The sequence below is a fragment of the Streptomyces sp. NBC_00433 genome (assembly GCA_036015235.1).
GTDB lineage: Bacteria > Actinomycetota > Actinomycetes > Streptomycetales > Streptomycetaceae > Actinacidiphila.
In genome coordinates, this window is the sequence record CP107926.1 from 6423925 (window position 1) to 6481595 (window position 57671).

A 57671-nucleotide genomic window follows, 5' to 3' on the forward strand; every position below is an offset into this window, starting at 1 on the left:
GGCCGGGGGGCCGGCATGCCGCCGCCCGCGGTGGGCGGCGAGCCCTCGCTGCACGACCGGCACCCGGCACGTCACCGCTTCGGGCTGACCGTCGAGGGCCGCCGCCAGTGGGTCTGGCTCGACAGTCCGGACGGGCCCGACACCTGGCCGGTGCCGGCCGCCCCGGCATGAGCGGCGGAACCGGACGAAGTCGGTCGGGCGCGGTCAGATCCGGCGGATGGTGATGGTCGTCCAGGCGCCGACGTGGACGCGGTCGCCCTCGGCCAGCGGGATCGGGGTGTAGGCGGGGATCGGGTCCTCGGCGAGGTTGACCGTCGTGCCGTTGGTCGAGTCCTGGTCGACCACCGACCAGGAGCCGTCGGGCTGCTGGACCAGCACCGCGTGCTTGTGGGAGACCCCGGGGTCCTCCGGGGCGCGGGACAGGTCGATGTCGGGAGCCTCGCGCGTGCTGTGCCGCTGCCGGCCGATGGTGATCTGGTGGCCGGTCAGCGGCAGCTCGAACTCGGGGGAGAAGGCCGGGAAGTACAGGCCGCTCGCGTCGGGGCCGCTGCGGGCCATCACCGCGGTGAAATACTCCCGGTCCGCGGCGATCACCGCCAGCCACGCGGTGCCCCTGCCGGGCGCAGGCTGCGGCGCGGCCGGGGACGAGGCGGGGCCGTGCGGCGGCGCGGGGGCGGCCGTCGCCGCGCTCGGCGGGTCGAGCAGGAAGTCGCCCGAGCCCGAGGTCACCGTGACCGACTCCGACGGCAGCGGCTCCGCGGGCCGGTTGACCCGGGAGGGCCGCGACAGCTGCGAGTCGTAGCGCTGGTAGGGCGGCCGGTCCGGTGCGGTCGGGGTGATGTGCGGCGGCTGCGGGACGAAGGTGGTGGCCGAATGCGTCTGGAAGTTGTAGCGGCACTCCTCGCAGAAGAGCGCCATGCCCTCCCGCGGCGTCCCGCACGCCGGGCACAGCTGCCCGGACCCCTGGCCCCCCGCGCCCGCCGGGTCGTAGCCGAAGGCAGGCTGCGGGGAGACCGGCGGCGTCGAGGAGGAGGACGCCGCCGACGACGGGGGCCGTGAGCTGTACGACGAGGACGGCGGCGCGGGCATCCGCATGCCGCAGGTCTCGCACCAGTCGGTGGCCGTGGACTCGTGGCCGTTAGGACAAAGCATCGTGCCGGCTCCCCCTCCGCCCCCCGGGGCGGATCCGCAGGTTGTGCGCGAAGCTACTGCGTGACGCCGCCCACCGGCGTCCCTCCTGCGCTATTTCTTCACCCGCACGGTCTTCGTCGACCGTGTCTCCAGGGTCATCTCGTCGGCGTCGGCGACGCGGGCCTTGAGCCGCACAGTACCGCTCGCCGCGTCGACGACGTCGACCACCTTCGCCAGCAGCTTCGCCGTGTCCTCGTTGCCCGAGGCGCTGGCCAGCTGCACCGCGCGGCCCAGTTTGGCCGTCGCGCCGTCCATGTCACCGGACTTGCGCGCCTCCAGGCCCTGCTGGATGACCTGGGCCAGCTCCGCCTGGCCCGTGTAGTGCGCGACCTGCGGGTTGATCCGGGTGGACGCCGCCATGTCGTCGGTCCACAGCGCCCGCACCAGGCCCTGCGCCAGCACCTGCGGGGTGCCGTCGGGCTGCGGCAGCACCAGCGACAGCCGGGCGGCGAGCATCTCCTGGCCGACGCCGGCATCGGGCACCCGCACGCACACGTGGTAGTCGCGGGACTCGTCGCCCCACGAACCGGTCGGGTAGTCGCCGGCCCGCGGTCCCGCCTCGGTGCGGCGGGCGGTCAGGTCCTCCACGGCCGGGGCGACCTGCTTGACGAAGGCGATCTCGGAGCCCTGCGGGGTCCACAGCCGCAGGCTGACGTCGGCGATCTCCTTGCCCATCGCCTTCTCCATCATGGCCTGGAAGTCGGCCGCCAGGCCCGCGGGGTCGGCGACGATGTCCGCCGAGCCGAGCAGCGCGGAGGCGATCCCGGTCAGCTCCTTGACCTCCCAGTCGGTGCCCACACCGCGGGCGTCGCAGGTGAAGCGGCCCGCGCAGGTGTCGAGGGCGGACTGCAGCTCCTCCGGCTTCTCGTGCTCGTTGCGGCCGTCGGTCAGCAGGATCCCGTGGCGTATCGCCGCGTCGCCCGACGACAGCAGCTTGTCGGCCAGCCGCAGCCAGGTGCCGATCGCGGTGCCGCCGCCGGCGGTGAGCCGCCGCAGCGCCTGCTTGGCCTGGGCGCGGGTCTCGGGACCGGCCACCGCCAGGCCGCCGTTGGCCGGATAGACCTCGCGCGCCACATGGGTGCCGCCGATGACGGCGAAGGCGACGCCGTCGCGTATGGCGTCGATCGCGACGGCCGTCGCGTCCCGCGCGTTGCGCATCTTGGTCGGCGGATACTCCATCGAACCCGAGCAGTCGACCATGATCACCACACCGGCGTCCGCCGCGCCGCCCCCGCCGGCGGGGGCGCCCGGCATCGGGTGGCCGCCGGTGGTGCCGCCGCCGGTCGAGGTGACCGTCACGATGGCGTTGACCTCACGGCCGCCCTCCGGCAGGTATTCGTTCTGATAAACGTCGACCGAGAACAGCGGCACGTTCGACTTCGAGAGAATGGCCATCGCTTCCTGCGCTCCTTAAAGCCCTTTCACAGCCCCGCCCAGCTTTTCCGGAAGCTACGCGGGTGGGAATCCTGCCCGGGACACGGCGGCCGGGAACGGCAGCACCGCGACCGTTACGTTGTCGTGGCCGCCGCCGTCCAGCGCGACACCCAGCAGGGTGCGCGCGCTGTGCAGCGGGCGGCTGCGCGCGTCGACCGGAATCGCCTCGGCCATCTCGGCGGGCGACTCGGCGTAATTCCACAGCCCGTCGGTGCACACCACGATCACCCCGGGGCCCTCCGGCCGGAAGGCGGCCACATGCGGGTCGACCTCGATGGCGTCCGCGCCCAGCCAGCCGGTGATCGCGTGCGCCCGCTCGTCGGCGTACGCCTCCGCCTCCGACATCAGGCCCGCCGCGACCATCCTGGCCGCCCACGAGTCGTCCTCGGTCAGCCGCGCGGCGGGCAGCGTACGGTCGTCGGGGATCCAGTACGCGCGGCTGTCGCCGATCCAGCCCACCGTGAAGACCGGTCCCGTCACGACCGCGCTGACGCACGTGCAGGCCGGGGCGTTGTGGTGCGGGACACCGCCCGGCGGCTCCTCCTCGGCGGCCAGCGCGGTCACCGCCTCGAAGGCCGACATCAGGGCCGCGCGCATCGCGTCCTCCGCCGGGGTGCCGCGCTCCAGCGACGCGAGCAGCGACTCGCGGCCGGCGACGGACGCGGCCGCCGAGGCGTCGTCGGGGCGGTAGGCGGTGGACACGCCGTCGCACACCACCGCGGCCACCGCGGGGCTGCCGTCCGGCAGGCAGGCCGTGGCCAGCGCGAAGGCGTCCTCGTTGCGGTGGTGCCGCAGGCCGCGGTCGCTGACCGCCGCCACACCTTCCAACTCCTGCTCCTGGTGGTCGCGCTGGCGCGGCTGGGCGTGGCCGCAGTGCTCGCAGTAGCCGTCGTCGTCCACCCCGCCCAGCCCGCACGCCACACACACCGGTCCCTCGGGCACAGGGGGCTCCTCCTCGCGCGGGTCGGACACCCGGGCGCCGGGCAGCGGGACGCCGAGCGCGAGGGTGTCGCCGTCGTCCGCCGCGGGCGCCCTGGCCGGCTTGGGCGGTGCCAGGACGAAGGCGTCCGTCGCCGGGCCCTCCATGTCGGCGGCCGGCGCGGCAGCCGGCGGCGCCGCGGGAGCGGGCGGTACCGCGGCAGCCGACGGCGGTGCGGTCAGGTCGAGACCGCAGCTCCCGCAGTAGCGGTCGTCCGCGTCCAGCGGGTCGGCGCAGTCGGGGCACAGGGACGGCGTGACGGACTGTGTCGCCCGCGCCGACTCGGGGAGTGGTGGCATCTGGTTACACCCACGTCCTGGGGCGGAAGCGGTTGGCGCGTTCCACCAGTTCGATCCTCGTACTGCCCTGCTGGGCGAGCCTTGCCAGGACCCGGTACGAGCGTTCGAGGCCGAACCGCAGGCCCCGCTCGGTCATGTCGGCGCCGAGCACGACCTGGGCGCCGGATGCCGACGACGGTACGCCCGCGGGCGCCGCGGTGTGCTCCCCGACACGGCCGGCGAGCACCCAGTCCAGTGCGCTGCCCAGCACCTCGGTGGCCAACTGCTCGCGCCGGTCGGAGTCCAGGCCCTGCCGCTGCAGCGACTCGACCTGGAGTCCCGCGGCCCGCAGGTCGGTCAGCAGCGGCTCGTGCGGCGAACGGTCCCGCAGCCGGGCCCTGATGGCGGCGACCCGCGCGGCCGTGTAGTGGATGGACGACTCCGGCACCGACTCCAGCGCGGCGACCGCGCCCGCCCGGTCGCCGGACGCGAGCAGCACCCGGGCCAGGCCGAAGGCGGCGCTGACGTAGCTGTGGTCGCCGATCCACACCAGCCGGTAATATTCCGCGGCATTGTCCAGCTGGCGCAGCACCTCGGCGCACACGCCCAGCGCCAGCTTCGGCGCGGGCTCGCCGGGGAAGGCGTCGTAGACCGCGTCGAAGCTCAGCGCGGCCGTCTCGTGGTCGCCGGTGCACAGCGCGACGAGGCCGCGGTGCCACACCACCCGCCAGTCCGCGTGGTCGTCGGGGTCGGCGAGCGAGCCGAGCACGTGCTGGGCGCCCTGGGCGTCGCCGAGTTCGAGCCGGGCGCGGACCTCGCGCAGCCGCCGCTCGACCGAGTCGACCGTCGCCGACTGCAGGGCGGTGACCATCTCGCCGGGGGCCGCGGCGGAAAGACCCGCCAGGAAGCCCGCGTTGGGGTCGCCGGGGTCGACGTGCGGCACGGGCAGCGCGAGGACGGCCGCGGTGGTGTCGAGCCGGGCGACCACCGGGAGCGGCGGCTGCCCCCACGACGGGGCGGCCGCCGCGGCCGGATAGCCGCCGGGGCCCGGAAGTTGCGCCGGCACCGCGCCGGCCGGCAGCCCGGGGCCCATTGCCGAGCCGGCTCCTATCGCCGAGCCTTGGCCTATTGCCGAGCCGTTCGGGCCCGCGCCGTTCGCCCCGCCTTGTGCGGCGGACTGCGCGCCGGCCTTGTCGCGGCGTCTGGCCGCCTTCTCCAGCGCCCGGTCGGCGCCGAGCGCCGAGGTGTCACCGGCCACCGCGCGGACCAGCTCGGTGTCCACCACCCGCAGTTCCGGGCCGAAAAGGGTGGACAGGGCGGGCCGCTGCACCCCGGTCTCCAGGGCGACGATCTCCCGCAGCACCCCGAGCAGCTGGTCGGACATCTCCTCGGCGGAGGCGAACCGCTTGCCGGGGTCGGGGTCGGTGGCCCGCACCAGCAGCCGGTAGAAGGACTCGTAGCGGGAGAAGACCTCGATGTTGCCCGGGTCGGGCAGGCTGTCGACGAAGACGTTCGTGTAGCCCTGGAAGTCGAAGGTCAGCACCGCGAGGGTGCGGGCGACGGTGTAGAGGTCGGAGGCGACCGACGGGCCGACCTCGGCGACCTCGGGGGCCTGGTAGCCGACCGTGCCGTAGATCGCCGACTCGGTGTCGTCCATGCGGCGGACCGCGCCCATGTCGATGAGTTCGAGCCGGTCCTCGGTCTGGATCGCGTTGTCGACCTTGAAGTCGCAGTAGAGAAGGTTGCGGCTGTGCAGGTGGCCGAGCGCCTCCAGCGCCTCGATGGCGAAGGCGATGGCCTGCGCGACCGGCAGCGGGGCACGCCTGCCCTCGGGGGTGCGGCGCTCGTTGGCGATCTCCTTGAGCGACTTGCCGCCGACGTAGGCCATCACGATGTAGCCGTCGAGGGTGCCGGTGCGCTGGTCCAGGTGCTCGACGAAGTTGTAGATCCGGACGATGTTGGGGTGCTCGATCTCGGCCAGGAAGCGCCGCTCGGAGACCGCCGCGGCGAGCGCGTCCTCGTCGCCGGTGTCCAGCAGGCCCTTGAGCACCACCCAGCGGTCGGAGACCGCGCGGTCCACCGCCAGGTAGATCCAGCCGAGCCCGCCGTGCGCCAGGCAGCCCACCACGTGGTACTGCCCGTGCACCACGTCGCCGGGGCGCAGCTTGGGCGAGAAGGAGTACGGGTGCCCGCACTTGGTGCAGAAGCCCTCGGTGCGCCCCGGGCGGTCGCCGCGGCTGCGGCCCACCGGCGCCCCGCAGTCGCCTTTGCTGCAGAAGCGTTTGCGCTCCGGCACCTCGGGGTTGGCCAGCACCGCGGCGGCCGGGTCGGGCCGGGGCACGGTGGGGACGCTGACCAGGCCGGCGCCGAGTTTGCCGCGCCCGGTGCCCGACGAGCCGCTGCGGCTGCTGCGCACCGACACCGAGCGGCCGGTGGCGGACCCCGTCAGGGCCTGCGAGAGCCGGCCCGACACCGAGCGCCGCGAGGCCCGGGAGGACGACTTGGAGGACCGCGAGGAGGTGGAGGTGGACGTACGCCCCGAGTCGGCGCCCGGCGCGCGCGGCGGCTGCGCGGCGGACGGGCCGGGCACGGGCGGCGCGGCGGCGGCCGGCAGCGGCGCGAGGCCGCAGGTGTCGCAGTACAGGTCGCCGCCGCCCATGTCCTCCAAGGTCCCGCCGCAACCCGGCCGTTGGCACTTGCTCACTGTGTCCCCCTCAGCCTTTCCCCTGGTGTGCCACCGCGGCCGGACCCGGGTCCGGCGCCGTCGCGCAGCCCCTCACGGCCCCGTCCCGACCGGCAGGACCGGGTCCGTACCCGCTACGACGGTCGTACCGTACGCGACGGTTGCGAATGCCGCGGGAACAGCGGGGGACACCCGCGCGCACCGCCGGTCACCGCCGGTCCTGCGGCGGGTGCTGGGCGCCGCTCTCGGCCACCGCCTGCTGGTAGCGCTGCACGGTCCGCTCCGCCGCCGCCAGGTCGCAGGGCGCGCTCCACAGCAACCGCCGCGCCTGGTCGTAGCGTTCGATCAGCAGCGGGTCCTCGGCCATGCCGAGCCTGGCGACCTTCGCGCGGTAGGCGTCGAGCCGGCCGCGCAGCTCGGCGCGCACCGCCAGCGGGGCGGTCACCGCCGTCAGCGACTCCCTGGCCCGCAGCAACTCGTCGTCGGCGTGCTCCTCCAGGCTGTCGAGCAGCGGCGAGAGCCGGTGCCACTGCGCGGACCTGGTGAATTCCTCGGCCATCGCGAGCCGTTCGTGCAGGACGGACGCAGGGCCGCTGACGGCGGGCACATCGGAGGCGAGGATCTTCGAGAGCACCTCCACACGGGCGCTGCGCGCCTCGGTCAGGGTGCGGTCCGCGCGGGACAGCACATCGCGCAGCCGCCCGAGCCGGTGCTTCGCGTCGTCCCTGACGTGCATCACCGCCTCGACCTCGCGGCGGATGCCGTCCAGCTGCCGGCCGGCCTGCTCGTAGCGCGAGGTGTCGGGGCGGCCGGGTGTGGGCCTGGCCCGCCAGAAGGCCAGCGGATCGGACACGCTCTGCGCGCGCAGCTCGGTCAGCTCCGCGACCAGCGCCTCCAGTTCGTCGCCCGACGGGTGCGCCCCCGGGCGCACCCCCACCGAGTCGGCGAGCGAGCGCACCCGCTGCGTCTCGGCGGCCAGCAGGTCGATCCTGGCGGGCAGCGCCGACCATACGGAGTCGGCGGCGGCGACCGTCTCCATCGCCTGCTCGTACCAGCTGTTCATCCGGGCGAGCAGCTGCTCCAGGGTGAACCGCTCGGTCAGCCGGGCGGGTCCGGTCAGCGAGCGGGCGGCGTCGGGGACGGCCGCGCCGGTCACGCTGACGCCCGCGCCGCGCAGCAGCTCGGTGAGCTGCCGCAGCTCGGTCTGGGTCGGCCAGCGGCGGCGGGAGCGGATCTCCCGGGCGGTGGTCAGGGCGTCGGTGTACGCCTCGAAGTGCGTCCACAGCGCGGTGATCGCCGCGTCGGTCTGCGCCCAGCGCTCCTTGGTGACGCCGGTCAGCTCGGCGCCTTCGAGGAGCCGGCGGCCCGAATGGTCCTGGAGGGAGAGCAGCGAGGACTCGATCGCCTCGTACTCGGTGGCGAGCCGTGCCAGGGCACGGTCGACGTCCTCGCGTCCCATCACCGGCCCGGATGGTCCAGCGACCGCCATCACGCCCTCTCTTCCCACCAGACCCCTGCCCTATTTGTACAACGGCGTGGGCGGCTTGATGCCCGGCAGGTCGTCCTCCAGCCAGTGGTGGTACGAGGCCTGCCACGAACCGTCGGCACGATAGGCGTTGAGCACCTTGTTGACCCGCCGCACCAGGTCGGTGTCGGTCAGTTTCATGGCCACACCGTACGGCTCGTCGGTGACGGTCTTCCCCACCAGGTGCACCGTCGGGTCCTGGGCGGCCTGTCCCGCACCGAGCGCGTTGTCGGTGAAGACCGCGTCGGCCAGGTGGAGTTGGAGCCGCACCAGGCAGTCGAGCTGGTTGGCGACGAGCATCACCTTGGCGCCGTGGTCGTCGCTCTGCAGTTTCTTCTCACCCGTCGAACCCGTCGCGGTGCAGACGGTCCTGCCCTTGAGGGAGTCGTCGAAGCCGGTGATCGAGGAGTTGTCCGAGGTCAGGATCTGCTGGCCGGCGGTGAAGTAGGCGGTGGAGAAGGCGACGTCCTTGATCCGCTCGCAGTTGATCGTCATCGTGCGGACCACCATGTCGACCGTGCCGGCCTTGATGTCCTTGATCCGGTCCGCGGTGGGCACCGTCAGGTACTGCACCGCGTTCTCGTCGCCCAGGATGTCCTTGGCTATGGCCTTGACGAGGTCGATGTCGAAGCCGGCGAGGTCGCCGGTGGCCGGGTCGCGGAAGCCCCACAGGTAGCTGTTCTGGTCGACGCCGACCTTCAGCTTGCCGTATTCCCTGATCCGGGCCACCGCGGCGCCCGAGGTGCTGCCCTGGTAGGGGTCGAGGCTGCGCTCGGGCTGCGAGCAGGTGTCCGAGTCGTCCTGCACCGCCGCGTACTGGGCCCTGGCCACCTGGCCGGGGCGCCCCGCGGACACGGGCGCCGGGTCGTCCCGCAGCGGGACGAGTGCGCCGAGGAGGGCCAGTGCGCAGGCCGCCGCCATCCCTGCGACTCCGCCCCAGCCGCGCCGATGTCCGCCCACCGTCCGTCTCCTTCCCGCTCCCGCCGCGTCCGTACGCGGTGTCTCCGGCATCCCGGTCACCGGTATTCCGACAGCCGGCGGCCGATGCCGAGCAGCGCGCCCGCCGCGGCGATCACCGCGAGGGCCGCCGCGCCGTACGGCAGCAGCGTCAGGGCGCCGCGGCCGCTGTCCGCGGCGGCCTTGAACTCGTCCTGTTCGTGCGCGACCGCCTTCTGCAGGTTCGCGTCGACCGCGTCGAAGCAGGAGCCGGTCGTCTGGTCCACCGTCTTGCCGCTGCTGTCCTTGCCGCCGATGACCTTGGCGACGGCCGTGGTGTAGTCCCCGTCCTTGTCGCTCTTGCGCTCGGCGGTGTGCCGGGCCCGCCAGGTCTGCACGCCGGTGATCGCCGCGTTGACGGGATCGCTGCCCGCCGAGTCGTCCGCCAGTTGCAGCGCCTCGGCCAGCTCGCCGCCCACGCCCTTGGGGTCCTTGCCGGCGAGCAGGCTCATGCCGGTGGTGAAGTTGGTCTCGTAGTCGTCGCCGGAACCGCGGGCCACCAGGGTCAGGTTCTCGTCGCCGCGGGCCTGCAGGACGCTGATCCGCGCGTTGTTGAGCACCTGCATCGAGCGGGCGCCGTGCGCGGCGGAGTTCTCCAGCTCCGCGCGTGCCACGGTGTGCCCGGCGACGAGCCACAGCAGCACCACCGCGGATGCGGCACTGGCCGCCAGCATGCCCTGGTTGAACACCCGGTTGGTCCGCCGGTAATGGCGGCGCTGCGCCCACAACAGGGCGCCGAGCGCGACCACGCCCAGCCCCCAGGACACGTAGGGCAGTGCCTTGGCGTGGACGTAGTCGCGGCCGAGGCGGTCGTTCTCGATCTGGTAGAGCCGGTCGGCCGAGGCCAGCAGGCCGCCGGGCATGCGCATCTGGCTGTTGGCATAGCGCAGGTAGGCGCCGCCGACCGGCAGGCCCTGCCGGTTGTTGGTCTGTGCGGCGGTCACCAGCTCGACGTACTTGGGCAGCTGCCAGTTGAGCGCGGATATCTGCGCGCGGGCCTGCGGGGAGCCCTCGCTGTTGGCCGCGGCCTCGGTGATCAGCTTGGAGGCGTGGGTGATGTCCTTCTCGTAGCGGTCCGAGACATCCTTGGGCTGCTCGCCGCCGACCAGGAAGCCGCCGGTGACGGTGGCGTCCGCGTCGGCGAGCGAGCGGTAGATCTCCGCGGCCGTCGCGCTGAGCGGGGCGCTGTGCTTGACGACGTTGTCCGCCGCGGTGGAACGGTCGGTGACCTGCAACGCGGTGGTCGCGCCGAAGGCCACCACCAGCACCGCGAGCGCGGCGCCGATGATCCGCAGCCGGCCGGGCTCGGTGGTGGCCGCGGCCCGCAGCCGGGCGGCCGACTCCGCCCAGGCACGCCGCCGGCCCGGTCCCGGAGCGCCCGGCGGTGGCGCGGGCACGGTGCCGCGCGGAGCGGGCACTCCCGCTCCGATGCGCACGTCAGGGCCCGCGCTCCCGGTCGGCGTGTGCGTCACATACCCTCCCCCGGGTCCGACTTGCCGCCATGCGGAAGTCACGCTTGTCAGGCAGCAGTATGGCCGCAGCCGAGGCCATACCTCCAGCGGGCGTGTGATCTTGACCGGTCACCACCCGCCTCCGACTGGTCACACGCCCCCCGCGCGGGTTCGGTTCCGCCGCGGCCCCGATCGCTCCTGACGACGGCTCAGCCGTAGTGCGCCCGCAGTGTGGCGTGCGCCTGCGGCGGCGCCGCCAGCTGGTCGAGGCCCAGCAGGGCCGCGCCCAGCACCGGCGGCGCGGTCACCACCTTGGTCCGCGCCTTGGGGGCGCGGGCGGTGAGCCGCTCGGCGAGAGTGTCCATCAGATACGGGTTGCGGGCGGCCATCACCCCGCCGCCGAGCACCACGTCCGCCTCCTCGCCGAGCAGGTCGAGGCGGCCGAGCGCCACCACGGCGAGCGCCGCGATCTCCTCGGCCTGCCGCGCCAGGATCGTCCTCGCCACCGGGTCGCCGGCGTCCGAGGTCGCGAAGAGCACCGGCGTCAGCTCGTACTTCCGCTCGGCCGGCAGCACCTCCAGGTGCAGCGCCTCGATCAGCGCGTACATCGACCCGAGGCCGAAGTGCGCGGGCAGCGTACGGGCCAGGTCGGTCGGTTCGCCGCGGCCGTCCTCGGCCCTGGCGGCGTACCACAGCGCCTCGTCGGCCAGTCCGGAACCGCCGCCCCAGTCACCGGATATCTTGCCGATCGCCGGGAACCTGGCGGTGCGTCCGTCCGGCAGCATGCCGACGCAGTTGATGCCCGCGCCGCACACCACCGCCACACCGCGCGGCTCGTCGACGCCGGCCCGCAGGATCGCGAAGGTGTCGTTGGCGACCCGGGTGGTGTGCGCCCAGCCGCGGGCGTGCACGGCCGCCTCCAGGCGCTGCTCCTCGACGGGCAGGTCGGCGTTGGCCAGGCACGCCGAGGTGTACGCGGCCAGCGGCCGTCCGCCGCCCGCGCCCTCCCGGGTGTCGAGCCCGGCGTCCGCCGCCGCCCGTGCCACGATCTCGGCCACCGCGGCGACGGCGGGGCCGACACCGACCACGGGCGGCTGGAAGCCGCCGCCGCGGGCGGCGCCGAGCACCCGCCCGTCGGCGGCCACGAGCGCCACGTCGGTCTTGCTGTTGCCCGCGTCGATGGCGAGCACGCCGCCGGGGACGAGCGGCGGCTGGGGGGCCCTCCCAGGCCGAAGGCTCTGGGGGGTGTTCAGGCCCACGCGAAGTGCTCCCGGTTGTGCGCGATGAGACGGTCGGTCAGCTGCTCGGCCAGGTCGTACTGCCCGATCAGCGGGTGGGCGAGCAGCGCGGTGAAGACCCGGTCCCTGCCGCCGCGCAGGGCGGCGTCCAGCGCCAGGTCCTCGTAGGCGGTCACGTTGGCGATCAGCCCGGCGTAGAGCGGCTCCACCGGCGCGACCGGCAGCGGCTCGGCGCCGTCGCCGTTCACCGTGGCGGGCACCTCGATGACGGCGTCGTCCGGCAGGAAGGGCAGGGTGCCGTTGTTGTACGTGTTGACGACCTGGATGTCGCCGGACGTGGGAACGTGGGCCGCCCGCAGCAGGGACGAGGCGAGGTCCACGGCCGCCTCCGAGTAGAAGGCGCCGCCGCGCTTGGCCAGCAGCGCCGGCTTCTCGTCGAGAGCCGGGTCGCCGTACATCTCCAGCAGTTCCCTCTCCATCGCGGCGACCTGCGAGGCCCGCGAGGGCGCGGTCCGCAGCTCGCGCACCACCTCGTCGTGCGCGTAGAAATAGCGCAGGTAGTAGGAGGGGACGACGCCGAGCCGGTCGAGGACCGGGCGCGGCAGGTGCAGATCCGCGGCGATGGCGTCGCCGTGCTCGGCGAGCAGCTTGGGCAGCACGTCCTCGCCGTCGGGGCCGCCGATGCGCACCCCGCGCTCCCAGGTCAGGTGGTTGAGCCCGACGTGGTCGAGATGCACCTGGTCGGGCGCCACGCCGAGCTTCTCGGCGAAGCGGCGCTGGAAGCCGATCGCCACATTGCACAGCCCGACGCTCTTGTGCCCGGCCTGGAGCAGCGCCCGGGTGACGATGCCGACGGGGTTGGTGAAGTCGATGATCCAGGCGTCCGGCGCGGCCCGCCTGACCCGCTCGGCGATGTCCAGCACCACCGGCACCGTACGCATCGCCTTCGCGAGGCCGCCCGCGCCGGTGGTCTCCTGGCCGACGCAGCCGCATTCCAGCGGCCACGTCTCGTCCTGGTTGCGCGCGGCCTGGCCGCCGACCCGCAGCTGCAGCAGCACCGCGTCGGCGCCTGCCACGCCCGCCTCCAGGTCGGAGGTGGTGACGATACGGCCGGGGTGGCCCTGCTTGGCGAAGATCCGCCGGGCCAGCCCGCCGACCAGGTCCAGACGGTGCGCGTCCGGGTCGATCAGCGCCAGCTCCTCGACGGGCAGGGTGTCGCGCAGCCGCGCGAACCCGTCGATCAGCTCGGGGGTGTACGTGGACCCGCCGCCCACGACTGCCAGTTTCATCCCTTGACTCCCGTCAGGGTCACGCCTTCGATGAAGGCCTTTTGCGCGAAGAAGAAGACCGCGATCACCGGCGCCATCACCAGGACGGTCGCGGCCATTGTCAGGTTCCAGTTGGTGTGGTGTGCCCCCTTGAAGGACTCCAGCCCGTAACTCAGTGTCCAGGCGGCCGGGTTGGAACTGGCGTAGATCTGCGGACCGAAGTAGTCGTTCCAGCAGTAGAAGAACTGGAAGAGCGCGACCGCGGCGATGGCCGGGCGGATCATCGGCACGATCACCGTGACCAGGGTGCGCAGTTCACCGCAGCCGTCCACCCTGGCCGCCTCGGTGTACTCCTTGGGGATGGTCAGCAGGAACTGGCGCAGCAGGAAGATGGTGAAGGCGTCGCCGAAGGCCATCGGGATGATCAGCGGCCACAGGGTGCCGTCCATGCCGAGCTGCTTGGTCCAGAACAGGTACATCGGGATGATGATCACCTGGGGCGGCAGCATCATCGTGGAGATGACCAGCACCATGACCAGGTTGCGGCCGCGGAAGCGGAATTTGGCCAGCGCGTAGGCCACCGGCAGCGAGGACACCACGGTGAGCACGGTGCCGGACACGGCGTAGACCAGGGTGTTGCGCCACCAGGTGAGGAAGCCCGGGGTGTCCCACACGGTGCGGAAGTTGGACCACTGCCAGGAGTGCGGCCACAGGTCCCTGGTGAGGGCCTGGTTGTCGCTCATCACCGCGGTGAGGAAGACGAAGACGAAGGGCAGCACGAAGAAGGCGGCGGCCGCCAGGCCGAGCGAGTGCACGGCGATCCAGTGCAGCCGTGCCTTGCGGCGGGCGGTGCGCCGGGCGCGCGTGTCGGCGGGGCGGGCGGGTGCGGAGACGGGGTCGAGAAGCGCTTGGGTCATGGGAATCAGTCCTCCGCCGACAGGAAGCCGTTGCGCCGGCGCATGAGCAGTGCGGTGAAGGCCATCGCCAGCACGAAGAGCACCAGGGCGATGACGCACGCGGAGCCGTAGTCGAAGCGCTGGAAGCCACGCTCGTAGACCAGCTGGGGCAGGGTCAGGGTCGACTTGTCCGGGTAGCCGGGCTCGAACTGCTGGCCCGAATTGCCGATGATCCCGGAGGCGACCTTTCCCGCCACCAGCGGCTGCGTGTAGTACTGCATGGTCTGGATGACCCCGGTGACCACCGCGAACATCACGATCGGCGAGATGTTCGGCAGCGTGACGTAGCGGAACCGCGCCCACGATCCCGCGCCGTCCAGCTCGGCGGCCTCGTACTGCTCCTTGGGCACGTCGAGCAGCGCGGCCATGAAGATGACCATCAGGTCGCCGATGCCCCACACCGCCAGGATGGTGAGCGCCGGCTTGGACCAGCTCGGGTCGGTGAACCACCCGGGGGTGGGGATGCCGATGTCGCCCAGGATGTGGTTGACCGGGCCGGTGCCGGGGTTGAGCAGGAAGACGAAGGCCATCGTCGCGGCGACCGGCGGGGCCAGGTAGGGCAGGTAGAAGGCGGTGCGGAACAGCCCGGCGCCGGTCCTGATCCTGGTGATCAGCAGGCCCACGCCCAGGCCGAAGACGACCCGGAGCGTGACCATCACCAGGACCAGCCACAGGGTGTTGCGCAGGGCCGGCCAGAACAGCGGGTAGTCCTTGAAGACGTAGGACCAGTTCTTGGTGCCGGTCCAGGTCGGCGGATTCACCCCGTTGTAGTGCATGAAGGAGAAGTAGACGGTGGAAAGCAGCGGGTAGGCGAAGAAGACGCTGAAGCCGATGATCCAGGGCGACAGGAAGGCGAGGTTGCGCAGCGCCGCCTTGCGGCGTCTGGCCCTCAGCAGGGGGTGGACGGCGGCGCTCATCACTTGGCCTGCGCGATGTCCTTGTCGACCTGCGTGTCGACGCCCTTCAGCCCGCTGGCGAGGTCCTTGGACTTGCCCGACTCGTAGGCGTAGCCGAAGTCCTGCAGCGTCACCTGGTAGGCGCCGCCGTTGACGCTCGGCGGGGTGGTGGTGCTGTTCGGGTTCTGCGCGATGTCCAGGAAGGTCTTGAAGGACGGGTCGGGGTCGAGGTTCGGCGACTTGAGCGCGGCCAGCGTCGAGGGCACGTTGTGGATCGCGTTGGCGAAGGAGACGACCGCGTCGGTGTCGGTGGCCATGAACTTCACCAGCTCCCAGGCCGCGTTCTTCTTGGCACTGGTGTTGGCGATGCCGATGATCGTGCCGGACAGGTAGCCCTTGCCGTAGGTGTCCGCCTGGTCGTCGGGCACCGGGAAGGGCGCCACGGCCAGGTCGTTCATGCCGGCGTCCTTGGCCATGCCCGCGCGCCACTCGCCGTCGATGCCCATGGCGACCTGGCCGGTCTGCAGCGGGTTCTTGGCGCCGAATTCGTCACCGAAGCCGGAGCGGTACTTCTCCAGCTTGGAGAAGCCGCCGAGCGCCTTGACCATGTCCTGCTGCCAGGTGAACATCGCGGCGAATCCGGGGTCCTCGGCGACCTGCGACTTGCCGGCGGCGTCGAAGTACTTGACGCCCCACTGCGCGGCGATGTGCATCGGCGTGGACTCGTAGCCGTGGAAGTCCGGCATGAAGCCGAGCTGGGAGTAGGAGTCGCCGCTGGACTTCGTCAGTTTGACCGCGTCCTGCTTGAACTCGCTGAGGGTCTTCGGCGGCGACGCGATGCCGGCCGCGGCGAATTCCTTGGTGTTGTAGTACAGCCCGTACGCGTCGCCCAGCAGCGGCAGCGAGCAGCGCTTGCCCTCGAACTGGGTGTATTCCAGCATCGGCTTGGGGAAGGTCGCGGCCGGGTCGATGTTCGACTTCTGCAGGAAGGGCGCGAGGTCGGCGAAGGTGCCCGACGAGCAGAACTGGCCGACGTTGTCGGTGGTGAAGGAGGACACGACGTCCGGGGCCTTCGAACCGCCCGCCCGCAGCGCCTGGTTGATCTTGTCATCGGTGATGTTGCCCTGCACCTTGACGTGGATGTTGGGGTGCGCCTTCTCGAACCTGGCGACGTTGTCGTTGATCGCCTTCAGCTCGTTGGGCGCCGACCAGCCGTGCCAGAAGGTGATGGTGACGTCCTTGCTGGCGTCGTCGCCGGCCGAGGTGGTGCTCTGGCCGGTGCACGCGCTCGCGAGCAGGGTGATCGCGGCGCTCGCCGCCACGGCGGCTGCCGCCTTGCGTATACGGGACACTGCTCTTTACCTCCGGGGTACGAGGGTGGGCGAGGGTGTGCGGTGCCGTCGGAGCGGCGCTCGGGTGCCGTTCCGCCGGGTGGTGGGGGTGGTGCGGTCAGCGGGAGGTGTCGAACACCTCGTCGCGGGTGGTGGCGAGCGCGCTTTCCAGCGCGCCGCTCAGGACGGGGTGCATCTGGACGGTGCCGAGCACCAGCCGCGGCCGGGGCACGGCCAGTTCGGCCAGCTCCGACTGGATGAGGGCGCGCAGCGGCTCGCCGCCCGCGACGGCGACGTCGCCGGCCAGCACGATCAGCTCCGGGTCGAGCACGGCCACCACGGAGGCCAGGCCGACCGCCATGCCGGTGGCGCAGCGGGCGAGCAGTTCCGCGTACGGACCCGTGCCGCCCGGCTCGGACTCGCCGTGGGCGGCGGCGGCCTCGCCCAGTACCGTGGCGGCGGCGTCCGGCAGCGGGGCGTCGGGGATGCCGATGCCCAGCTCCCTCGCGTGCCGCAGCACCGCGTTGCAGCCGGCCAGCTCCTGGAAGCCGCCGTTGTTGGTCCTGGTCACGTTGCGGACCAGCGGGGTGCCGGGCACCGGCAGGAAGCCGACCTCGCCGGCGCCGCCGGTCCATCCGCGGTGCAGGCGGCCGCCGATCATCAGGGCGGCTCCGATGCCCTCCTCGTTCCACAGCAGGACGAAGTCGTCGTGGCCGCGGGCCGCGCCGATCCGCTGCTCGGCGACGGCGGCGAGGTTGACGTCGTTGTCGTACTCCAGCGGCATCGGCAGGGCGGCGGCCAGCTCGTCGAGCAGCGCGGGGGAGTGCCAGCCGGGCAGGTGGCTGGCATAGCGCAGCCGCCCGGTGCTCGGGTCGAAGGCGCCGGGGGTGCCGATGACGCCGCGGTGCAGGTCGGAGCGGCTGAGGCCGGCGGCCTTCGCCGCGCCGTCCAGTGCCTGGACGACCTGCTCGACCGCGCTGCCGGCCCGGTGGTGCGGGGTGGGCAGCCGGAAGGAGCCGACGGTGCGTCCGGTGATGTCGGCGACCGCGGCCCTGATGCGCTCCGTGGTCACGTCGAGGCCCGCGACATGGGCGGCGGCCGGGTTGACCGAGTAGAGCTGCGCGTTCGGCCCCGGGCGGCCCGCGGTGGTGCCGGTGGCCAGCACCAGCCCCGCCGCCTCCAGACGGGCCAGCAGCTGCGAGGCGGTGGGCTTGGAGAGGCCGGTGAGCTTGCCGATCCGGGTCCGGGAGAGCGTGCCGTGCTCCAGCAGGAGGTCGAGGGCGGCGCGGTCGTTCATGGCGCGCAGGACGCGCGGCGTACCAGGTGTGCCAGGTGTGCCAGCCATGCGCGCCATCCTCCCTCAGTTCACTGTTAGGAAAGTTTCCTATTGGCAAAACGAAAGGTAGGCCCGGCGTCAGGGGAGCGTCAAGGGGTGCAGAAGGCCGTGCGGCCAAGTCGTTATCTACCCGTGGGGGGCCCGTCCGTAGACGGCCCCCCACGGGTGAAGCCGGGGCGCCGCGCGCCTCAGCGCGGGCGTGCGCCCTCAGTGCTCGCCGGCGGCCGGCGGCGGTACGGACGCGGCGCGCTGCGCGGGCGCCGGGCCGTTCTCCTCGGCGCCGTCGGCGACCGGCGCGCCCTCGGCGGCCACCGCCGCGGGGTCGGTCACCGTCGCGGCGGGGGCGCCGCCGGCGATCACGATGCCCTCCCGGTCGAAGGCCCGCTTGATCCGCCAGCGCAGCTCCCGCGCCACCGGCGCCGCCTGTCCGGGCATCGTCCTGGCCTGCACCTGGAGCACCACGAATTCCGAGCCCACCGACTCCAGGCCGAGCATCTGCACCGGCTCCCACAGGAACTCGTCCCACGGGTCTTCCTTGCCCATGGCGTCCGCGGTCTCCACGATCACCGCACGCGCCCGGTCCATGTCCTCGCCCACGCCCACCTGGACGTCCACCACGGCCGTCGCCCAGCCCTGGCTGAGATTGCCGATCCGCTTGACCTCGCCATTGCGCACGTACCAGATCTCGCCGTTGTCGCCGCGCAGCTTCGTCACCCGCAGGCCCACCTCGACGACCGTGCCGGAGGCCACGCCGGCGTCGATGACGTCGCCGACGCCGTACTGGTCCTCAAGGATCATGAAGACGCCGGACAGGAAGTCCGTCACCAGGTTGCGCGCGCCGAAGCCGATCGCCACACCGGCGACGCCGGCACTGGCCAGCAGCGGCGCCAGGTCGATCCGCAGCACCGACAGGACGGTCAGCGCCGCGGTGCCCAGGATGACGAACGACGCCACGCTCCTGAGCACCGAGCCGATCGCCTCGCTGCGCTGCTTGCGCCGCTCCGCATTGACCAGCAGACCGCCCAGCGCGGTCGCGGCCGCGGCCTCCGCACCCCGGTTCATCCGGTCGATGAGCCGGCTGATGGTGCGCCGTACCGCCGAGCGCAGGACGATGGCGATCACCAGGATCAGCAGGATCTGCAGTCCGGCGTTCAGCCAGTCGGCCCAGTTGTCGTCCACCCAGCTGCCTGCCTGGGAGGCGGTGCGGGACACGCTGTCGAGTGGGGCGGCGGCGGGGGGCGTCGCGGTGGACACGGGCAGGAACCTCCGGAGTGTACGAAGCCTCCACAGTAACGAAGTACCGATGCTGTTCCGTTGCCCCGCCGGAGGAGCGGAAGGCCGCCGGACGGGGGAGAAAAAGGGAAGGGGCGCCTGATGGAGGAGCAGCGGTGTGGTCCAAAACACTCTCGGTCGATTACCCGGGCATGGTGGCGCGGCGCCCCGCCTTCCGGAGAGACTGAGACAGATCGTCCCGGCGCGAGCCACGCGCCGCCGGCGTTAAAGGAGGCATCCGTGCCGCATGTCCTGGTCCTGAACGCGTCGTACGAGCCGCTCGGCGTCGTACCGCTCCGCCGCGCGCTCGTCCTCGTGCTGAACAACAAGGCCGTATGCCTAGAGGAATCCGGCGCCTATCTGCACAGCGAGACACAGGCGTTGCCCGCGCCCAGTGTCGTGAAACTCACCAAATTCGTCCGCGTCCCCTTTCGCGGCACCGTCCCGCTGACCCGCAGGGCGCTCTTCGCCCGGGACGGCGGCAGGTGTGCCTACTGCGGGGCCGCCGCCACCAGCGTCGACCATGTCATCCCGCGCAGCCGGGGCGGCCAGCACGCCTGGGAGAACGTGGTGGCGGCGTGCAGGCGCTGCAACCACGTCAAAGCCGATCGCCATGTCGCCGAACTGGGCTGGCGGCTGCGCCATCAACCGGCGCCGCCCTCGGGACTCGCCTGGCGGATCATCGGGACCGGGCACCGGGACCCGCGCTGGCTGCCATATCTGCAACCTTTCGGCGCGGATGACGCCCTGGCCCGGATCGACGGCATATCGGCCTGAGATCCGGGCCTTCGTGCGTCACGGGGTGCCCCGCCCACCGGGCGGCCGGGTCATCCCGTGACGGCGTATGCCTCGATGCCGTACAGCGAGTAACCGTAGGCGGTGGCCCTGCGCACTCCCTGCACCCGGACGAAGACGGCCTGCTCCGCGCCGTCCAGCCATACGGTCTCGCGTCCGCCGCCGCCGTCCGCCACGGTGGCCGCGGTGTGCCAGGTCACGCCGTCGGCGGAGGTCTGCACCTCGTAGCGCGCCGCGTACGCGTCCTGCCAGTGCAGCACCACCTCGCCGACCCGGGCGGGGGCCGCGAGCCGCACCTGCACCCAGGCCGCGTCGTCCACCGGTGAGGACCAGCGGGTCGCCGGGTCGCCGTCGGCCACCGCGGCGGCCGGGAAGTCCGCGGTCTCGTCGCCCGACGACGAGGCGACAGCGCCGGGCACCAGATCCGGACCGCCGGTCGGCGGATGCACCCGCACGGTGACGATCCGCTCCGCCGTCCGGCCCGCGACCGTGAAGCGCACCGGCATGGCGTACGTCCCAGGAGCGGTGCCGGGCGCGACCGACACGGTCAGCGGCAGCCGTACGGTGCCGCCGCGGCGCAGCGGCAGCGGCGCCCCCGGCACCCCCACGGCGACCGGGGCGCCCGCGGGCCCGGTCGCGGACGCCGACACCGCGAGGTCCCTGGGCAGCCCCGAGGCCACCGACGCGGTCATCTCCACCGCCGGTCCGCCCGCGGCCGCGTCGACCTGCGGCTCGTCCAGGGTGACGCGGGGAGGGGCGGCGAACCACGGCACGACCTCGCACACCCCGCGCCCGTCGGACAGCCGCACGGCGTCCACCAGCGCTCCGACACGCAGCTCCGTCCAGTCCCCGCCCAGCACGCCGACCCGCCGCCAGCCGCCGCCCGCGGTGTGCGCCTCGACCGAGACGGGCTCGGCAAAAGGCGGTGCGCCCGTGGGGACAGGTGACGGCACTCCCATGGCGGCGACCGTGAGCGTGTCCAGCTGCCGGGCGCCGCCGAAGTCCACGGTCAGCGGGCCGCTGCCGGCCGACGTCGACAGGTCGCCGTCCACCGCGGCGGACGCGTGGTCGGGTCCGGCCGCCGACATGGTGACGGCGCCGCTCACCGCCACGGCGAACTCCCGTACGGTCACCGCGCCCGGCTGGCCCTCGACGGCCCGCAGCCGCACCCGGCGGACCTTCGTCCCCGCGGGGAAGCGCGCCGTGACCACCGGCTGGTCGCGGTATTCGCCGACCCGGCGCCAGCCGGTGCCGTCGTCCGCGGAGACTTCGAGGACCGCGTCGTGCAGGAAGTCGTCCGAGCCGCTGCCGTCGCCCATCGCGATCCGCACCGAGGCGACGTCCCTCGCCGTGCCCAGGTCCACGCCGAAGGCGTCGTCGGGGCGCGGCGGCGCGTCGCTCGACCAGGCCGTGGCGTCCCTGCCGTCGACCATCGCCGCGGGGTCGGTGCCGCGGCCCGAGGCCATCGACGTGGTCGCCGTGCGGCCGTCGGCGCCGAGCCCTGCCCAGGCGTCGGAGTCGTCCACCGCGCCGGTCAGGAAGTCGTCGAGCACGGAGCCGCCGACCGTCGCCGTGCCCTCCGCGAGCGCCGTGCGGTCGCCGTCCAGCGCCTGCCGGGCCTGCCAGGCCGCCGCGCCGTCGCCGCGGGCCTGCGCCGACAGCAGGTCCACCGCGTGCTCGCCCGCCGCCCCGTAGAGCGACAGCCGGTCGAGCCAGGGCCGCACCTCGTCGCCGAAACCGCCGCCGGCCAGGCCGTCGAGGCGGTCGGGCGCGGTGCGCATCACCGTGAAGGCCGCCCGCAGCTCGCGCGCCGCGGCCGCGAGCCGCTGCCCGCCCGAGCCCGCCCCCGCCGGCAGTGCGGCGCGGAAAGCGGCGATCAGCGGGCGCAGATACGCCGACTCCTCACCGCCGAGCGCCGACGACGACTCGTTGCCCGCCAGGGCGCGCAGCGCCGCCCTGGTCGCCCCGTCGGGACCCGCCAGGTCGTCGATCGCGGCCTGCCAGGACGCCTGGGGGTCGTAGCCGGTCGGATTCCAGGCGAAATCCGCGGCGGTGAACAGCGCGATACGCGACGCGGCCGGCTGCTGCATCGCGCTCGCCAGCAGCCCGGCCGACGCCGTCGCCACGGCCGGCTGCCGCCCGGTGTACGGGCCGAGGAAGAGCCGGTCGGCCGCGAAGTCGTTGACCGGGTAGTTGTCCACGGTCAGCAGCGGGTGCCGCAGCGCGGCGTCCACGGCCGCCACCTGGTCGCCGGTGATCCGGCCGGGCACCACCCCGACGCCGGTCCACGCCACCTCGACCCGCGGGTCGAGGGCCTTCGCCAGCGCCGTGCGGTAGTCGGTGGCGCCGTCCTGGTAGAACTCGGTCGGCAGCAGCGACACCGCCGCGGCGGCGGTGCCGTGACGCCCGGTCAGGTACGCCGCCGCCGCGTTCACCACCTTCGCCTGCGCCCGGGCGGCGGCCTGCGGCCCGCTGCCGAAGGCGCGGGAGTCGGCGGAGCAGTGCCACTCGCTGTAGCTGACGTCCTGGAACTGGAACTGGAAGGCGCGGACACCCAGCGCCCACATCGCGTCCAGCTTGCGCTGGAGCGCCCTCCCGTCGGCGGCCGAGGAGAAGCACAGGCTCTGGCCGGGGGCCAGCGCCCAGGCCAGCGTGACGTGGTCCTGGTCGGCGCGGGCGGCCAGCGCCCGGAAGTCCGCGCGCCGGTCCGCCGGGTAGGGCTCGCGCCACTGCTCCTGGCGGTAGGGGTCGTCGCCGGGGGAGTACAGATAGCGGTTCTGCTTGGTCCGCGCCATGAAGTCCAGCTGCGCCAGGCGCTGCTCCTGCGTCCAGGGGACGCCGTAGAAGCTCTCCGCGATGCCGCGGACCGGGGCGGCGGGCCAGTCGCGGACGACGACCGGCGCGAAGCCGGTGTCCCTTCGGTGGGCGGCCGTCAGCTGACGCAGCGTCTGGGCGGCGTGGTAGAGGCCGTCGGCGCCCACGCCTTGCAGCGCGACGGTGCCGCCGCTGACGGCCAGCCGGTAGCCGCCGTCGGGGAGGTCGCCCGCGGGCGGGGCGCCGAGGGCGGCGAGCCGGCTCTCGGCGGGGGCGCCGGCGTAGACCGTCAGGCCGGGGCCGGGGCCCGCCGCGCGGACGACGTCGCGGGCGCCAGCCGAGTGGAGGGTCTGCTCGACCAGGTCGAGGGCGGACGGGTCGGCGGCCGCGTCCGCGACGAGGGTGACCTGCGGGGTGACCCGGGCGAAGTCGCCCTGGCGGCGCAGGAGCTGGGGCTTGGGATAGACGGCGGGCGCGGTGTCCGACTGGGTCACCGGGGCGGAGGCGGGGGCGGTGGGTGCCGTGGGGGTCGGCTGGGCGGAGGCGGGGGTCTGCCCGAGCCAGCCGCCGACGACGGTGGCCGCCAGGGCGACGGCCGAGGTCCTACGCAGCAACGGGGTCCTCCCTGCGGCCATGCGCGCGACGCCGGACGGCGAGCCCATCACTCCCGCCCGCCCTGTGTCAACGGGTCCCCCGCGTCTCCGGTGGCCGCGAGCGCGGAGGCGCCGGTGAGTTATCCACAGGGCTTCCGCGAGGGGCGGGGGTGACGTGCGAGGATGGTCGTCTCACCTGACGAGAAGGAGTGGCCCACCGTGCCTGGTACGAACCTCACGCGCGAGGAGGCGCAGCAGCGGGCGGCTCTGCTGACTGTGGACGGCTATGGGATCGAGCTTGACCTGAGCGGCGCCCAGCAGGGCGGCACCTTCCGGTCGCGGACCACGGTGCGGTTCGACGTGGCCGGGGACGGCGGGGCGAGCTTCATCGACCTGGTGGCGCCCGAGGTGCACGAGGTGGTGCTCAACGGGACGGCGCTGGATCCGGCCGAGGTCTTCAAGGACTCGCGGATCGCGCTGGAGTCGCTGCGGGGCGGGCGCAACGAGCTGCTGGTGGTGGCCGACTGCGCCTACACCAACACCGGTGAGGGGCTGCACCGGTTCGTCGACCCGGTGGACAAGCAGGCTTATCTGTACACGCAGTTCGAGGTGCCGGACGCGCGCCGGGTGTTCGCGAGCTTCGAGCAGCCCGACCTGAAGGGCACCTTCGCCTTCACGGTGACGGCGCCGCAGGGCTGGACGGTCATCTCGAACTCGCCGACGCCCGAGCCGTCGGCGGACGGGGTGTGGACGTTCGAGCCGACCCCGCGGATGTCGTCGTATGTCACCGCGCTGATCGCCGGTCCGTACACCTCGGTGCACGGCAGCTGGGAGGGCGGCGGCCGCAGCGTGCCGCTGGGCGTCTACTGCCGGCCCTCGCTGGCCGAGCACCTGGACGCGGAGGCGATCTTCGAGGTCACCCGGATGGGCTTCGACTGGTTCCAGGAGAAGTTCGACTACGCCTACCCGTTCGCGAAGTACGACCAGCTGTTCGTCCCGGAGTTCAACGCGGGCGCGATGGAGAATGCCGGCGCGGTCACCATCAGGGACCAGTACGTCTTCCGGTCGAAGGTGACCGACGCGGCGTACGAGATGCGGGCCGAGACGATCCTGCACGAGCTGGCCCACATGTGGTTCGGCGACCTGGTCACCATGGAGTGGTGGAACGACCTGTGGCTGAACGAGTCGTTCGCCACCTACACCTCGATCGCCTGCCAGGCGCACGCCGAGGGCTCGCGCTGGCCGCACTCGTGGACGACGTTCGCCAACACGATGAAGACCTGGGCCTACCGGCAGGACCAGCTGCCCTCGACGCACCCGATCATGGCGGAGATCAACGACCTGGAGGACGTGCTCGTCAACTTCGACGGGATCACGTACGCCAAGGGCGCCTCGGTGCTCAAGCAGCTGGTCGCGTATGTGGGGATGGACGAGTTCTTCGCCGGAGTGCAGGCCTACTTCAAGCGGCACGCGTGGGGGAACACCCGGCTGGCCGACCTGCTGGGCGCGCTGGAGGAGACCTCGGGCCGCGACCTCAAGGCCTGGTCCAGGGCGTGGCTGGAGACCGCCGGCATCAATGTGCTGCGGCCCGAGATCGCGGTGGACGCCGCGGGCGCCCTGACGTCCTTCGCGGTCCGGCAGGAGGCGCCCGCGCTGCCCGCAGGGGCCAAGGGCGAGCCGGTGCTGCGGCCGCACCGCATCGCGGTCGGGCTCTACGACCTGCGGGACGGCGTGCTGGTGCGCACCGACCGCATCGAGCTGGACGTGGACGGCGAGCTGACCGAGGTGCCGTTCACGGCGGGCACCCGCCGCCCCGACGTGATCCTGCTCAACGACGACGACCTGTCCTATGCCAAGGTGCGGCTCGACGAGCAGTCGCTCGCCGTCGTCCGCGACCATGTGGGCGACTTCACCGAGTCGCTGCCCCGCGCGCTGATCTGGGCGTCGGCCTGGGACATGACGCGGGACGGCGAGCTGGCCACCCGCGACTACCTGGAGCTGGTGCTGCACGGCATCGGCAAGGAGACCGACATCGGCGTGGTGCAGTCCCTGCACCGCCAGGTGAAGCTGGCCCTCGACCTCTACGCCGACCCGGCGTGGCGGGAGACCGGTCTTGCCCGCTGGACCGCCGCCGCCCAGGAGCACCTGGCGGCCGCGGCCGGCGGCAGCGACCACCAGCTGGCGTGGGCGCGGGCGTTCGCCGCGACCGCCCGCACCCCCGAGCAGCTGGACGTCCTCGCCGGGCTGCTGGACGGCACGGTGACCTACGAGGGCCTGGCCGTCGACACCGACCTGCGCTGGGCGCTGCTCAACCGGCTCGCCGCGACCGGCCGCGCGGACGACCGGGCGATCGACGCGGAGCTGGCCCTCGACCCGACCTCCGCGGGCGAGCAGCACGCCGCGGCGGCGAGGGCCGCCCGGCCGACCGAGGCGGCCAAGGCCGAGGTGTGGTCGACGGTCGTCGAGGCCGACACCCTGCCGAACGCGATGCAGGAGGCCGTCATCGGCGGCTTCGTGCAGACCGACCAGCGCGAGCTGCTCGCGCCGTACAGCGAGCGGTATTTCGCCGCGATCAAGCAGGTGTGGGCGGACCGCAGCAACGAGATGGGCCAGCAGATCGTCGTCGGCCTCTTCCCGGCGCTCCAGGTCTCGCAGGCCACGCTGGACGCGGCCGACGCGTGGCTGGCGAGCAACGAGCCGGTGCCGGCGCTGCGCCGGCTGGTCGTCGAGTCCCGCGCGGGCGTCGAGCGCGCGCTGCGCGCCCAGGCCGCGGACGCCGCGGCCGGCTGACCGCGGGGTGGGGGTTCCGGGCGCCGCGTCCCGGGACCCCTGGCCGGGTCGCGGGCCAGTCTTTCCCGCACCAGGAGCGCGGCAACCGGCCGCACACGTAAGTCCCCTCCCGCCGGGCCCCGTACCGCCTACCCGCGCGCGGCGGTGCGGGGCACCGCGGCCGCCGCGGGTGCCGGTGCGGGGTGCGCGGCGGTCTGCGGGCGGCCCTGCCGGACGGAGGCCCGGCCCGGGAGGTTGACGGCGTCGGCGGGCAGCAGTCGCTCCAGGCGGAGCAGCAGGGCCGAGGCGCTCAGCGCGGTGCCGACCAGCAGCAGCCAGGGGAGCCGCGCGTCGGCCGCGGTCAGCGCGGTGAAGAGGGACGGGGCCAGGATCGAGGCCAGCGACCAGGACAGCTGATAGGCGGCCATGTAGCGGCCGCGCAGCGACTCGGGGGCCGCCGCGACGGCCAGCGAACTCGCCGCCGGATTGTGCACGGTCTCGGCCACCGTGTAGAGGGTGACCAGCGCGAGCAGCAGGCCCGCCGTGGCCCAGCCGGCCTGCGGGCGTACGGTCGCGAGCAGCGCGAGCCCGGCGAAGGACGCCGCGAAGATCAGCCCGCCCAGTGCCGCCGACCGGGTGCGGCGGGCGCCGCTGCGGCGGCCCAGCCGGGCGATGTGGACCCCGCCGACCGCGCACAGCACCGTGTTGAGCGTGAAGGCGGCGCCGGTCAGCGACTGGGCGCCGTGCAGCGGCCCGGCGATGAAGAGCGGGAAGAGCACCGCCAGTGCCGAATAGCCCAGGGCGGTGAGGAAGTTGGCCCCGGTCAGGGCGAGGAAGGGGCGGTCGGCGAAGACCACGCGGTAGCCGGCCCCGCCTGCGGCGGGCGCCGGCTGCGCCGCCGGGCGGGCAGGCGCCTTCACCCGCCGCATCAGCAGCCAGGCGACGGCGAAGCTCGCCGCGTTCAGCCAGGCAGCGGCGACGAAGCCGCGGTCGCCCGCGAGGGTGACCACCAGGGAGGCGAGCAGCGCGCCCGCGCCGAGCCCGCCGTTGCGCAGCGCGCGGGAGGCGGCCTGCAGCCGGTCCCGGTCGGCTCCGGCGGCGAACTCGCCGATCCAGGACTGCTGCACGGCGGGGAAGGCGCGGTCGCCGAAGGCCGTGCCGAGGGCGACGGCGGCGAAGGCGGGCAGCGCCGTGGCGAGCGGATACAGCGCGAAGCCGGTGCCCCGCACCCCGTAGAGCACCAGTTGCACCCGCCGGGCGCCGTATCTGTCCACGGCGGCGCCCGCGAGCGGCAGCGCTGCCATGCCGATCAGGCCGACCGCGGTGAGCACGGCTCCGACCACGGCGAACGACAGGCCGGTGATGTGGTGGAAGAAGACCAGGCTGAAGGGGACGTACATCCCGGAGCCGACCGCGTCCACGGCCATCGCGCCGAGCATGGCCTTCTCGCCCGGCAGGCGGGTGGCGGTGGCGTGTGTGCGCGTCGGCAGCATGGCGGTCCCCCGTAAGTAGGTCGGCAGTAACTAGCTTAGTGCTAAGTGGCTTAGCGTCAAGCGAGTGGCTTGCGACGGAGCGTACGGCGGCCGATACTGGGGGAATGGACGCGGATGCGGTGGACACGATCACCGGGCAGTGGGCCGTGGAGCGGCCCGAACTCGACACTCTCGCCATGGCCGTCTTCGGCCGGGTCTACCGCGTCGCGCGGGCGATGGGGGACCGGATGGAGGCGGAGTATCTGCGCTACGGCATCGGGCGGGGGGAATTCGACGTGCTCGGCACGCTGCGGAGGTCGGGGGCGCCCTACACGCTCTCGCCGCGCGAGCTGTCCGCGACGCTGATGCTCACCACCGGGGGCATGACGGGGCGGCTCGACAAGCTGGAGCGCGCCGGACTCCTGGTAAGAGCACCGGACCCCCACGACCGGCGCGGGCTGCGGGTCTCCCTCACCGAGCGCGGCATCACCGTCGTCGAGGAGGCACTGGTCGCCGGGCTCGCCGTGCAGCAGGCCGCGCTGTCCGCGCTGGAGCCGGACGAGGCGGAAGTCCTTGCCGGACTCCTGCGGCGACTGCTGGCCGCGTCGCAGTGAAACCCCGGCGGGGGCCAGCGGTCTGACGTACCGTCCCGGCCGAACGCGCGATTCCCCGCGCCCCGGAGAACCGCCCTGGCGGGCGGAAGGGGAGCGGGGGTGGCGACGCGGCCGGGAGGGTCAGCCCTGCTGCTGCTTGCGGGTCTTGTCCGTGGCCATGACCAGGCCGGCGATGATGCCGAAGAGCACCAGCGGAATGGCGACGAAGAGGCCGAGGGTCTGGATGACACTCAGACCCGAGCCCGGGTCGTCGCCGTCGTCGCGCGTGAGGGCGAACGCCGGGGACGACAGCAGGAGCATCACGGTGGTGGCCGCGGTGACGACGCCGGCGCGCATGACCTTCTTGTTGAGCTTCTTGTCCACGTGGCCAATGTAGTGACCGGCTCCGGAGCACGCGCGCCCGGGGGTGCTTTAGGGTTCGCCGGCCGGGTGGAGGGCGCGGCGGACCTCGTCGGCCAGGGTGTGCAGGCGCCGGGACGCGGCGAGCTGTTCGAGAGTGAGGGGATTCCCCTCGGGGTCGGCCACCGGGAGCCGCCAGTTCGGGTACTGGTCCCAGGTGCCCGGCAGATTCTGCGGGCGGCGGTCGCCGACACCGTCGGGGAGCCACACGCCGACCATCCGGGCCGGGGTGGCGGCCAGGAAGCGGTGCACGGCCTTGACGACGGCCTCCTCGTCGGCCGCGCCCTCGGGCAGCAGCCCGAGCCGGCCGAGCAGCGCGATCCACTCGGCGACCTCCGCCGCGTCCTCGGCCTGCTCCTGCTCCAGCGGCCTGGTGAGCAGCCCGAGCCGGTGCCGCAGCTCGACGTGCTCGCCGGTGAGCCGGGCGGCGGTGCTCGGCAGGTCGTGGGTGGTCGCGGTGGCCAGGCAGGCCTCGCGCCAGGCGGCAGGCGGCAGCGGACGGCGGTCGGCGTGCTCGCCCTCGTAGTCGCGTTCGAACCACAGGACGGAGGTGCCGAGGATGCCGCGGTCGGAGAGCTGCTGCCTGACCCCGGGCTCTACCGTGCCCAGGTCCTCGCCGATGACGACCGCGCCGGCCTCGTGCGCCTCAAGGGCCAGCAGGCCGAGCATCGCCTCCGGGTCGTAGCGCACATAGGTGCCCTCGGTCGGCGGGCGGCCCTCGGGCACCCACCACAGCCGGAAGAGGCCCATCACATGGTCGATCCGCAGCCCGCCGGCATGCCGCAGCATCCGGGCGATCAGGTCGCGGTACGGGGCGTAGCCGGTGGCGGCGAGCGCGTCGGGGCGCCAGGGCGGCAGGCCCCAGTCCTGGCCGCGCGCGTTGAAGGCGTCCGGCGGCGCCCCCGTCGACATGCCCCTGGCCAGCACGTCCTGCATCGACCAGGCGTCGGAGCCGGCCGGGTGCACACCGACCGCCAGGTCGTGCACCACGCCGACCGGCATCCCGGCGTCCCGTGCGGCCCGCTGGGCGGCGGCCAGCTGGCTGTCCGTCAGCCAGCTCAGCCAGCTGTGGTAGTCGACCCGCTCCAGATGCCGGCTGCGCAGCCTGGCGACCTGGGCGGACCGCGGGTCGCGCAGCCCCGCGGGCCACTTCTGCCAGTCGGGCCCGTGCAGTTCGGCCAGCGTCGACCAGGTGGCATGGTCGTCCAGCGCCTGGCCCTGGGCGGCCAGGAAGTCGGCGTAAGCGGCCCGCCTGCCGGGGCTGAGCGGCACCTCGCGCAGCAGCTCAAGCGCCTGCGCCTTCAGCTCCCACACCGCGTCCCGGTCGATGAGCGTGCCCTTGAGCAGCACGTTGTCCCGCAGGGCCGCGGCCTTCACCAGCAGCCGAGCGGCCTGCTCGCGGGCGTCCCTGGACAGATACGCGTATTCGGGGACCTCCTCGACCCGCAGGTAGACCGGATCGGGGAAGCGCCGTGAGGAGGGCCGGTAGGGCGACGGGTCGGTCGGGTGTCCGGGCACCGCCGCGTGCAGCGGGTTGATCTGGACGAAGCCGGCGCCCAGCGCCCGCCCCGACCAGGCCGCCAGCTCCGCCAGGTCGCCGAGGTCGCCCATGCCCCAGGACCGCTGGGACAGCGTCGAATACAGCTGCGCCATGAAGCCGAACGTCCGCTCCCGCGGCCCGCCGACCCGCTCCGGCGCCACCACCAGGTCACCCCTGGCGGCCCGGCCGTCCGGGGCCGCCGCCCGCAGCACATAGCGCCCCGGCGCGTGCGGCACCCCGTCCAGCCGCTCGCCCGCCGCCGTCTCGACGCTGATGTCGGTGCCCTCGGGCAGGCCGGTCAGCGGCTGCCCGGCGCGCAGCACCGTGCACGGCGCCAGCAGGCGGTGGGCGGTGCGCAGTTCGTACGCCGCCAGCGCGTCCCTGACCGCGTGGGGCGTGGACGCGTCCACCCCCAGGGCCGCCAGCACGGCCACCACCGTCTCCTCGGAGACCCTGACCTCCTGCCCGGGCGCCGGGTGGTACGTCACATCCACGCCGTGCAGCGTCGCGAGCCGTGCCCGGTCCATCAAGCCTCCGCCTTCTTCGGGCTTTCATCCGGTCGATCCCAGAGCCCTACCCCTTCCGGGATGTGCCACACCCGCTGCGCTCGGTGACGGCGGGGTTGTCCCCACCCCTGGGAGGGCGGCGGGCGCCATGGTTCACCCGGTCGGCACTCCGTAGCCTCGTGGACATGGCGGCAACCGGCGCCCCAGCTGTGGAACTCCGCTCCCTGACCCGCACCTATGGCCGCGGTGAAGCGGCCGTCCACGCGCTGCGCGGGATCGGCCTCGCGCTGCCACGCGGCAGCTTCACCGCGGCCATGGGGCCGTCGGGCTCGGGCAAGAGCACGTTCCTGCAATGTGCGGCCGGCCTCGACCGGCCGACCGGCGGCGAGGTCCTGCTCGGCGGCGAGCCGATCACCCGCCTCCGGGTCACCGACCTGGCCGGCTACCGCGCCCAGGCCGACCGCGACCTCGAACTCAACGCCTGGGCCGACCGGGTGATGGCCGCGGTCCTCGGCGGCTTCGCGGCGGTCGCCGCGGCCGAGACGCTGGTCATGACGGTGCTCGACCGGCGCCGCGAGGTCGCGCTGCTGAGGCTTGCCGGGACCACCCGGGTGCAAGTGCTGCGCATGCTGCGGGGAGAGGCTGCGCTCGTGGCCGTCGTCGGGCTGGCTCTCGGGTCCGGGATCGCGTGGATTCACGCTCGTGCCCATCGCTCGCGGCCTCACCGGGGCCGCTCCCTATGTCCCCCCGGGCACCGCGGCCGCCCTCGCGGGCGGCACCCTCCTTCTCACCCTGGCCTCCACGGCCCTCCCGGCCCGCGCCATCCTCCGGCGCCACCGTTGGCGCGCGGTCGCCTTACGCCTCTCCCGCCGTCGTGGCCGGCCGCGCAGTTCCCCGCCACTCCCTGCGGGGTGCTGTCACGGATTCCACAGTTGCGCTGTGTGGGTGGCTTGTCGCGCAGTTCCCCGCGCCCCTGGGTGGGTGCCACTTGCTGTTGCGTTCACAGTTGCGGTCCGCTCTGGCCGGCCGCGCAGTTCCCCGCGCCCCTGTGGGCCCGCGTCCTCCTGCGCCAGGCGGTTGCCCCTGGCAGGGGCTGGGCTCTCCGCAGAGGGGCACGCGTTTTTCAGGGGCGCGGGGAACTGGGCGACAAGCCCCCACCGGGCCGCAGGGAGGGCCGTACCGGCACCTCGCAGGGACGCGGCACCCGGGGGGACGGGCACGGGCCCGTTCCCCCGGGTGCACCCCGGTCAGGGGGTCGTGGAGGTGATGATGACGCTGCCCGTGCCGGCCGCAGTGCCGCCGGCGTCGAGGAGCTGGACCTGCCCGAAGAGCTGCCGCCCGGCAGGCGCCTCCGCCGCGGCGAGGACGGTCGCCGAGACCGGCACCGTGGCACCGTGCGGAAGGTTGACGGGCGTGGACGTGTCGACCGTGACCTGGCCGAGGGCGGCCGAGTAGTAGACGTCCTCGTAGGAGTAGGTCGTCGAGCCGGACGGCACGGAGTATCCGTCCACCTCGAAGGTGTACGTGCCGGGCGCCGGGTCGGCGAGGCTGACCGCCTCCTCCGCGTCACCGTCGGCGGACTGCGCGATGAGCACACCGTCGAGGTAGACGTAGAGGTCGAGGTCGGCCTGCTGGTCGGAGGGCGACCCGATGGAGACGTCGAGACGCGAGGCACCCGGGCCGAGCGTCAGCGTCGTCGTCTGGGCGTCGCCCTCGGCGATGGTCGGTGTGGCCGTGAGGGCCGAGCCGAGCGGCCCGCCGCTCAGGGAGCCGCCGCTGATCGGCGCGAAGCGGTTGGTGACGTTCCAGCTCACCGGCGCCGGGGTGCCGACCTGGGCCGTGGGCAGGGTCTGCACGGCCGGGTCGAAGGCCGCTCCGAGGAGGGAGGCGGTGAGCACGTACGGGTTGTCGAGCAGCGGCGAGGTGCGCCGGGCCTCGACCTCGATCTCCCACACGCCCGGCAGCGGGTCCGCGTAGGAGCGCAGGTCGGGGCGGCAGGTGTTGGCGGGGTTGTTGTAGTTGGGGTAGCAGTCGGGGGTCTGGGTGGAGTCCAGCGGCACACCGTAGGGGTGCATGGAGATGAACCTGGTCTGGCTGCCGGGCTTGAGGCCGCCCATGGCGACTTCGAGCGAGGTCGCGCCGGCCGGGACGGTGAGGAAGTACGAGCGGGTGCTGTCCCGCTGGATCGTCCCGGAGCGGGTCAGCGTGTAGGACGGGCTCGCGATCGGCGTGGAGACGACGACGGCGGCCGATATCTGCGTGTCGGTGCCGTGGGTGAGCGGGTCGTCCACGTTCAGCAGGGCGCTGTGCACCCCGGCGGACCGCGGCTTCGCGGTGACCTTCACGGTGACCGGCTTGTTCAGCGGCAGCACCACCAGCGGGCTGGCGACGGAGAAGGTGCCGTCGTTGTGCGCCCAGGTCAGGGTGTGCAGCAGGGAGTAGGCCGGCCCGCTGGTGCGGGTCACGGTGACGTTGTACGTGCGCTGCTTGCCGGCCGTCAGGCCGCCTTCGCGGTCGTAGACGCCGGTGCCGTACCCGGGGGTCAGCAGGTAGCTCGACAGCGCGGTGTCGACCGGCGCCTTGACGGTGTACGTGTCGGTGGTGCCGCCGCGCCGCAGCAGGTCCCAGGCGGGGCCGACGGCGACGAGTCCGGCGCCCTGGTCGACGGTCTGGAAGCCGGGGATGCTCTTGGCGGTGCTGACCAGCGCGGTGCGCAGCTGCGCCGGGGTGACCTTCAGGTGCTGCGCCTTGGCGGCGGACAGCAGCAGGGCCGCGGCTCCGGTGGCCTGCGGTGAGGCCATCGAGGTGCCCTGGAGCATGGCGTAGCCGGGCGGCAGGGTGTAGCCGGCCTCGGCGACGGGCGCGCCCGGCTCCCAGGTCGGCACGGAGTTGATGGCGGCGCCGGGCGCGGTGATGACGGGGGCGAGGCCGCCGTCCTCGCGCGGGCCGCGGGAGGAGAAGGGCAGCAGCGAGTACGGCACGGTGGTCTGCGAGCCGTAGTTGGCGGCCCAGGTCTCACGCGAGATGGACGCGCCGACGCTGAGGACGTGGTCGGCCAGGCCGGGGTCGCCTATGGTGTTGACGCCGGGGCCGTCGTTGCCCGCGGAGATCACCAGCTGCACCCCGTAGGTGTCGATCAGCTGCTTGTAGAGCAGGTCGCGGGCGCTGGCACCGTCGTTGAGGGCGCCGAGGCCGCCGATGGACATGTTGACGACGTCGACGTGGTGGTTGACCACCAGGTCGGTCATGCCCTCGGTGAGCGCGATGTTGGTGCAGCCGCCGCTCCAGGTGCAGGCCCGGGAGGAGACGATCTTCGCGCCGGGCGCGGCGCCGTTCATCTTGCCGCCGAAGAGCCCGTTGGCGGCGGTGATGCCCGCGACGTGCGTGCCGTGCTCGGACTGCACGACGCCGATGTTGACGAAGTCGGCCTTCTTGCCGACCCAGGTGCCCCCGTAGGGGTCCATCGGGACGTCCTTGCGGATCTCGATGGTGAAGGGGATCGACTCGGAGATCGGCGTGGCCGGGTTGTCGGTGCCGAAGTGGCCGATCTGGAAGCCGTCCTTGTACGGCTTCATGGCGGTGTCGTTGCCGAAGTCGCCGTTGTTGTCCAGGTCCAGCCGGACGGTGCCGGCGGCCGGGTCGTAGAGCACACCCCACACGTCGGTGGTGTCGCCGTCGCGGTTGAGGTCGCCGAGCATGTCGCCGCCCTTGGTGGCGGCCTCGGCGAAGGTGCTGAAGAGGTAGTTGCCCGCGGGCGCGGTCCAGGTGCGGCCGGACGCGGTGAAGGACGGCCCCGCGACGCTGGTGACCATCGCCCGCCAGGTGGCGTCGCTGTCGAGTATCGGGTCGGTCGAGGTGACCCAGTCGATGATCTTCCGCTCACCCGTGGTGGTCTTCTGCAGCGCCGGGTGGCCGACGTCGACGCCGGAGTCCAGGATGCCGATGGTGATGCCGCGCCCGTCGGCGGCGGGGTGGTCCTTGACGAAGTCCACCGCGCCGGTCTCGAAGGCCGGCTGGTACGGGTTCTTGGCGGGGGTGTTCTTGTCGGGGCCCGGGTAGGTGGCGGCGGGCTTGCCCGGGTGGTGCGACGCGGCGGCGGTGGTGTCGGCGGCCGGCGTCGGGTCGTCCAGCTTGACCTCCTGCTTGAGGTCGATGGCCAGCACCGAGGGCAGCTTCTGGGCCGCGCCGAGCGCCGCGTCCGCCTTCGCGGTGGGCACGGTGGCGCGTACGTAGCCGAGCTGGTCGTAGGTCTGGCCGACGCTGGCGCCCTGGGCATGCAGCCGGGAGGTGATCTCCGCGGTGCTGCCGGGCTTGCCGGCGATCATGAAGGTGACGTTCTTGTCGCCGTCCGCCTTGGCCTTGGCCAGCAGCGTGGCGTCGGCGGAACCGAGCTTGTCCGCCGCGTCCTTGCCGGGCTCGCCGGGGGCGTCCGAGCCGGTGGCGGGCGCTGTCGTGGGGGCGGTCGGGGCGGTGGGTGCGCTGTCGGCGACCGCCAGCGCGGGACCTGCGGCCGTCAACGCGGCGACCAGGCCCGCGGCGAGCGCGAGCCGGGCCGGGCGTCTCTTGCCTGGTATGTGATCGAGTGGCATGGGCATCCCTGTTCGGACCGTCGGGCGGGTGTTCGGAAAGCGGAACGTACGCCTCGTCACCCTGCCGGGAAAAGCCGCTCTTTGTGGTGCGTTGACCTTCTGTTGGGGCGTCGGTGACGTGTTTCCGCCAGTGCCGGACCACCGCAAAACCGCCCAAGAGCCACGGGGTCAGGCTCAGCGCGGGGATACCACGACATAGGCGGCGGGCAGTTGGTCCGCCGCGGCCACCAGCGCGGTACGCACCACGGCGGCCTGCTGCTCGGCGGCGTCGCGCAGCTTGGCCGCGGTCACGTGCACGAGCGTGATGCCCAGCGCTTCGAGCCGCTCGCGCTGCCGCACGCAGCGCGTCCACACCTCGTCGTCGCCGAACTCCGCTGCCTGCGGGCAGGTTTCGCCGCCGTCCCCGCGGTAAAGGGCGTCGCCGAAGGGATCGGCGTGGACATCGTCGAGTGCGCGGGTGTCAGCGGCGTCATCCAGGGCGAAGGCGCCGTCCACTGCCGAGCCGCCGTCCCGTGCCGCGCCGCGGCCCATTGCCGAGCCTCCCGGTGGCCGCCCGGCCCGCGGGTCGATCGCCAGGGCCACCGCGTGCTCGGGCCAGTAGGCGTCCACCGCGCCCAGGCGTGGACCGCCCGGCAGCCGCAGCTCCACGTTCCAGACCGGCTCCGGCAGTTGCCGTTCGCGCACCATCGCGTACAGCCGCTGCTCGGCCATGGCGCGCTCGGCGCCGCGCAGCGCCGTGACCGCCGCGGCGACCCGCGGGCGCTCCAGCAGGCCCGCGCCGGCCAGTTCGCGCAGGACGGCGGCGGCGTCGCAGTGCCCGCCGCGTACGGCCTCGGTCAGCAGCCGCCGTACGGTCTCGGGGTCGTCCAGGTGCGCGACGGCGTCGGCCAGGGCGCGCGGCACCGGGGCGCAGGGCAGGCCGGCCACCTCCTGCGGGCGCGGCAGGGTGCGGACGCGGTGCACGGCCACGTCGCCGGCGTCCCGCAGCCGCCGGTGGCGCGGCACCAGGACGTCGATGCGCGGCAGCCCCGGCAGCGGCGGCACGCACGAGAGGCCGTGCAAGGCGAGCGCGGCCAGGCCCGTGACCACGGCGTCCCTGCCGCCGCCGCGCGGCCCGTGCGCGTGCGGGTCGCGGCCGGAGTAGAGCAGCGCGGCCTCCAGCCGCTCCCGGCCGGTCGGCCGCCCCGAGCGCAGCAGGTACACCTGGGGGAGCACCTGCTGCCAGGGGCCGCCCGGCCGGCAGCGGGCGGCGACGGCGGCCGCGCCGACGCCGAGGTCGCGCAGCTGGTGGAGGGTCAGGACCCGCTGCTCGGCGGGCAGTCGGCGGTCCAGTGCGCGGGGGGTGCGGGAGTTCGTGTTCATGGCGACGTCGTTCCCGCCGCCCTGGCGGTCACTAACCGCTGTTACGCGCTCGTCGACAAAACGGGACAAGGCCGGGCTAAAGTCCGGATGTTCGGGTGCCGATCAGTGGAATTCCCCCGTTCGGGTGACGGGGGGCCGCCCCATCAGGCAGGACGGCCCCCCGTGAGCGGTCAGAGCGCGGCGCCGGGGCCTGCCGCCTCGGCCGCGCGGGTGTCGCACATCTGTGCGCGCGACGCCCGCGCGAGGTCGTCCCGCCCTTCGAGCACCAGGCGGCGCAGCGCGGGCGCGGCGTCCGGGTGGCCGTCCAGCCACGCGTCGGTGGCCGCCAGCGTCCCCGAAGGGTCCTGGAAGGCCGGGAAGAGCCCGGTGACCACGGCCATCGCGGTCTCGATCGAACGGGTCGCCCACAGCTGCTCCAGCGCCGCGAAATACCGCTCGGTGAACGGCGCGAGCAGGTCGCGCTGGGAAGCCTGCGCGAAGCCCGCGATGGTCGCCTCCACCAGCGCGTTGGACAGCGCGTCGGAATCCACCACGTCGGCCCAGGCCGACGCCTTGACCTCGGCGGAGGGCCGCGCCGCCAGGCAGCGCACCTCGTGCCGGTGGCCGGAGGCGGTGTCGTCCCTGGCCCGCTCGGCGGTGATCGCCGCCGTGTCGGCCGCGCCGCACGCGGCCAGCGCGCACAGGATGGTCCAGCGCAGCTCCTGGTCCACCGACAGGCCGTCGATCTTCGCCGACCCGTCGAGCAGCCCGTGCAGCAGTTGCAGGTCGGCGGCCGACGAGGCGACCGAGGCGAAGAAGCGCGCCCACGCCAGCTGGTGGCCGCTGCCCGGCTCGGCGAGCCGCAGCTCCTGCAGCGCGCCCTGGGCCAGCGCGGTCGCCGCCGCGTCGCGGCGCTCCGGCGCCACGTAGTGCGCCAGCGCGGTCCGCGCCTGGAGGTGCAGCGACTGGAGCACCCCGATGTCGCTCTCCCGGCCCGCGAAGAGCAGCACCAGGTCCAGGTAGTCGCCGGCCGGCATCAGCGCGTCCCTGGTCATGCTCCACACCGCCGACCAGGCCAGCGCCCGGGCCAGCGGGTCCGACAGGTCGCCCAGGTGGGAGCGCAGCGTGTCCAGCGAGGCCGGGTCGAAGCGGATCTTGCAGTACGTCAGGTCGTCGTCGTTGACCAGCACCAGGTCGGGCCGCGGGCGCCCTGACAGCTCGCCGACCACCGTGACCGGGCCCGTCGCGTCGGCCTCGGCCCGCGCGTACCGCTCCAGGGCGCCGCCCGGCATCCGCCGGTAGAGGCCCACCGCGAAGCGGTGCGGGCGCAGCTGCGGGTGCGCCGGGTCGTCGGCGGTCTGCAGCACGGTCAGCTCGGTGATGCGGTCCTCGGCGTCGACGAAGACCTGCGGTGTCAGCGAGTTGACGCCCGCCGTCTCCAGCCAGGCCCGCGACCAGGCCGGCATGTCGCGGCCCGAGGTCTCGGTGAGCACCGACAGCAGGTCGGCCAGCTCGGTGTTGCCGTACGCGTGCCGCTTGAAATAGCGCCGGGCCGCCTCCATGAAGGCGTCCTCACCGACGTAGGCCACCAGCTGCTTGAGCACCGAGGCGCCCTTGGAGTAGGTGATGCCGTCGAAGTTGAGCTTGGCGTCCTCCAGGTCGCGGATGTCCGCGACCACCGGGTGGGTGGACGGCAGCTGGTCGGCGCGGTAGGCCCACGCCTTGCGGCGGTTGGCGAAGGTGATCCAGCCCTCCGCATACTGCGTCGCCGCCACCTGCGAGAAGGCCGCCATGAAGTCCGCGAAGGACTCCTTGAGCCACAGGTCGTCCCACCAGCGCATGGTCACCAGGTCGCCGAACCACATGTGCGCCATCTCGTGCAGCACCACGCCGGCCCGGTGCTCGTACGACGCCCGCGTCACCTTGCCGCGGAAGACGAACTCCTCACGGAAGGTCACGCAGCCCGGATTCTCCATCGCCCCGATGTTGTACTCCGGCACGAAGGCCTGGTCGTACTTCCCGAAGGGATACGGGTAGTCGAAGGTGTCGTGGTAGAAGTCCAGGCCCTGCTTGGTGACGGTGAAGATCTCGTCGGCGTCGAAATGCCGCGCCAGCGAGCGGCGGCACAGCGCGCTCAGCGGGACGTCGAGGGTCACCTTGTCGGCGAAGGTGCGCGAGTAGTGGTCGCGCTCGACGTGGTAGGGGCCGGCGACGACCGCGGTGATGTACGTCGCGATCGGCAGGGTCGGGCGGAAGCGGGTGGTCGCGCCGCCGCCGTCCGCCGCGGCGGGCTCGCCGCCGGGCTCGGCATTGGACAGCACCGTCCAGCTCTCGGGGGCGGTCACCTGGAAGGTGAAGGGCGCCTTGAGGTCGGGCTGCTCGAAATTGGCGAAGACCCGGCGGGCGTCGGCAGGTTCGTACTGCGTGTAGAGGTAGACCTCGCCGTCCTCCGGGTCCTCGAAGCGGTGCAGGCCCTCGCCCGTACGGCTGTAGGCGCAACGCGCGTCGACCACCAGGGTGTTGCGCTCGGCGAGGCCGTCCAGGGCGATCCTGGCGCCGTCCCAGACAGCGGCGGGGTCCAGCTCCCGGCCGTTCAGCCGCACCGAGGCCACCTCGGAGGCGACGAGGTCGGCGAAGGACGAGGCGGCCGGGCTCGCGCACCGGAAGTCGATCACCGTGGTGGACCGGAAGGTGCGCTCCGCGCCGGCGGGCGCGGCACCGACCGCGGACCGCACGTCGAGCGCCACGTCGTAGCGCTCCACGGACAGGATCGCGGCCCGCTCGCGGGCCTCCTCACGGCTCAGGTTCTCGCCGGGCACGGGCGGCTCCTTCGTCTATGACCCCCGGAAACGGACACGCAACGCCTCGCATCCTTCCACGGTGGTACGACAGGAACGCGCCGACCAGCGCCTACGGTGAGGCCGCGGCGGGAATGCCGCCGCGCCGCCGCCGCGTTGTCGGTTGGAGGAGAGCGATGCAACGACCGAGGAGTACGCAGTGACCGCGACCGCCCCCGAGACCAAGACGACGCCGGCCGACTTCTGGTTCGACCCGCTGTGCCCCTGGGCATGGATGACGTCCCGCTGGATGCTGGAAGTCGAGAAGGTCCGCCCCGTCACCGTGCGCTGGCACGTGATGAGCCTGGCCGTGCTCAACGAGGACAAGCTCGACACCCTCCCCGAGGGATACGCCGACTTCCTGCGGGAGGCCTGGGGGCCGGTCCGGGTGGTGATCGCCGCACAGCAGCTGCACGGCGACGAGGTCGTCGGCCCGCTCTACGAGGCGCTCGGCACCCGCTTCCACAACCAGGAGCAGCCCAGGACCAAGGAGACCATCGCCGCCGCGCTCGAATCGGTCGGCCTGCCCGCCGACCTGGCCGACTACGCCGACAAGGACACCTACGACGCCGAGCTGCGCGCCTCCCACAAGGAGGGCATCGACAAGGTCGGCCAGGAGGTCGGCACCCCGGTGATCGCCGTCCCCGGAGCCGACGGGGAGCAGGTCGCCTTCTTCGGCCCGGTCGTCACCCCCGCCCCCAAGGGCGAGGACGCCGCGAAGCTGTGGGACGGCACGCTCCTGGTGGCGTCGGTCCCCGGCTTCTACGAGATCAAGCGCACCCGCACCGCCGGGCCCAGCTTCGAGTAGAGCGGTCGGGAAACATGGCACACCTGGGTCTGGTGGCCCTCGTCGTACGCGACTACGACGAGGCCATCGCCTACTACACGCGAGCGCTCGGCTTCGAGCTGCGCGAGGACACCGCGCGGGAGGACGGCGGCCGCTGGGTCGTCGTCGCGCCGCCCGGCGCCCGCGAGACCGGCCTGCTGCTCGCCCTGGCCACCACCGCGGCGCAGACCGCCAGGGTCGGCGACCAGACCGGCGGCCGGGTCGGGCTCTTCCTGAACACCGAGGACTTCGACGGCGACTACAAGCGGATGGTCGCGGCCGGCGTCGTCTTCGAGGAGGAGCCGCGGTACGAGCCGTACGGCGCGGTGGTCGTCTTCCACGACCTCTACGGCAACAGGTGGGATCTCATCCAGCCCGCGTGAGTTGGCGGAACCGCACAGTCGGGACGGCCTGGGCGGGTGCCGTACGCACCCGCCCCGGTCGCATGCCCGCGCGTGACGTGGGTCACGCGACCTGGCCAAACGACTCGATTCCCGGGCGCGGGAGTCTCCAAGCGGATGATCAGGGCTTTGTCGGGGTCCGACGATGAAGGGGGCTCGGCCGCTGGGTTAGCGTCACGGTGTCCCCTTGATCGCCCCCACCCCGCGGAGAACCGATGAGCGCCACAGCTGCCCCCGGCCGGGCCGGAACCGTACTCGCCGACCTGCTTCCCGCGTCCTCCGCCGGCCGCGCCCGGCTCAGGGACGCCGCCCTGGTCGCCGGCGGCGCCGCGCTCACCGGGCTGGCCGCACAGCTGTCCGTGCCCGTGCCGGGCTCCCCGGTCCCGGTCACCGGCCAGACCTTCGCCGCACTGCTCGTCGGCACGGCGCTCGGCGCCCGCCGGGGCGTCGCCTCCCTCGGCCTCTACGCCGCCGCCGGCGCGGCCGGCCTGCCCTGGTTCGCGGAAGGCACCTCCGGCTGGTCCATGCCGACCTTCGGCTACATCCTCGGCATGCTCGTCGCCTCCGGCATGGTCGGCTTCCTCGCCCGCCGCGGCGGCGACCGCACCGTGCTGCGCACCGCCGGCGTCATGGTCCTCGGCTCCGCCGTGATCTACGCCGTCGGCGTCCCCTACCTGGCCTGGTCCGCCCACCTCTCGTCCCACCAGGCCCTGACCCTGGGCCTGCGCCCCTACCTGCTGGGCGACGCGCTCAAGGCCGCCCTGGCCATGGCGGCCCTCCCCGCCGCCTGGCGCCTGAGCCGGCCCTCCGAATAAGGCACTCGCGCCACCCGGCGGGGTGCGGGCGCGTCACGGCGGCCGGGGGTGGAAGACTGGGGGCATGCGCGTGTACCTCGGCTCGGATCATGCCGGCTTCGAACTCAAGAACCACCTCGTCGAATGGCTGACAGGCAACGGGCACCAGCCCCTGGACTGCGGCCCGCACATCTACGACGCGGTGGACGACTACCCGCCCTTCTGCCTCCGCGCAGCGGAGCGCACCGCCGCCGACCCCGGCAGCCTCGGCATCGTGATCGGCGGCTCCGGCAACGGCGAGCAGATCGCCGCGAACAAGGTGCGCGGTGTCCGCGCCGCCCTGGCCTGGAGCGAGCAGACCGCCACGCTCGCCCGCGAGCACAACGACGCCAACGTGCTGAGCATCGGCGGCCGGATGCACTCGCAGGAGGAGGCGGTGAAGTTCGTGGAGCTGTTCCTGACGACGCCGTATTCGCACGAGGAGCGCCACCAGCGCCGTATCGACATGCTCACCGCCTACGAGGCCACCGGCGAGCTGCCGCCGGTCCCGGCGGACCACCCCCGGCAGGACTGACCGGGCGATGCCCGAAGGCCACACCATCCACCGGCTGGCCGCCGACCACGAAGAGCGGTTCGGCGGCCGGGCGGTGCGGGCGAGCAGCCCGCAGGGCAAGTTCTCCGACGGCGCCGCACTGGTCGACGGCCAGGTGATGACCGGGGCGCAGGCGCACGGCAAGCACCTCTTCCTCGGCTTCGGCGACACCGGCTGGGTGCACGTCCACCTGGGCCTGATCGGGAAGTTCGGCTTCGGCGACGGCCCGGCGCCACCGCCCACCGACACCGTACGGCTGCGCATTGCCACGCCGTCGCACCACGCCGACCTGCGCGGCCCCGCCGCCTGCGCGCTGATCACCGATCCCGACAAGCAGGCGATACACGACCGGCTCGGCCCCGACCCGCTGCGCCCCGGCGACGACCCCGGCCGCGTCCACGCCAGGATGGCCAGGTCCCGGATCAGCGTGGCCGCGCTGCTGCTCGACCAGAAGGTCATCGCCGGCGTCGGCAACGTCTACCGCGCGGAAGTCCTCTTCCGGCACGGCGTGGACCCCTTCCTGCCGGGCCGCGACCTGCCGCGCCCGGTGTGGGACGCCATGTGGGCCGACCTGGCGGCGCTGATGCGCGAGGGCGTGCGCACCAACCGGATCGACACCGTCCGCCCTGAGCACGAGCCCGAGGCGATGGGCCGCCCGCCGCGGGTGGACGACCACGGCGGCGAGGTCTACGTCTACCGCCGCACCGGCCGGCCCTGCCTGGTGTGCGGCACCCCCGTCCGCACCCGGCCGCTGGACGCCCGCAACCTCTTCTGGTGCCCCAGCTGCCAGGCCTGAGCCGGGGACGGCCCTCAGCGCCGCCGGAGGGGCCCTAGAAGGCCCTAGAAGCCGTGCGGCAGCCACGGCTCCAGGTCGGAGCGGAAGGCGACCGACGCCTCGGCCAGCGCGCCGGGCCGCAGTTCGGCGACCAGCCCCGCACCGGCCAGCGCCCGCAGGCTGTGGCCGCCGAGATAGGCGGTGCCCAACTCCCTGGCGGTCAGAGCGAGGTCGGCCGGGTCCGCGGTCCGCTCGCAGCTCGCCCCCTTGGCGTCGCCCGTCAGCCGCCAGCGCCCGGCATTCCACGGGCAGAAGGCGTCCTCGACGTCGAGGACCACGTCGACCGGCGCCGTGTAGGTGCGCGCGGCGAGGGCGGCCGGCAGGTCCACCAGGCGTACGTACAGCCCGTCGCGCCAGCCGAGCTCGCAGCGGCGGATGTCGGAGACGATCTGCTGCAATGGGTCGTCGACCGGGCGGTTGCGGAAGGTCAGCCGGGCGACCAGGTCGATCTCGGTGAGGTAGCGCCACAGGGCCGCGTACGTCACCGGATCGAGTGCTTCGAGATCCTTGAGCTTGACCGTGCTGTCCGGCGCGCCGAGCCGGGTGTCGTCCGCCTTGACGCTGTAGCGGGCGTAGCCGCGCACCTCGCCGTCGACCTCCGCGAGCACGCACAACCGCGGGCCGAAGCCCCCGCGGCCGCCGGGCGGGTCCATCAGAGGCAGCCGCTCCCACCGCGGCTGCCTGGCCAGCATGCCGGGCCGGGTGGGCACCACGCGGGCGTAGACCGCCTCGCAGGCGGCCATGCCCTCCGCCGGGGTGACCAGCCGCAGCCGCACCGCGTCGGCGCCCGGCGGCGCCGCCACCGAGACCCGGGCGGTGTCGATCGACCCGAGCAGCTGCCGGGTGGCGGCGCCGTAGCCGAACCGGCCGTAGATCGACGGCTCCGAGGCGGTCAGCAGCGCGACGGGGAGTCCGCGGTCGCGGAAGCCGTCCAGCTGGCGGCGCATCATCGCGGTGAGCACGCCCCGGCGGCGGTGCGTCGGCTGGACGCTGACCATGGTGACGCCGGGCGCGTCGAGCAGGGTGCCGCCCGGCACGGTCATCCGGAAGTCGAAGGCGCCCGCGGTGCCGACGATCCCGCCGTCCGCCCAGGCGGCGACCGCCTGCTCGAAAGGCAGGAAATCCCGCCACATCGCCATTTCCTCCGGGTCCTGGAAGTCGCCGAAGGCCCGCTCCAGGCGAAGCGCGAACTCGTCCCAGTCCCCGGCCGCCGGCACCCGCAGATCGATCGTCATGGCCTCTTGCCTACCAGCAGGGCCCGCGGCGGGGATACGCATTTACCCCCGGCGGCACCCAGGGCGCTCCCGGGCGGTTTCCCGCGGTGTCCTCGCGGGCATCATCGGGCTCGTACGGACTCACCCGTACAGCTCACAACCCATCCGGCCTGCACGGCAGGGCCATCCGTGGATAGGGTCGCCGGAACATGGCAAAAACGGCGGTGGGCGAGGGGCCTCGGCTCAGGTGGCGCAGAAGGCTGCACCGGGCCCGGCTCAGTGTGCGCAAGTCCGCCGTCGACTACTTCCGCGGCGGCGCCTCCGACTGGGCCGGCCTCGGCGTCCTGATCGCGATGATCCCGATCCTGGCCTACACGACCGTGGTCACGCCCGAATGGTGCCCGCCCAGCGCCCTGGTGCTGCCGATCCTGGCCGGCGGGCTGCTGCTGCGCCCCTCCAGCCTGCTGCTGGTCTACGCCGCCTCCGCCGTCGCGCTGATCGCCGAGTCGGCCGCGCTCGGCCCCTACCGCGAGGGCCCCGCCCGGGTCACCCCGGGCACGGTGCTGGTGGTGACCGCGGTGGCGCTGACCGGCCTGATCATCGCGCAGTTCAGAGCCAGGGTCGGGGTGCCGTGGCGGGGCGGCCACACCATGCTGTTCGACCTCAGGGAAAGAATCCGGGTGCAGAGCAGGCTGCCGCGGCTGCCCGGCGGCTGGCACGCCGAGATGTCGCTGCGCCCGGCCGGCGGCCAGTCCTTCTCCGGCGACTTCGTGGTGGCAACCCGCAGTTCGGGCGGCAGGGTGCTCGAAGCGGTGCTCACCGACGTGTCGGGCAAGGGCATGGACGCCGCCTCGCGCTCGCTGCTGCTGTCCGGCGCCTTCGGCGGCCTGCTCGGGTCGCTGCCGCCGCACGCCTTCCTCACCGCCGCGAACGGCTACCTGCTGCGGCAGAACTGGGAGGAGGGCTTCGCGACCTCCGTGCACCTGGTGCTCGACCTGGAGAGCGGCGACTACGAACTGCTCTCCGCGGGCCACCCGCCGGGCGTCCAACTGCACGCGGGCAGCGGGCGGTGGGAGGAGAAGGCCGCCGAGGGGCCGCTGCTCGGCGTCTACGACGGGGCCGAATTCCACGGCGTCAAGGGCACGTTGCGGTCCGGCGACGTGCTGATGCTGTTCACCGACGGGCTGGTGGAGACCGCGGAGCGGGACATCGCCGAGGGCATGGACCGGCTGATCGGCGAGGCCGACCGCTTCGTGGCCACCGGATTCCGCGGCTCCGCCTGGCGGTTGATCGAGGCGGTGGCCAAGGACGTCAACGACGACCGCGCGCTGCTGGTGGTGTGCCGCGACTAGCCCACGGGAATGGGACTATGGGCCGTGTGTCGTACGGGCGTTGATTGTCGGTCACCGATGGCACCATGGGTACGGGCGAGGCGGGGGCGCGGCGTGGTCCCCGGACCGGCAAGGAACCGAAAGAGGAAGTGATCCGCTGTGGTTATCTCCCTGTCCGCCGCACTGTTGCTCGCGATCGTCCTGGTGGTGATGATCCGGAGCAAGACGATAAAGGTCGGCCCGGCGATCGTCGCCGCCCTCTTCGGCTTCTTCCTCGCGTCCACGAACATGGCGCCGGACATCAACCGGTTCCTCAACTCAGTGGCCGACACCATCAACCAGATAAAGCTCTGACGCAGGCGCCGCCTTCGGGGCGGCGTCCAGGATCCGGCGCAGCCCCGCCTCCGCTCCCGTGCCCTGGTCCGCCAGCAGCGCGGCGAGCACCGCGATACGGGCCTGCCCCGGCTTGAGCGTGCCGGTCAGCAGCGCGCCCGCGGCGGCCAGGTCGACCGCGCCGCCGCCGGTGTAGAGCGGCGCCACGGCGCCGGCCGCGACCCGGGTGCTGACCGCGACGTGCACCCCGGCCGCGACGGCCTTGCGCACCGCGTCGGCGATCTCCGGGTTCGCGTTGCCCGCGCCGGTGCCGACCAGCACGATGCCGCGGGCGCCGGCGCCGACGGCCGCCTCGAAGAGCACCGAGTCGGCGTCGCTGTGGTGCATCACGATGTCCACCCGGGGCGTGGCGCTGCCGCGCTCGGGCAGCGGCAGCGGCTCGCGCCGCGGCTGCCGGCGGCCCCAGCTCACCCGGCCGAACTCGACCCGGCCCAGCGGCTGCCCGTCAGGGGCGCCGAAGGCGCGGGCGTCCACGGTGTGCCGCTTGACCGTGCCGCGGGCGGCGAAGACCTGCCCGGCGAAGACGATCACGGCGCCGATGTCCCGGCCGGAGACGGCGGTCAGCAGCGCGTCGTAGAGATTGCCCGCCGCGTCGCCGTCCGCCGCGTCCAGCGGCTGCTGGGCGCCGGTGAAGACCACCGGGCGCCGGTCGCCGTGGAAGAGGTCGACGAAGAAGGCGGACTCCTCCAGCGTGTCGGTGCCGTGGGTGACCACGACGCCGTCCACCTCGGGGTCGGCGAGCGCGTCGTGCACCGCGTGCAGCAGCCGCAGCTGGTGGTCGGTGGTCAGCCGCGAGCTGTTGACGGTGAAGAGGTCCACCACCCGCACCTCGACGTCCTCGGGCACCGCGCCGGCCTCCAGGACCTCCTGCCCGGCCGCCTCCGCCGCGTAGCCGTCGCCCTGCCATCGGCTGGCGATGGTGCCTCCGGTGCTGATGACCACGACGTGTCGCACGATGCCTCCGCCTCCACTGCTGCCGATGTGCCGACCGCGCCCCGCGGTGTCGCCGATGCCGCTGAGGGCATGGCAGGACAGCGGTGCCGATCGCTACTGCAATGATATGCGCGTAGACCCGCCATATGATTGCGAATACCGGCTGGTACCTCGGCGGAACCTGGCTGATACTGCTGCGATGGACGCCATTGACAGAAGCATCTTGCGCGAACTCCAGGCGGACGGCCGGCTCACCAACCAGGAGCTTGCCCAGCGCGTCGGCCTGACCCCCTCCCCGTGCCTGCGCCGGGTGCGCCAACTGGAGGACGACGGGGTGATCCAGACCTACAGGGCAGTGGTCGACCCGGCGGCCGTCGGGCGCGGCTTCGAGGTCTTCGCCTCGGTCGAGGTCCACCGCGACCGCGACTCCGTCGCCGCCTTCGAGGCCCAGGTCCAGTCCACCACCGACGTCGTGGAGGCCTACCGCCTCTACGGCGCGCCCGGCTGCCTGCTGCGCATCGCGGTGGCCGACTCCGACGCCTACGAGCGCTTCTGGACCGAGAAGCTCATCGCCCTGCCGGGCGTCAGCGACGTCAACTCCCAGATGATCATGCGACGCATCAAGTCCCCCCAGGGCATCCCGGTCGACTGACCCGCACGGTGCCCCGCCCGCCCCGAAACGAAAAACGCCCCCGGTCACCGGGAGGGGACCCGGGCCGGAGGCCGAAGAGCGGGCGACGGGAATCGAACCCGCGTAGCTAGTTTGGAAGACTAGGGCTCTACCATTGAGCTACGCCCGCAGCGCCTCAGATTCTGGCACACCGTGCGGTTGTCGGTCGAACCGGATGGGCGGCGGGTGAATAGCGGCTGCCCACGGTCGACGGTGCATGTACTCTACGTGTCGCACCAGCGGGGTGTGGCGCAGCTTGGTAGCGCGTCCGCTTTGGGAGCGGAAGGCCGTCGGTTCGAATCCGGCCACCCCGACCAGTCAGTTCCGCGCGGGCCGGCGCATACGGTGGCGGCGGCCGCGGGGCCCTCGTCCGACCCCGCCCGGCGGGCTTTGTGGTACCGGTAGGATGGGCCGCTGGCGACCGGGCACGCGGCCAGGCCGAGTGCCGGACGTACGACTCGTACCGACGGTCCGCCCCCATCAACGTAAAGCCCCAAGGAGACCCAACCGTGAAGAGCGCCGTCGAGACTCTGAACCCGACCCGGGTTCGACTCACTGTCGAGGTGCCCTTCGAGGAGCTCAAGCCCAGCCTCGACGCGGCGTACAAGAAGATCAACGAGCAGGTCACGGTGCCGGGCTTCCGCAAGGGCAAGATCCCTGCGCGCGTCATCGACCAGCGGTTCGGCCGTGGCGCGGTCCTCGAAGAGGCCATCAACGACGCGCTGCCGAAGTTCTACACGGAGGCGGTCAGCGAGGGTGAGCTGAACGTGCTCGGGCAGCCCGACGTCGACATCACCGAGTTCAACGACGGCAACGAGCTGAAGTTCACCGCCGAGGTGGACATCCGGCCGGCCATCGAGATCCCGGACTACTCCGGCATCGAGGTCACCGTCGACGCGGTCGAGGTCAGCGACGAGGACGTCGAGAAGTCGCTGGAGCAGCTGCGCGACCGCTTCGCCTCCACCACCACCGTGGACCGCGCGGCCGCCGAGGGCGACGTCGTCGTGGTCGACCTGGAGGCCTCGGTCGACGGCGAGGTGCTCGCCGACGGCATCGCCAAGGCGGTCAGCTACACCATCGGCTCCGGCCAGCTGCTCGACGGCATCGACGAGGCCGTCACCGGCCTGTCCGCGGGCGGCTCCGCCACCTTCTCCTCCGAGCTGAAGGGCGGCTCCGCCGCCGGCCGGCCGGCCGAGGTCAAGGTCGACGTCTTCGACGTGCAGGAGCGCGAACTGCCCGAGCTGGACGACGACTTCGCCCAGCTGGCGAGCGAGTTCGACACGCTGGAGGAGCTGCGCGCGGACAGCCGCAAGCGCCTTGAGTCGATGAAGCAGTACGACCAGGCGACCGCCGCCCAGGAGAAGGTCCTCGACGCGCTCATCGAGCTGACCGAGGTGCCGATCCCGGAGAAGCTGCTCAAGGACGAGATCGAGACCAGGACGCACAACCTGGAGCACCACCAGTTCCCGCAGATGGGGCTGACCTGGGAGACGTACCTGGAGCGCGAGGGCAAGACCCGCGAGGAGTACGACGCGGAGCTGGAGACCCAGGCGGTCAAGGGCATCAAGACCCAGTTCATCCTCGACGAGCTGGTCAACAAGGAGAAGCTGTCGGTCAACCAGGAGGAGCTGACCGAGCACCTCATGCGGCGGGCCGCGTCCTCCGGCATGAGCCCGGACCAGTTCGCCCAGGCGGTCGTCGAAGGCGGCCAGGTCCCGATGCTGGTCGGCGAGGTCGCCCGCGGCAAGGCCCTCGCGGTCGTCGTCGAGGCGGCCAAGGTCACCGACACGAACGGCGAGGTCGTGGACCTCGCCGACGAGGAGGAGGACGAGGCCGCGGCCTCCGACGCCGCCCCCTCCGAGGGTGACACCCCCGAGGGCGACACCGCCGAGCCCGAGCAGGCCTGACGCCTGGCCCCGTCAGGGGCGCGGGGAACTGCGCGGCAAGCCCCCACCGGGGCGCGGGTCGTCACCGACCCGAAGGGGCTGTCCGGTTCCGTTCCGGACCACCGGCCGGTGGTGGGTTGCGCGCGCATTTCCCCGCGCCCCTGGAGGGGCACCCGGGTGCGCCCGCGCCCCGGGGAGGGGCGCCCGGGAGCGCGAGGGCGCCCCTCGCCCCATGTCGGGGCGACGTGGAGCCCATGCGCTCACAGCGAACAGGTGGCCGTACAGGATTCTCGGCCACCACCCGCGCGTTAGGGTCCGTAAGGAGAAAGGGTGCTGTTCCCGCGAGGGGGCGGCACCCGGACCAGACGAAGACCCTGTGACGGCATGTCTACCGTCCGACAACGAGCAGGTGGAAACGTGACGACTCCGATGCCTTCCGCCGCCGGCGACCCGAACCCCGGTGGACTCGGCGACCAGGTCTACAACCGACTGCTCGGCGAGCGAATCATCTTCCTCGGCCAGGCGGTCGACGATGACATCGCCAACAAGATCACCGCGCAGCTGCTGCTGCTGGCCGCTGAGCCGGACAAGGACATCTTCCTCTACATCAACAGCCCCGGCGGTTCGGTGACCGCCGGTATGGCGATCTACGACACCATGCAGTTCATCCAGAACGACGTCGTGACCATCGCCATGGGCATGGCCGCGTCGATGGGGCAGTTCCTGCTCACCGCGGGCACCCCCGGCAAGCGGTTCGCGCTGCCGAACACCCGGATCCTGATGCACCAGCCCTCCGCGGGCCTCGGCGGCTCCGCCACCGACATCAAGATCCAGGCGGAGCAGCTGCTGCACACCAAGCGCCGGATGGCCGAGCTGATCGCGCAGCACTCCGGCCAGACCTTCGAGCAGATCACCAAGGACTCCGACCGGGACCGCTGGTTCTCGGCCGAGGAGGCCCAGGAGTACGGCCTGCTGGACGGGGTCATGCTCTCCGCCGCGCATGTGCCCGGCGGTGGCGGCACCGGTGCCGCCTGAGCCCGGGCGCCCTGCCGAGCAGCCCCTGATCACTCGAAGCTCTTCATCACCAGGACGGTGGACGTGAATCCCTTGAACTTCCCCGGCAGCGGACTGTACGAGCGCACCGAGGCCGAGCGGCCCGGCGTGTTCGGCGCCGAGGCCCGCTACGTCATCCCGCGCTTCGTGGAGCGCACCTCGCAGGGCGTGCGCGAGTACGACCCGTACGCGAAGCTCTTCGAGGAGCGGGTGATCTTCCTCGGCGTGCAGATCGACGACGCCTCCGCCAACGACGTCATGGCGCAGCTGCTGTGCCTGGAGTCGATGGACCCCGACCGGGACATCTCGGTCTACATCAACAGCCCCGGCGGCTCGTTCACCGCGCTCACCGCGATCTACGACACGATGCAGTTCGTGAAGCCGGACATCCAGACGGTCTGCATGGGCCAGGCGGCGTCCGCCGCGGCCGTCCTGCTGGCCGCCGGCAGCCCCGGCAAGCGGATGGCGCTGCCGAACGCCCGGGTGCTGATCCACCAGCCGTACAGCGAGACCGGCCGCGGGCAGGTCTCCGACCTGGAGATCGCGGCCAACGAGATCATCAGGATGCGGCAGCAGCTGGAGGAGATGCTGGCCAAGCACTCCACCACCCCGATCGAGCAGATCAGGGACGACATCGAGCGGGACAAGATCCTGACCGCCGAGGAGTCGCTGGCGTACGGTCTGGTCGACCAGATCGTCTCCACCCGCAAGACCTCTGTGAACGTCTGAAACCACCCGGCAGGCGGTGCCGGCCCGCGTGCGGTCCCCCGGACCCGGATGAGCGAGTACGTCCAAGGGGGACCCACACGGGGGTCAGGGCAAGGTACCGTCGATGAGAGAAGCACCAGGCTCCGTTGAAGGCCGGCGGAACCCAGGCGAAGGGGAAAGACCTCGTGGCACGCATCGGTGACGGCGGAGACCTGCTGAAGTGCTCGTTCTGCGGAAAGAGCCAGAAGCAGGTGAAGAAGCTCATCGCAGGCCCTGGTGTGTACATCTGCGACGAGTGCATCGACCTCTGCAACGAGATCATCGAGGAGGAGCTCGCCGAGTCCTCCGAGGTCCGCTGGGAGGATCTCCCCAAGCCCCGGGAGATCTACGAGTTCCTTGAGGGCTACGTCGTCGGGCAGACACCCGCCAAGAAGGCGCTGTCGGTGGCGGTCTACAACCACTACAAGCGTGTGCAGGCGGGGGAGAGCGGACGCCCCGGCCATGACGACGCGATCGAGCTGGCGAAGTCCAACATCCTGCTGCTCGGCCCCACCGGCTCCGGCAAGACGCTGCTGGCCCAGACGCTGGCCCGGATGCTGAACGTGCCCTTCGCCATCGCCGACGCCACCGCGCTGACCGAGGCCGGCTATGTGGGCGAGGACGTCGAGAACATCCTGCTGAAGCTGATCCAGGCGGCGGACTACGACGTCAAGAAGGCCGAGACCGGGATCATCTACATCGACGAGATCGACAAGGTGGCCCGCAAGAGCGAGAACCCGTCGATCACCCGGGACGTCTCGGGTGAGGGCGTCCAGCAGGCGCTGCTGAAGATCCTGGAGGGCACCACCGCGAGTGTGCCGCCGCAGGGCGGCCGCAAGCACCCGCACCAGGAGTTCATCCAGATCGACACCACGAACGTGCTGTTCATCGTGGGCGGTGCCTTCGCCGGTCTGGAGAAGATCATCGAGTCGCGGGCCGGTGCCAAGGGCATCGGCTTCGGCGCGACGATCAGGTCCAAGCGGGAGATCCAGGCCGCCGACCAGTTCCAGGAGATCATGCCCGAGGACCTGGTGAAGTTCGGCATGATCCCGGAGTTCATCGGCCGCCTCCCGGTCATCACCAGCGTGCACAACCTGGACCGCGAGGCGCTGCTGCAGATTCTCGTCGAGCCGCGTAACGCGCTGGTGAAGCAGTATCAAAAACTGTTCGAACTCGACGGCGTGGAGCTGGAGTTCGAGCGCGCCGCACTGGAGGCCATCGCCGACCAGGCGATCCTGCGGCAGACCGGCGCGCGCGGCCTGCGGGCCATCATGGAGGAAGTGCTCCAGTCGGTGATGTACGAGGTGCCGTCCCGCAAGGACGTGGCGCGCGTGGTCATCACCGCTGATGTGGTCCACTCCAACGTCAACCCGACCCTGGTGCCGCGCGAGCCGCGCATCGTGGGCAAGGGCGAGCAGAAGAGCGCGTAGCCGCCCGCACACGGCACGAAAGGGGCGCCCCGGTCCAGGACCGGGGCGCCCCTTTCGTCTGCGGAAGACCTCGGGTGCCTACGTGAGCGGCACCCGGGTGTCCTTGCGGACCTTGGCCAGCAGGTCCGCGGTGTCGTTGACGGACATGGCGGTACCGGAACCGCCGGTGCCGGCCGCCGCCGCGAGGTCGATCGGGATGGCCGTGCCGACCGTGCTGTAGTCGGCCCACAGGCAGATGGTCACCGGGATGGAGTGGCCCGCGTCCGACGTGTCGGTGATCTTGGCTTCCTGGCACTCGACCACCGCGTCGTCCGCGCCGGCCGGGTGCACCGTCTGGACGCCGCCGACGAGTTCGGTCTTGGTGTCCTCGTCGTCCTTGCTCGGCTTCGTCGCCTGCTTGCGCAGGTCGGCCATCATGCCGTCGGCGAGCTTCTTCGGGTCCGCGACATGCCCGTAGGAGCCGCTGAACTCGAGCAGGGTGCCCGACGTCATGGCGCCCTTGATGTAGCCGGCCTGGGCCTGCTTCGGGTCGGTCATGCCGAGCGACTTCATCAAGGTGAGGTCGCTGTCGTCGAAGCCGACGCTGTCGTCACCGGACACCGCGGCGTTCTTCTTGTAGTCCGTGGCGACCGTGTCCGGCGTGATCAGCTTGTACTTCTTGCCGTCGTCCTTGAGGCCGCCGCTGTCGGAGCCCTTGGTGACGAAGAAGATTCCGGCGCCCACCGCGACCAGCGCCACGACGACGCCGACGATGATGCCGGTGCGCTTGCCGCTGCCGCCGCCCTGCGGGGCGGCGGGCTGGCCGTAGCCGTAGCCGGGCTGCTGCGGCACCTGGCCGTACGGCGGCTGGCCGGGCTGCCCCTGCTGCGGGTAGCCGTAGCCGGGCTGCTGCTGCGGCGGCTGGCCGTACGCCGGCTGCTGCGGCGGCTGGCCGTATGCCGGCGGCGCGGGCTGGTCCTGCTGCGGGTAGCCGTAACCCGGCTGGCCCTGCTGCGGGTAGCCGTAGCCGGGCTGCTGCGGCGGCTGCTGGCCGTACGGGTTGGGCGGCTGCTGGCCGTAAGGATTCGGCGGCGGCTGGTTGTTGCTCATCGGAACGAGGGTCCCCTCCGTTGACATCGTCGGCCCATCTTCGCGGACGCGGTGCGTCCCTCTCACCCAGGGGGCCGGATCGGCCCGCGGCCCGGCGCGGGTGAGGGCGGGTCAGCCCGCGAGCGGGACCCGGGTGTCCTTGCGGACCTTCGCCAGCAGATCGGCGGTGTCCTCGGCCGACAAGCCGGTGCCGGTGCCGGTGGTGAGCACGCTGATGTCGAAGGGCGCGACGGTGCCGACCGTGCTGTAGTCCGCCCACAGGCACACCGACAGGGTGTAGCCCCTGCCGTTCCCGGCGTTGGTGATCTTGGCCGTCTGGCACTGCACGACCGCGTCGTCGGCGCCGGCCGGGTGCATCGTCCTGGGGGCGCCGATGAATTCGGTCCTGCTGCCGCCGGAGTCCTCGTCCGGGTCGTCGCGCAGCGACTTCATCATCTCGTCGGCGACCTTCTGCGGGTCCTCGACGGTGCCGTAGGCGCCCTCGAAGGACAGCACCCTGCCGCTGACGTCGCTGCCCTCCAGATAGCCGGCCTGCGCCTTCTGCGGGTCGGACATGCCGTTCTTCTCCAGCAGGGCGATGGTGTCGTCCTCCAGGCCGTCGGTGTCGCTGAACTCCGAGTCGTCGTCCCGCTCGTAGTCCGTCGCGACGGTGGCCGGGGTGATCAGCTTGTACTTCTTGCCGTCGTTCTTCAGGCCGCCGCTGCCGCCGCTGTTGGCGACGAGGAAGACGCCGCCGCCGATCGCGACCACGACGACGATGACGGCCGCGATGACGCCGACCCGCCTGCCGTTCCCGCCTTGCGGCGGCTGCTGCGGCGGGTAGCCGTAGCCGGGCGGCGGCTGCTGCGGGTAGCCGTATCCGGGCTGGGGCTGCTGCTGGGGGTAGCCGTATCCGGGCTGCTGCGGGGGCGGGGCGTACGGCGGCTGACCCGGCTGCTGCGGGTAGCCGTATCCGGGCTGGGGCGGGCCGAATCCCGGCTGGGGTTGACCTTGGCCGGGCTGCTGGGGCGGCTGCCGGTCGTACGGGTCGGGCGGCTGCTGGCCGTACGGATTCGGCGGCGGCTGGCTGTTGCTCATGGCGCGGGTCCCCTCCCGTGGATGCCTTGCCCCATCTTCGCCGATCCTTTACGCCCCGCTTACTGCCGGGCGGCAACTGATTCGTAACAGCCCGGCACGCCACCGTAGAATCAACGGGTGACCGACAACACTCAGCGCCCCCATGACGGGCCGAACAGCAACCCCGAACTGCCGACGACCTACGCGCCGGCCGACGTAGAGGGGCCGCTGTACGAGCGCTGGGTGGAGCGCGGCTACTTCGAGGCCCACGCCAAGAGCGACAAGCCGCCGTACACGATCGTCATCCCGCCGCCGAACGTCACCGGCAGCCTGCACCTCGGCCACGCCTTCCAGCACACGCTGATGGACGCCCTCACCCGCCGCAAGCGCATGCAGGGCTACGAGTCGCTGTGGCTGCCCGGCATGGACCACGCGGGCATCGCCACGCAGAACAAGGTCGAGCAGCAGCTCGCCGAGGAGGGCAAGTCCCGGCACGACATCGGCCGTGCTGCCTTCGTCGAGCGGGTCTGGCAGTGGAAGGAAGAGTACGGCGGGCGGATCCTCGGCCAGATGCGCCGCCTCGGTGACGGCGTCGACTGGTCGCGTGAGCGCTTCACCATGGACGAGGGCCTGTCCAAGGCCGTCCAGACCATCTTCAAGAAGCTGTACGACGACGAGCTGATCTACCGGGCCGAGCGGATCATCAACTGGTGCCCGCGCTGCCTGACCGCCATCTCCGACATCGAGGTGGACTACCAGGACGACGACGGCGAGCTGGTCTCGCTGAAGTACGGCGAGGGCGACGAGACCGTCGTGGTCGCCACCACCCGCGTCGAGACGATGCTCGGCGACACCGCGGTCGCCGTCCACCCGGACGACGCGCGCTACGCGCACCTGGTCGGCAAGCGGATCAAGCTGCCGCTGACCGACCGTACGATCCCCGTCATCGCGGACGCGCACGTCGACCCGGAGTTCGGCACCGGCGCGGTCAAGGTGACGCCCGCGCACGACCCCAACGACTTCGCGATCGGCCAGCGGCACGGCCTGCAGTCGCTGACGATCATGGACGAGCGCGCCGTCATCACGGTGCCGGGACCCTTCGAGGGCCTCGACCGCTTCGAGGCGCGCTCCGCGATCGTCGCCGCGCTGCGCGAGCAGGGCCGGGTCGTCGCCGAGAAGCGGCCGTACGTCCACTCCGTCGGCCACTGCTCGCGCTGCAAGACCACCATCGAGCCGCGGCTGTCGCTCCAGTGGTGGGTCAAGGTCGAACCGCTGGCGAAGGCCGCCGGCGACGCGGTGCGCGACGGGCGGGTGCGTATCCACCCGCCGGAGCTGTCGAAGCGGTATTTCGACTGGGTCGACAACATGCACGACTGGTGCATCTCGCGGCAGCTGTGGTGGGGCCACCGCATCCCGGTCTGGTACGGCCCCGACGGCGAGCAGGTCTGCGTCGGACCCGACGAGCAGCCTCCCGCCGGCGAGGGCTGGACGCAGGACTCCGACGTCCTCGACACCTGGTTCTCGTCCGGGCTGTGGCCGTTCTCCACGCTCGGCTGGCCGGAGCGGACTCCCGACCTGGAGAAGTTCTATCCGACCGACGTCCTGCTGACCGGCCACGACATCATCTTCTTCTGGGTCGCCCGGATGATGATGTTCGGCCTGTACGCCATGGACGGCGTCGCGCCCTTCCACACCATCGCGCTGACCGGCCTGGTCAGGGACGAGTTCGGCAAGAAGATGTCGAAGTCCAACCCCAACTCGGTCGACCCGCTGGACTGGATGGACGCCTACGGCTCCGACGCCGTCCGCTTCACCCTCGCCACCGGCGCCAACCCCGGCGCCGACGTGCCGATCGGCGAGGACTGGGTCAAGGCCTCCCGCAACTTCGCCAACAAGGTCTGGAACGCGACCCGCTTCGCGCTGATGAACGGCGCCACCGTCGACGGCCCGCTGCCCGAGCCCGGCGACATGGCCGCCGCCGACCGCTGGATCCTGTCCCGGCTCAATGCCACCGTCGCCGAGGTCGACGCCCTCTACGACGACTACCAGTTCGCCAAGCTCAGCGACACCCTCTACCACTTCGCGTGGGACGAGGTCTTCGACTGGTACGTCGAGCTGTCCAAGACCGTCTTCTTCGCCGGCGGCGAGGGCGCCCGGGTCTCCGGACGGGTCCTCGGCGAGGTCCTCGACGTGCTGCTGCGGCTGCTGCACCCGGTCGTCCCCTTCGTCACCGAGACGCTGTGGACGACGCTGACCGGCGGCGAGTCGCTGGTCAGCGCGGACTGGCCGAAGGACAGCGGCTTCCGCGACCCGGCCGCCGAGAAGGAGATCGCCGAGGTCCAGCGGGTCGTCACCGAGGTCCGCCGCTTCCGCGCCGACCAGGGCCTGCAACCCGGCCAGAAGGTCCCGGCCCGGCTCACCCTGGACGGTACGCTGCTGGCGCCGCACGAGGACGCCATCCGGCAGCTGCTACGACTCCAGCCGGCCGCCGACGGCTTCCACGCCACGGCGTCGCTGCCGGTCGCCGGGGCCACCGTGGAGCTCGACCTGTCGGGCACCATCGACGTGGCCGCCGAGCGCAGGCGGCTCACCAAGGATCTCGGCCTGGCCGAGAAGGAGGTGGCCGACGCGGGCCGCAAGCTCGGCAATGAGGGCTTCCTGGCGAAGGCGCCGGAGAAGGTCGTCGCCGGCATCAGGACCCGGCTGGCGTCCGCCGAGGCGGACATCCGGCGGATCACGGCCCAACTGGCGGCCCTGCCCGACCAGGGCTGAGCAAGAAGGAAAGCTGAGCCTGCGCACAGATGAGCGTGGTGGCCCTGGCCGTGAGGCCGGGGCCGCCTTCCGTAGACTGGACCGCGTGACCGAGCTCCCCCCGAACGGCGACACCGCGGACGATCCGCACACCGACGAAGCCGACGACGACCGCGCCACCGGCGCAGGGCCGCGCGAGGCGGACATGGCCGTCATCGAGGCGGGCAGCCGCACGCTGCGCGCCGGCATCAGCCCCGCCGCGGCCGACGACGTACCGTCCCGGCCCGCCGACCCGGCGGTCGACCGCGAGCTGCGCGAGGTCGAGGAGGAACTGCTCGGCCGCTGGCCCGAGACGAAGCTGGAGCCGTCGCTCGACCGGATGGCCGCGGTCATGGACGTGCTGGGCGAACCGCAGCGCGCCTACCCGGCGATCCATATCACCGGCACCAACGGCAAGACCAGCACCGCCCGGATGATCGAGCGGCTGCTGCTCGCCTTCGAGCTGCGCACCGGCCGCTACACCAGCCCCCACGTGCAGTCCGTCACCGAGCGGATCAGCCTGGACGG

At 72.7% G+C, this 57671-nt stretch carries 43 protein-coding genes, 2 tRNA genes and 2 pseudogenes (2 of these 47 only partly in view); 21 read left to right on the forward strand and 26 right to left on the reverse strand.

What is annotated here, in order from left to right; translation table 11 throughout:
• A protein-coding gene (locus tag OG900_27370; GenBank protein ID WUH93466.1) for a methyltransferase domain-containing protein crosses the window boundary here: on the forward strand, positions 1 to 171 show its 3' portion. 750 nt of this gene lie to the left of the window's left edge; the window shows 171 of its 921 coding nt (coding positions 751–921); the start codon falls outside the window, past its left edge; the stop codon is at positions 169 to 171.
• A 33-nt stretch (positions 172 to 204) separates the two neighbouring features.
• Here the strand turns inward: OG900_27370 and OG900_27375 are convergent, their stop codons facing one another.
• From OG900_27375 to OG900_27440, 14 genes are all read right to left on the reverse strand, one after another.
• Positions 205 to 1152 (reverse strand): FHA domain-containing protein, encoded by a 948-nt coding sequence (locus OG900_27375; protein WUH93467.1) that lies wholly within the window; start codon positions 1150 to 1152, stop codon positions 205 to 207.
• Between the two features lie 90 nt (positions 1153 to 1242).
• Positions 1243 to 2586 carry a VWA domain-containing protein gene (locus tag OG900_27380; protein WUH93468.1) on the reverse strand — a complete coding sequence of 448 codons (1344 nt, stop codon included), beginning with the start codon at positions 2584 to 2586 and terminating at the stop codon, positions 1243 to 1245.
• Positions 2587 to 2640: 54 nt separating this feature from the next.
• On the reverse strand, positions 2641 to 3903 hold the full coding sequence (locus tag OG900_27385) for a protein phosphatase 2C domain-containing protein (protein WUH93469.1): 1263 nt from the start codon (positions 3901 to 3903) through the stop codon (positions 2641 to 2643).
• Between the two features lie 4 nt (positions 3904 to 3907).
• Positions 3908 to 6541, reverse strand: coding sequence for a serine/threonine-protein kinase PknG (locus OG900_27390; protein ID WUH93470.1), 2634 nt, complete (start codon positions 6539 to 6541; stop codon positions 3908 to 3910).
• A 232-nt stretch (positions 6542 to 6773) separates the two neighbouring features.
• Positions 6774 to 8054, reverse strand: coding sequence for a hypothetical protein (locus OG900_27395; protein WUH93471.1), 1281 nt, complete (start codon positions 8052 to 8054; stop codon positions 6774 to 6776).
• Positions 8055 to 8084: 30 nt separating this feature from the next.
• Positions 8085 to 9011 carry a glutamate ABC transporter substrate-binding protein gene (locus OG900_27400; protein ID WUH95947.1) on the reverse strand — a complete coding sequence of 309 codons (927 nt, stop codon included), beginning with the start codon at positions 9009 to 9011 and terminating at the stop codon, positions 8085 to 8087.
• Between the two features lie 95 nt (positions 9012 to 9106).
• Positions 9107 to 10558 (reverse strand): hypothetical protein, encoded by a 1452-nt coding sequence (locus OG900_27405; protein ID WUH93472.1) that lies wholly within the window; start codon positions 10556 to 10558, stop codon positions 9107 to 9109.
• 188 nt (positions 10559 to 10746) lie between these two features.
• Positions 10747 to 11727: an ATPase gene (locus OG900_27410; protein ID WUH95948.1), complete on the reverse strand. Its 981-nt coding sequence runs from the start codon at positions 11725 to 11727 to the stop codon at positions 10747 to 10749.
• Between the two features lie 59 nt (positions 11728 to 11786).
• Positions 11787 to 13064, reverse strand: a complete 1278-nt coding sequence (locus OG900_27415; protein WUH93473.1) for a 6-phospho-beta-glucosidase — start codon at positions 13062 to 13064, stop codon at positions 11787 to 11789.
• Positions 13061 to 13960 carry a carbohydrate ABC transporter permease gene (locus tag OG900_27420; protein ID WUH93474.1) on the reverse strand — a complete coding sequence of 300 codons (900 nt, stop codon included), beginning with the start codon at positions 13958 to 13960 and terminating at the stop codon, positions 13061 to 13063. The genes OG900_27415 and OG900_27420 overlap by 4 nt, the downstream gene beginning before the upstream one ends.
• A gap of 5 nt (positions 13961 to 13965) precedes the next feature.
• Positions 13966 to 14916: a sugar ABC transporter permease gene (locus OG900_27425; GenBank protein WUH93475.1), complete on the reverse strand. Its 951-nt coding sequence runs from the start codon at positions 14914 to 14916 to the stop codon at positions 13966 to 13968.
• Complete coding sequence (locus OG900_27430) at positions 14916 to 16247, reverse strand: extracellular solute-binding protein (protein WUH93476.1); 1332 nt, start codon at positions 16245 to 16247, stop codon at positions 14916 to 14918. Before OG900_27430 ends, OG900_27425 begins: the two co-directional genes overlap by 1 nt.
• Positions 16248 to 16344: 97 nt before the next feature.
• Entirely contained in the window at positions 16345 to 17571 is a 1227-nt protein-coding gene (locus tag OG900_27435) for an ROK family transcriptional regulator (protein WUH93477.1), read from the reverse strand.
• 198 nt (positions 17572 to 17769) lie between these two features.
• Positions 17770 to 18816 (reverse strand): mechanosensitive ion channel family protein, encoded by a 1047-nt coding sequence (locus OG900_27440; protein WUH93478.1) that lies wholly within the window; start codon positions 18814 to 18816, stop codon positions 17770 to 17772.
• Positions 18817 to 19074: 258 nt separating this feature from the next.
• Between OG900_27440 and OG900_27445 the strand changes: the two genes are divergently transcribed.
• Positions 19075 to 19611, forward strand: a complete 537-nt coding sequence (locus OG900_27445; protein ID WUH93479.1) for an HNH endonuclease — start codon at positions 19075 to 19077, stop codon at positions 19609 to 19611.
• A gap of 50 nt (positions 19612 to 19661) precedes the next feature.
• On the opposite strand, the gene OG900_27450 is transcribed toward OG900_27445, so the two are convergent.
• Complete coding sequence (locus tag OG900_27450) at positions 19662 to 23078, reverse strand: beta-N-acetylglucosaminidase domain-containing protein (GenBank protein ID WUH93480.1); 3417 nt, start codon at positions 23076 to 23078, stop codon at positions 19662 to 19664.
• Between the two features lie 177 nt (positions 23079 to 23255).
• On the opposite strand from OG900_27450, the gene pepN (OG900_27455) reads away from it, so the two are divergent.
• Positions 23256 to 25826, forward strand: a complete 2571-nt coding sequence (gene pepN / locus OG900_27455; protein ID WUH95949.1) for an aminopeptidase N — start codon at positions 23256 to 23258, stop codon at positions 25824 to 25826.
• 128 nt (positions 25827 to 25954) lie between these two features.
• Here pepN (OG900_27455) and OG900_27460 read toward each other — a convergent pair whose 3' ends face one another.
• Complete coding sequence (locus OG900_27460; GenBank protein ID WUH93481.1) at positions 25955 to 27298, reverse strand: MFS transporter; 1344 nt, start codon at positions 27296 to 27298, stop codon at positions 25955 to 25957.
• A gap of 104 nt (positions 27299 to 27402) precedes the next feature.
• Between OG900_27460 and OG900_27465 the strand changes: the two genes are divergently transcribed.
• Positions 27403 to 27891: a MarR family transcriptional regulator gene (locus tag OG900_27465; GenBank protein WUH93482.1), complete on the forward strand. Its 489-nt coding sequence runs from the start codon at positions 27403 to 27405 to the stop codon at positions 27889 to 27891.
• Positions 27892 to 28011: 120 nt separating this feature from the next.
• Here OG900_27465 and OG900_27470 read toward each other — a convergent pair whose 3' ends face one another.
• On the reverse strand, positions 28012 to 28227 hold the full coding sequence (locus OG900_27470) for a hypothetical protein (GenBank protein WUH95950.1): 216 nt from the start codon (positions 28225 to 28227) through the stop codon (positions 28012 to 28014).
• Between the two features lie 75 nt (positions 28228 to 28302).
• Entirely contained in the window at positions 28303 to 30357 is a 2055-nt protein-coding gene (malQ, locus tag OG900_27475) for a 4-alpha-glucanotransferase (GenBank protein WUH93483.1), read from the reverse strand.
• A gap of 164 nt (positions 30358 to 30521) precedes the next feature.
• Here malQ and OG900_27480 point away from each other — a divergent pair.
• Together OG900_27480 and OG900_27485 are read left to right on the forward strand one after the other, a co-directional pair.
• Positions 30522 to 30773 (forward strand): annotated as a pseudogene (locus OG900_27480) (ATP-binding cassette domain-containing protein).
• Positions 30762 to 31170 (forward strand): annotated as a pseudogene (locus OG900_27485) (FtsX-like permease family protein). Before OG900_27480 ends, OG900_27485 begins: the two co-directional pseudogenes overlap by 12 nt.
• A 413-nt stretch (positions 31171 to 31583) precedes the next feature.
• Here the strand turns inward: OG900_27485 and OG900_27490 are convergent.
• The 3 genes from OG900_27490 to pepN (OG900_27500) form a co-directional block, all read right to left on the reverse strand.
• Complete coding sequence (locus OG900_27490) at positions 31584 to 34925, reverse strand: S8 family serine peptidase (protein ID WUH93484.1); 3342 nt, start codon at positions 34923 to 34925, stop codon at positions 31584 to 31586.
• A gap of 174 nt (positions 34926 to 35099) precedes the next feature.
• Positions 35100 to 36287 carry a hypothetical protein gene (locus OG900_27495; GenBank protein ID WUH93485.1) on the reverse strand — a complete coding sequence of 396 codons (1188 nt, stop codon included), beginning with the start codon at positions 36285 to 36287 and terminating at the stop codon, positions 35100 to 35102.
• A 170-nt stretch (positions 36288 to 36457) separates the two neighbouring features.
• The gene (gene pepN / locus OG900_27500; protein ID WUH93486.1) at positions 36458 to 39085 is read right to left on the reverse strand and encodes an aminopeptidase N; all 2628 of its coding nucleotides are present in this window, start codon (positions 39083 to 39085) and stop codon (positions 36458 to 36460) included.
• 178 nt (positions 39086 to 39263) lie between these two features.
• Between pepN (OG900_27500) and OG900_27505 the strand changes: the two genes are divergently transcribed.
• From OG900_27505 to OG900_27525, 5 genes are all read left to right on the forward strand, one after another.
• On the forward strand, positions 39264 to 39911 hold the full coding sequence (locus tag OG900_27505) for a DsbA family protein (GenBank protein ID WUH93487.1): 648 nt from the start codon (positions 39264 to 39266) through the stop codon (positions 39909 to 39911).
• A gap of 14 nt (positions 39912 to 39925) precedes the next feature.
• On the forward strand, positions 39926 to 40312 hold the full coding sequence (locus OG900_27510) for a VOC family protein (protein WUH93488.1): 387 nt from the start codon (positions 39926 to 39928) through the stop codon (positions 40310 to 40312).
• Positions 40313 to 40545: 233 nt separating this feature from the next.
• The gene (locus OG900_27515; protein ID WUH93489.1) at positions 40546 to 41145 is read left to right on the forward strand and encodes a biotin transporter BioY; all 600 of its coding nucleotides are present in this window, start codon (positions 40546 to 40548) and stop codon (positions 41143 to 41145) included.
• A 64-nt stretch (positions 41146 to 41209) separates the two neighbouring features.
• A complete protein-coding gene (locus tag OG900_27520; GenBank protein ID WUH93490.1) occupies positions 41210 to 41698 on the forward strand; it encodes a ribose-5-phosphate isomerase in 489 nt (162 codons plus the stop codon).
• A gap of 7 nt (positions 41699 to 41705) precedes the next feature.
• Positions 41706 to 42512 carry an Fpg/Nei family DNA glycosylase gene (locus OG900_27525; GenBank protein ID WUH93491.1) on the forward strand — a complete coding sequence of 269 codons (807 nt, stop codon included), beginning with the start codon at positions 41706 to 41708 and terminating at the stop codon, positions 42510 to 42512.
• A 44-nt stretch (positions 42513 to 42556) separates the two neighbouring features.
• Here OG900_27525 and OG900_27530 read toward each other — a convergent pair whose 3' ends face one another.
• Positions 42557 to 43786, reverse strand: a complete 1230-nt coding sequence (locus OG900_27530; GenBank protein WUH93492.1) for a GNAT family N-acetyltransferase — start codon at positions 43784 to 43786, stop codon at positions 42557 to 42559.
• Positions 43787 to 43974: 188 nt separating this feature from the next.
• On the opposite strand from OG900_27530, the gene OG900_27535 reads away from it, so the two are divergent.
• Complete coding sequence (locus tag OG900_27535) at positions 43975 to 45117, forward strand: serine/threonine-protein phosphatase (protein ID WUH93493.1); 1143 nt, start codon at positions 43975 to 43977, stop codon at positions 45115 to 45117.
• A 138-nt stretch (positions 45118 to 45255) separates the two neighbouring features.
• The gene (locus OG900_27540) at positions 45256 to 45450 is read left to right on the forward strand and encodes a hypothetical protein (GenBank protein WUH93494.1); all 195 of its coding nucleotides are present in this window, start codon (positions 45256 to 45258) and stop codon (positions 45448 to 45450) included.
• Here OG900_27540 and OG900_27545 read toward each other — a convergent pair.
• Positions 45415 to 46443 (reverse strand): asparaginase, encoded by a 1029-nt coding sequence (locus OG900_27545; protein WUH93495.1) that lies wholly within the window; start codon positions 46441 to 46443, stop codon positions 45415 to 45417. The genes OG900_27540 and OG900_27545 overlap by 36 nt on opposite strands.
• Before the next feature lie 178 nt (positions 46444 to 46621).
• Here OG900_27545 and OG900_27550 point away from each other — a divergent pair, with 178 nt between their 5' ends.
• A complete protein-coding gene (locus OG900_27550) occupies positions 46622 to 47074 on the forward strand; it encodes an Lrp/AsnC family transcriptional regulator (protein WUH93496.1) in 453 nt (150 codons plus the stop codon).
• Positions 47075 to 47151: 77 nt separating this feature from the next.
• Here the strand turns inward: OG900_27550 and OG900_27555 are convergent.
• Positions 47152 to 47222: transfer RNA gene (locus OG900_27555), tRNA-Gly, on the reverse strand.
• A gap of 110 nt (positions 47223 to 47332) precedes the next feature.
• On the opposite strand from OG900_27555, the gene OG900_27560 reads away from it, so the two are divergent.
• The 5 genes from OG900_27560 (at position 47333) to clpX (ending at position 52208) form a co-directional block, all read left to right on the forward strand.
• A tRNA-Pro gene (locus OG900_27560) sits at positions 47333 to 47409 on the forward strand.
• A 192-nt stretch (positions 47410 to 47601) separates the two neighbouring features.
• Positions 47602 to 48999 carry a trigger factor gene (gene tig / locus OG900_27565; GenBank protein WUH93497.1) on the forward strand — a complete coding sequence of 466 codons (1398 nt, stop codon included), beginning with the start codon at positions 47602 to 47604 and terminating at the stop codon, positions 48997 to 48999.
• Between the two features lie 408 nt (positions 49000 to 49407).
• Entirely contained in the window at positions 49408 to 50013 is a 606-nt protein-coding gene (locus tag OG900_27570; protein WUH95951.1) for an ATP-dependent Clp protease proteolytic subunit, read from the forward strand.
• A 93-nt stretch (positions 50014 to 50106) separates the two neighbouring features.
• Complete coding sequence (locus tag OG900_27575) at positions 50107 to 50760, forward strand: ATP-dependent Clp protease proteolytic subunit (GenBank protein WUH95952.1); 654 nt, start codon at positions 50107 to 50109, stop codon at positions 50758 to 50760.
• A 164-nt stretch (positions 50761 to 50924) separates the two neighbouring features.
• Entirely contained in the window at positions 50925 to 52208 is a 1284-nt protein-coding gene (gene clpX / locus OG900_27580) for an ATP-dependent Clp protease ATP-binding subunit ClpX (GenBank protein WUH93498.1), read from the forward strand.
• Positions 52209 to 52286: 78 nt separating this feature from the next.
• Here clpX and OG900_27585 read toward each other — a convergent pair whose 3' ends face one another.
• Both OG900_27585 and OG900_27590 read right to left on the reverse strand, forming a co-directional pair.
• A complete protein-coding gene (locus OG900_27585; GenBank protein WUH93499.1) occupies positions 52287 to 53297 on the reverse strand; it encodes a hypothetical protein in 1011 nt (336 codons plus the stop codon).
• Positions 53298 to 53408: 111 nt separating this feature from the next.
• On the reverse strand, positions 53409 to 54374 hold the full coding sequence (locus tag OG900_27590; protein ID WUH93500.1) for a hypothetical protein: 966 nt from the start codon (positions 54372 to 54374) through the stop codon (positions 53409 to 53411).
• Positions 54375 to 54491: 117 nt separating this feature from the next.
• On the opposite strand from OG900_27590, the gene OG900_27595 reads away from it, so the two are divergent.
• Together OG900_27595 and OG900_27600 are read left to right on the forward strand one after the other, a co-directional pair.
• Positions 54492 to 57125: a valine--tRNA ligase gene (locus OG900_27595; GenBank protein WUH93501.1), complete on the forward strand. Its 2634-nt coding sequence runs from the start codon at positions 54492 to 54494 to the stop codon at positions 57123 to 57125.
• A gap of 85 nt (positions 57126 to 57210) precedes the next feature.
• On the forward strand, positions 57211 to 57671 hold the start of the coding sequence (locus tag OG900_27600; GenBank protein ID WUH93502.1) for a bifunctional folylpolyglutamate synthase/dihydrofolate synthase. 1066 nt of this gene lie beyond the right edge of the window; 461 of the gene's 1527 nt are visible here — the first part of the coding sequence; the start codon lies at positions 57211 to 57213; the stop codon falls past the right edge of the window.

Bases quoted from the DNA above. Each gene is read 5' to 3' on its own strand.
- OG900_27385 (WUH93469.1), bottom strand. From the start codon at position 3,903: ATGCCACCACTCCCCGAGTCGGCGCGGGCGACACAGTCCGTCACGCCG.
- OG900_27415 (WUH93473.1), bottom strand. From the start codon at position 13,064: ATGAAACTGGCAGTCGTGGGCGGCGGGTCCACGTACACCCCCGAGCTG.
- OG900_27570 (WUH95951.1), top strand. From the start codon at position 49,408: ATGCCTTCCGCCGCCGGCGACCCGAACCCCGGTGGACTCGGCGACCAG.
- OG900_27535 (WUH93493.1), top strand. From the start codon at position 43,975: ATGGCAAAAACGGCGGTGGGCGAGGGGCCTCGGCTCAGGTGGCGCAGA.
- OG900_27590 (WUH93500.1), bottom strand. From the start codon at position 54,374: ATGAGCAACAGCCAGCCGCCGCCGAATCCGTACGGCCAGCAGCCGCCC.
- OG900_27520 (WUH93490.1), top strand. From the start codon at position 41,210: ATGCGCGTGTACCTCGGCTCGGATCATGCCGGCTTCGAACTCAAGAAC.
- OG900_27515 (WUH93489.1), top strand. From the start codon at position 40,546: ATGAGCGCCACAGCTGCCCCCGGCCGGGCCGGAACCGTACTCGCCGAC.
- OG900_27420 (WUH93474.1), bottom strand. From the start codon at position 13,960: ATGACCCAAGCGCTTCTCGACCCCGTCTCCGCACCCGCCCGCCCCGCC.
- OG900_27470 (WUH95950.1), bottom strand. From the start codon at position 28,227: ATGCGCGCCGGCGTCGTCACCGCGGCCACCACCGTGATGCTCCTGCTG.
- OG900_27510 (WUH93488.1), top strand. From the start codon at position 39,926: ATGGCACACCTGGGTCTGGTGGCCCTCGTCGTACGCGACTACGACGAG.
- OG900_27380 (WUH93468.1), bottom strand. From the start codon at position 2,586: ATGGCCATTCTCTCGAAGTCGAACGTGCCGCTGTTCTCGGTCGACGTT.
- OG900_27550 (WUH93496.1), top strand. From the start codon at position 46,622: ATGGACGCCATTGACAGAAGCATCTTGCGCGAACTCCAGGCGGACGGC.
- OG900_27390 (WUH93470.1), bottom strand. From the start codon at position 6,541: ATGGGCGGCGGCGACCTGTACTGCGACACCTGCGGCCTCGCGCCGCTG.
- OG900_27460 (WUH93481.1), bottom strand. From the start codon at position 27,298: ATGCTGCCGACGCGCACACACGCCACCGCCACCCGCCTGCCGGGCGAG.
- OG900_27465 (WUH93482.1), top strand. From the start codon at position 27,403: ATGGACGCGGATGCGGTGGACACGATCACCGGGCAGTGGGCCGTGGAG.
- OG900_27395 (WUH93471.1), bottom strand. From the start codon at position 8,054: ATGGCGGTCGCTGGACCATCCGGGCCGGTGATGGGACGCGAGGACGTC.
- OG900_27435 (WUH93477.1), bottom strand. From the start codon at position 17,571: ATGGCTGGCACACCTGGCACACCTGGTACGCCGCGCGTCCTGCGCGCC.
- malQ (WUH93483.1), bottom strand. From the start codon at position 30,357: ATGGACCGGGCACGGCTCGCGACGCTGCACGGCGTGGATGTGACGTAC.
- OG900_27400 (WUH95947.1), bottom strand. From the start codon at position 9,011: ATGGCGGCGGCCTGCGCACTGGCCCTCCTCGGCGCACTCGTCCCGCTG.
- OG900_27530 (WUH93492.1), bottom strand. From the start codon at position 43,786: ATGACGATCGATCTGCGGGTGCCGGCGGCCGGGGACTGGGACGAGTTC.
- OG900_27490 (WUH93484.1), bottom strand. From the start codon at position 34,925: ATGCCACTCGATCACATACCAGGCAAGAGACGCCCGGCCCGGCTCGCG.
- OG900_27495 (WUH93485.1), bottom strand. From the start codon at position 36,287: ATGAACACGAACTCCCGCACCCCCCGCGCACTGGACCGCCGACTGCCC.
- OG900_27375 (WUH93467.1), bottom strand. From the start codon at position 1,152: ATGCTTTGTCCTAACGGCCACGAGTCCACGGCCACCGACTGGTGCGAG.
- OG900_27450 (WUH93480.1), bottom strand. From the start codon at position 23,078: ATGGCCGCAGGGAGGACCCCGTTGCTGCGTAGGACCTCGGCCGTCGCC.
- OG900_27425 (WUH93475.1), bottom strand. From the start codon at position 14,916: ATGAGCGCCGCCGTCCACCCCCTGCTGAGGGCCAGACGCCGCAAGGCG.
- OG900_27525 (WUH93491.1), top strand. From the start codon at position 41,706: ATGCCCGAAGGCCACACCATCCACCGGCTGGCCGCCGACCACGAAGAG.
- OG900_27585 (WUH93499.1), bottom strand. From the start codon at position 53,297: ATGAGCAACAACCAGCCGCCGCCGAATCCTTACGGCCAGCAGCCGCCC.